Source organism: Fructilactobacillus sp. X2R5C3 (assembly GCF_059901325.1).
On record NZ_JBWXUY010000003.1, the window covers coordinates 57381 to 115051 of the forward strand.

Annotated in this window: 46 protein-coding genes and 1 tRNA gene (2 of these 47 cut by a window edge); 39 read left to right on the forward strand and 8 right to left on the reverse strand. The window is 39.2% G+C overall.

Going from position 1 to position 57671, the window contains the following annotated elements; genetic code table 11:
- The 14 genes from secA to AC6UDE_RS05235 form a co-directional block, all read left to right on the forward strand.
- Positions 1 to 839 carry the 3' portion of a preprotein translocase subunit SecA gene (secA, locus tag AC6UDE_RS05170; protein WP_500694444.1) on the forward strand. The gene continues 1528 nt to the left of window position 1, outside the view, so 839 of the gene's 2367 nt are visible here — the last part of the coding sequence; its start codon lies off the left edge, out of view; the stop codon is at positions 837 to 839.
- Between the two features lie 52 nt (positions 840 to 891).
- A protein-coding gene (gene prfB, locus AC6UDE_RS05175; RefSeq protein WP_500696818.1) for a peptide chain release factor 2 occupies positions 892 to 2008 on the forward strand; the annotation gives its coding sequence in 2 pieces (ribosomal slippage) (positions 892 to 963 and positions 965 to 2008; 1116 coding nt in all).
- A gap of 18 nt (positions 2009 to 2026) precedes the next feature.
- Positions 2027 to 3184 (forward strand): PDZ domain-containing protein, encoded by a 1158-nt coding sequence (locus AC6UDE_RS05180; RefSeq protein ID WP_500696819.1) that lies wholly within the window; start codon positions 2027 to 2029, stop codon positions 3182 to 3184.
- A 116-nt stretch (positions 3185 to 3300) separates the two neighbouring features.
- On the forward strand, positions 3301 to 4317 hold the full coding sequence (gene hprK, locus AC6UDE_RS05185; RefSeq protein WP_500694441.1) for an HPr(Ser) kinase/phosphatase: 1017 nt from the start codon (positions 3301 to 3303) through the stop codon (positions 4315 to 4317).
- 11 nt (positions 4318 to 4328) lie between these two features.
- On the forward strand, positions 4329 to 5141 hold the full coding sequence (gene lgt, locus AC6UDE_RS05190; RefSeq protein WP_500696820.1) for a prolipoprotein diacylglyceryl transferase: 813 nt from the start codon (positions 4329 to 4331) through the stop codon (positions 5139 to 5141).
- Positions 5142 to 5167: 26 nt separating this feature from the next.
- The gene (locus tag AC6UDE_RS05195; protein WP_500696821.1) at positions 5168 to 6184 is read left to right on the forward strand and encodes an NAD(P)H-dependent glycerol-3-phosphate dehydrogenase; all 1017 of its coding nucleotides are present in this window, start codon (positions 5168 to 5170) and stop codon (positions 6182 to 6184) included.
- 23 nt (positions 6185 to 6207) lie between these two features.
- Positions 6208 to 7107: a UTP--glucose-1-phosphate uridylyltransferase GalU gene (galU, locus tag AC6UDE_RS05200; RefSeq protein ID WP_500694438.1), complete on the forward strand. Its 900-nt coding sequence runs from the start codon at positions 6208 to 6210 to the stop codon at positions 7105 to 7107.
- A gap of 118 nt (positions 7108 to 7225) precedes the next feature.
- Positions 7226 to 7735, forward strand: coding sequence for a thiol peroxidase (locus AC6UDE_RS05205; RefSeq protein WP_500694437.1), 510 nt, complete (start codon positions 7226 to 7228; stop codon positions 7733 to 7735).
- 16 nt (positions 7736 to 7751) lie between these two features.
- Positions 7752 to 8684, forward strand: coding sequence for a thioredoxin-disulfide reductase (gene trxB, locus AC6UDE_RS05210; RefSeq protein WP_500694436.1), 933 nt, complete (start codon positions 7752 to 7754; stop codon positions 8682 to 8684).
- Between the two features lie 152 nt (positions 8685 to 8836).
- Positions 8837 to 10852 (forward strand): excinuclease ABC subunit UvrB, encoded by a 2016-nt coding sequence (gene uvrB, locus AC6UDE_RS05215; RefSeq protein WP_500696822.1) that lies wholly within the window; start codon positions 8837 to 8839, stop codon positions 10850 to 10852.
- 9 nt (positions 10853 to 10861) lie between these two features.
- Positions 10862 to 13723, forward strand: coding sequence for an excinuclease ABC subunit UvrA (gene uvrA, locus AC6UDE_RS05220; RefSeq protein WP_500696823.1), 2862 nt, complete (start codon positions 10862 to 10864; stop codon positions 13721 to 13723).
- A 50-nt stretch (positions 13724 to 13773) separates the two neighbouring features.
- Positions 13774 to 14313: an HdeD family acid-resistance protein gene (locus tag AC6UDE_RS05225; RefSeq protein WP_500694433.1), complete on the forward strand. Its 540-nt coding sequence runs from the start codon at positions 13774 to 13776 to the stop codon at positions 14311 to 14313.
- Positions 14314 to 14461: 148 nt separating this feature from the next.
- Positions 14462 to 14731: a CsbD family protein gene (locus tag AC6UDE_RS05230; protein WP_500694432.1), complete on the forward strand. Its 270-nt coding sequence runs from the start codon at positions 14462 to 14464 to the stop codon at positions 14729 to 14731.
- A gap of 773 nt (positions 14732 to 15504) precedes the next feature.
- Positions 15505 to 22239 (forward strand): mucin-binding protein, encoded by a 6735-nt coding sequence (locus tag AC6UDE_RS05235; protein ID WP_500696824.1) that lies wholly within the window; start codon positions 15505 to 15507, stop codon positions 22237 to 22239.
- A 323-nt stretch (positions 22240 to 22562) separates the two neighbouring features.
- Here AC6UDE_RS05235 and AC6UDE_RS05240 read toward each other — a convergent pair whose 3' ends face one another.
- Positions 22563 to 23615, reverse strand: a complete 1053-nt coding sequence (locus AC6UDE_RS05240) for a lactonase family protein (protein WP_500694287.1) — start codon at positions 23613 to 23615, stop codon at positions 22563 to 22565.
- Positions 23616 to 23855: 240 nt separating this feature from the next.
- Between AC6UDE_RS05240 and AC6UDE_RS05245 the strand changes: the two genes are divergently transcribed.
- From AC6UDE_RS05245 to whiA, 4 genes are all read left to right on the forward strand, one after another.
- Complete coding sequence (locus AC6UDE_RS05245; protein WP_500694288.1) at positions 23856 to 25199, forward strand: glutamate--cysteine ligase; 1344 nt, start codon at positions 23856 to 23858, stop codon at positions 25197 to 25199.
- A 94-nt stretch (positions 25200 to 25293) separates the two neighbouring features.
- Positions 25294 to 26175, forward strand: coding sequence for an RNase adapter RapZ (gene rapZ / locus AC6UDE_RS05250; RefSeq protein WP_500696825.1), 882 nt, complete (start codon positions 25294 to 25296; stop codon positions 26173 to 26175).
- Entirely contained in the window at positions 26176 to 27183 is a 1008-nt protein-coding gene (gene mgfK, locus AC6UDE_RS05255) for a gluconeogenesis morphogenetic factor MgfK (protein WP_500694290.1), read from the forward strand.
- An 11-nt stretch (positions 27184 to 27194) separates the two neighbouring features.
- Positions 27195 to 28130 carry a DNA-binding protein WhiA gene (whiA, locus tag AC6UDE_RS05260; RefSeq protein WP_500696826.1) on the forward strand — a complete coding sequence of 312 codons (936 nt, stop codon included), beginning with the start codon at positions 27195 to 27197 and terminating at the stop codon, positions 28128 to 28130.
- A gap of 67 nt (positions 28131 to 28197) precedes the next feature.
- On the opposite strand, the gene clpP is transcribed toward whiA, so the two are convergent.
- From clpP to AC6UDE_RS05280, 4 genes are all read right to left on the reverse strand, one after another.
- The gene (clpP, locus tag AC6UDE_RS05265; protein WP_500694292.1) at positions 28198 to 28791 is read right to left on the reverse strand and encodes an ATP-dependent Clp endopeptidase proteolytic subunit ClpP; all 594 of its coding nucleotides are present in this window, start codon (positions 28789 to 28791) and stop codon (positions 28198 to 28200) included.
- 98 nt (positions 28792 to 28889) lie between these two features.
- Complete coding sequence (gene asnB, locus AC6UDE_RS05270; protein WP_500696827.1) at positions 28890 to 30806, reverse strand: asparagine synthase (glutamine-hydrolyzing); 1917 nt, start codon at positions 30804 to 30806, stop codon at positions 28890 to 28892.
- 201 nt (positions 30807 to 31007) lie between these two features.
- Positions 31008 to 31664: a helix-turn-helix domain-containing protein gene (locus AC6UDE_RS05275; protein WP_500696828.1), complete on the reverse strand. Its 657-nt coding sequence runs from the start codon at positions 31662 to 31664 to the stop codon at positions 31008 to 31010.
- Positions 31665 to 31760: 96 nt separating this feature from the next.
- Positions 31761 to 31832, reverse strand: a tRNA-Arg gene (locus AC6UDE_RS05280).
- Between the two features lie 236 nt (positions 31833 to 32068).
- Here AC6UDE_RS05280 and gap point away from each other — a divergent pair.
- The 13 genes from gap to AC6UDE_RS05345 all read left to right on the forward strand — a co-directional run bounded on the left by gap (position 32069) and on the right by AC6UDE_RS05345 (position 45562).
- Complete coding sequence (gene gap, locus AC6UDE_RS05285; protein WP_500696018.1) at positions 32069 to 33073, forward strand: type I glyceraldehyde-3-phosphate dehydrogenase; 1005 nt, start codon at positions 32069 to 32071, stop codon at positions 33071 to 33073.
- A gap of 89 nt (positions 33074 to 33162) precedes the next feature.
- On the forward strand, positions 33163 to 34380 hold the full coding sequence (locus AC6UDE_RS05290) for a phosphoglycerate kinase (RefSeq protein ID WP_500696829.1): 1218 nt from the start codon (positions 33163 to 33165) through the stop codon (positions 34378 to 34380).
- Between the two features lie 113 nt (positions 34381 to 34493).
- Positions 34494 to 35261, forward strand: a complete 768-nt coding sequence (gene tpiA / locus AC6UDE_RS05295) for a triose-phosphate isomerase (protein ID WP_500694419.1) — start codon at positions 34494 to 34496, stop codon at positions 35259 to 35261.
- Positions 35262 to 35347: 86 nt separating this feature from the next.
- Positions 35348 to 36667 (forward strand): phosphopyruvate hydratase, encoded by a 1320-nt coding sequence (gene eno, locus AC6UDE_RS05300; RefSeq protein WP_500694297.1) that lies wholly within the window; start codon positions 35348 to 35350, stop codon positions 36665 to 36667.
- Positions 36668 to 36767: 100 nt separating this feature from the next.
- On the forward strand, positions 36768 to 37721 hold the full coding sequence (locus AC6UDE_RS05305; protein WP_500696830.1) for an LPXTG cell wall anchor domain-containing protein: 954 nt from the start codon (positions 36768 to 36770) through the stop codon (positions 37719 to 37721).
- An 86-nt stretch (positions 37722 to 37807) separates the two neighbouring features.
- Positions 37808 to 38044, forward strand: coding sequence for a preprotein translocase subunit SecG (gene secG, locus AC6UDE_RS05310; RefSeq protein WP_500694299.1), 237 nt, complete (start codon positions 37808 to 37810; stop codon positions 38042 to 38044).
- Positions 38045 to 38160: 116 nt separating this feature from the next.
- The gene (gene rnr / locus AC6UDE_RS05315; RefSeq protein WP_500696831.1) at positions 38161 to 40500 is read left to right on the forward strand and encodes a ribonuclease R; all 2340 of its coding nucleotides are present in this window, start codon (positions 38161 to 38163) and stop codon (positions 40498 to 40500) included.
- Positions 40501 to 40511: 11 nt separating this feature from the next.
- Positions 40512 to 40985 carry an SsrA-binding protein SmpB gene (smpB, locus tag AC6UDE_RS05320; protein WP_500696832.1) on the forward strand — a complete coding sequence of 158 codons (474 nt, stop codon included), beginning with the start codon at positions 40512 to 40514 and terminating at the stop codon, positions 40983 to 40985.
- 82 nt (positions 40986 to 41067) lie between these two features.
- A complete protein-coding gene (locus AC6UDE_RS05325) occupies positions 41068 to 41769 on the forward strand; it encodes a uracil-DNA glycosylase (RefSeq protein WP_500696833.1) in 702 nt (233 codons plus the stop codon).
- 2 nt (positions 41770 to 41771) lie between these two features.
- Positions 41772 to 42746: a phosphate acetyltransferase gene (gene pta / locus AC6UDE_RS05330; protein WP_500696834.1), complete on the forward strand. Its 975-nt coding sequence runs from the start codon at positions 41772 to 41774 to the stop codon at positions 42744 to 42746.
- A 15-nt stretch (positions 42747 to 42761) separates the two neighbouring features.
- Positions 42762 to 43232, forward strand: a complete 471-nt coding sequence (tsaE, locus tag AC6UDE_RS05335; protein WP_500696835.1) for a tRNA (adenosine(37)-N6)-threonylcarbamoyltransferase complex ATPase subunit type 1 TsaE — start codon at positions 42762 to 42764, stop codon at positions 43230 to 43232.
- 22 nt (positions 43233 to 43254) lie between these two features.
- Positions 43255 to 45051 (forward strand): DUF262 domain-containing protein, encoded by a 1797-nt coding sequence (locus tag AC6UDE_RS05340; RefSeq protein ID WP_500696836.1) that lies wholly within the window; start codon positions 43255 to 43257, stop codon positions 45049 to 45051.
- A gap of 28 nt (positions 45052 to 45079) precedes the next feature.
- The gene (locus AC6UDE_RS05345; RefSeq protein ID WP_500696837.1) at positions 45080 to 45562 is read left to right on the forward strand and encodes a GNAT family N-acetyltransferase; all 483 of its coding nucleotides are present in this window, start codon (positions 45080 to 45082) and stop codon (positions 45560 to 45562) included.
- A 19-nt stretch (positions 45563 to 45581) separates the two neighbouring features.
- On the opposite strand, the gene AC6UDE_RS05350 is transcribed toward AC6UDE_RS05345, so the two are convergent.
- Both AC6UDE_RS05350 and AC6UDE_RS05355 read right to left on the reverse strand, forming a co-directional pair.
- A complete protein-coding gene (locus AC6UDE_RS05350) occupies positions 45582 to 46115 on the reverse strand; it encodes a 3'-5' exonuclease (protein WP_500694306.1) in 534 nt (177 codons plus the stop codon).
- Positions 46116 to 46129: 14 nt separating this feature from the next.
- Positions 46130 to 46900 carry an exodeoxyribonuclease III gene (locus AC6UDE_RS05355; RefSeq protein ID WP_500696838.1) on the reverse strand — a complete coding sequence of 257 codons (771 nt, stop codon included), beginning with the start codon at positions 46898 to 46900 and terminating at the stop codon, positions 46130 to 46132.
- A 100-nt stretch (positions 46901 to 47000) separates the two neighbouring features.
- Here AC6UDE_RS05355 and murB point away from each other — a divergent pair, with 100 nt between their 5' ends.
- Positions 47001 to 47900: a UDP-N-acetylmuramate dehydrogenase gene (murB, locus tag AC6UDE_RS05360; RefSeq protein WP_500696839.1), complete on the forward strand. Its 900-nt coding sequence runs from the start codon at positions 47001 to 47003 to the stop codon at positions 47898 to 47900.
- A 15-nt stretch (positions 47901 to 47915) separates the two neighbouring features.
- A complete protein-coding gene (locus AC6UDE_RS05365) occupies positions 47916 to 50027 on the forward strand; it encodes a cation:proton antiporter (protein ID WP_500694309.1) in 2112 nt (703 codons plus the stop codon).
- A gap of 37 nt (positions 50028 to 50064) precedes the next feature.
- Here AC6UDE_RS05365 and AC6UDE_RS05370 read toward each other — a convergent pair whose 3' ends face one another.
- Positions 50065 to 50715, reverse strand: a complete 651-nt coding sequence (locus AC6UDE_RS05370; protein ID WP_500694310.1) for a DUF1361 domain-containing protein — start codon at positions 50713 to 50715, stop codon at positions 50065 to 50067.
- Between the two features lie 167 nt (positions 50716 to 50882).
- Between AC6UDE_RS05370 and cdaA the strand changes: the two genes are divergently transcribed.
- The 6 genes from cdaA to AC6UDE_RS05400 form a co-directional block, all read left to right on the forward strand.
- Positions 50883 to 51731 (forward strand): diadenylate cyclase CdaA, encoded by an 849-nt coding sequence (gene cdaA, locus AC6UDE_RS05375; RefSeq protein ID WP_500694311.1) that lies wholly within the window; start codon positions 50883 to 50885, stop codon positions 51729 to 51731.
- 2 nt (positions 51732 to 51733) lie between these two features.
- A complete protein-coding gene (locus tag AC6UDE_RS05380; protein WP_500694312.1) occupies positions 51734 to 52705 on the forward strand; it encodes a CdaR family protein in 972 nt (323 codons plus the stop codon).
- Positions 52706 to 52722: 17 nt separating this feature from the next.
- Positions 52723 to 54075: a phosphoglucosamine mutase gene (gene glmM / locus AC6UDE_RS05385; RefSeq protein WP_500694313.1), complete on the forward strand. Its 1353-nt coding sequence runs from the start codon at positions 52723 to 52725 to the stop codon at positions 54073 to 54075.
- Positions 54076 to 54276: 201 nt separating this feature from the next.
- Positions 54277 to 56094: a glutamine--fructose-6-phosphate transaminase (isomerizing) gene (glmS, locus tag AC6UDE_RS05390; RefSeq protein WP_500696840.1), complete on the forward strand. Its 1818-nt coding sequence runs from the start codon at positions 54277 to 54279 to the stop codon at positions 56092 to 56094.
- 145 nt (positions 56095 to 56239) lie between these two features.
- Positions 56240 to 57385, forward strand: coding sequence for an ABC transporter ATP-binding protein (locus tag AC6UDE_RS05395; protein WP_500696841.1), 1146 nt, complete (start codon positions 56240 to 56242; stop codon positions 57383 to 57385).
- 57 nt (positions 57386 to 57442) lie between these two features.
- On the forward strand, positions 57443 to 57671 hold the 5' portion of the coding sequence (locus AC6UDE_RS05400) for a hypothetical protein (protein ID WP_500696028.1). Its footprint extends 86 nt past the window's final position; 229 of the gene's 315 nt are visible here — the first part of the coding sequence; the start codon lies at positions 57443 to 57445; its stop codon lies off the right edge, out of view.

Genomic DNA, 57671 nt, shown 5'->3' on the forward strand with positions numbered 1-57671 from the left:
GGACCGAACGACACGAGTCACGAAGAATTGATAATCAATTACGTGGACGTTCTGGAAGACAGGGTGATCCTGGTTATTCTCAATTCTATCTTTCACTTGAAGATGATTTGATGCGTCGATTTGGGTCTGATAAGGTTAAAAGTATTCTTGACTCAATGAAAGTTGAGGGCGATGATGCGGTTATCCGGAGTCACATGATCACGAAGCAGGTCGAATCGGCTCAAAAACGAGTTGAAGGTAATAACTATGATTCACGTAAAAACGTGTTAAAGTACGATGATGTGATGCGTCAACAACGTGATGTAATCTATGGCGAGCGTAGTAAGGTGATTGACGAAAATAAGTCACTTAAGTGGGTTATTATGCCAATGATCAAACGAACGGTTAATCGAATTGTCAACTTGCACACTCAGGGAGATCAAAAGAAATGGGATCTCCAAACCATCCTTGATTTTGCGATTAATTCATTAGTTAGTCCCGATCAAATTAGCATTGATGACTTGAAGGGAAAATCAAGTGATGAAATTAAGGCATACTTGATGGGACTCGTTGATACTGAGTATGATAAGAAAGAAAAAGAGCTCCAGGATCCAGAACAGATGCTTGAATTTGAAAAAGTGGTTGTGCTTAGGGTGGTTGATTCACACTGGACTGACCACATCGATTCAATGGACCAATTACGAGAGTCAATCGGTCTTCGTGGTTATGGTCAATTAAACCCGTTAGTTGAGTATCAACGTGAAGGATTTAGAATGTTTGAAGAAATGGTCTCTGATATTGACTACGATGTCACTAGGTTGTTTATGAAAGCTGAGATCAGACAAAATATGGAAAGATAGTTTAAGAACGGAGGACTTTTGGTCTCCGTTTTTTCATCTTCAGGAGTATGAAATGGAATTAAGTGAAGCACGTGGACAGGTCGAAAAGATTAAAAAAGCCGTAGCTGGCTTTAGGGGGTCACTTTGACCTGGATCAACTAAGTGAAAATATTTCGGTTAATGAGGCTAAAATGGCTGAACCGGGATTTTGGGATGACCAAAGAAAAGCTCAGAAATTAATTGATGAGAACAATCGATTAAAATTAAAATATGATAATTTTAATTCACTGGCTAAAAAGGTGGAAGATTTAAAGGTTAACCTCGAACTCCTTGAAGAAGTTAGTGATGATGATTTAAAGAAAGAGTTCGATGACGAATTAACCAAGACCCAAAAGGAACTTAGTAGTTATCAGCTGAGTTTACTTTTGAATGGGAAATATGATGAAAATAATGCAATTGTTGAGATCCATCCTGGAGCTGGTGGAACTGAATCACAAGACTGGGGGTCCATGTTATTTCGGATGTATCAACGATGGGCCGAACAAAACGGCTTTTCGGTTTCAGTTGAAGACTATCAACCGGGTGACGTTGCTGGGATCAACAGTGTGACATTTTTAGTATCTGGAACCAACGCCTATGGTTACCTGAAATCAGAAAAAGGCGTTCACCGGTTAGTGCGGATCTCACCTTTCGATTCAGCAGGGCGGCGTCATACGTCGTTTGCCTCTGTTGATGTTATGCCAGAGCTTGATGAAACTGTGAACGTTGACATTAACCCAGAAGATCTCCGGATTGATGTTTTTCGGTCAAGTGGGGCTGGTGGTCAGCATATTAATAAAACCTCTTCAGCGGTTCGAATTACCCACTTACCAACTGGAATTGTCACCTCAAGTCAGGCCCAACGTTCACAATTACAGAATAGAGTTACAGCGATGAATATGTTAAAATCAAAGTTGTACGAACGTGAACAAGAGAAAAAAGAAGAAGAGAAAGCCAAGATTGAGGGTAAGCAGCTTGATATTGGTTGGGGTTCACAAATTCGTTCTTATGTTTTTCATCCCTATACAATGGTTAAGGATCATCGGACCAATTATGAGACTGGTAATGGTCAAGCAGTGATGGATGGTGATTTGAATCCATTCATTAACGCGTATTTGCAGTGGAATTTAAAACAGAAGAACCCAAAATAACGAAAAAGGAAGTTCATTATGTCAGTTGCGACTAATATTTTGTTTTTTGTCTTTATGCCAGCTTTTTGGTTTGCACTTATTCGCGTTTTCTTCGTTTACAATCGAAGAGTAAATCGAGAACGACGCTTATTTGAAAGTGCTGTTAACCCTAAATTTCACGAAGGATGGGTCTTTTTTAAATCATTAATTGTGCTGGGAATTGTTGGATCAATTTTAACTGCTTTGGTTGGGATTGAAGTGTCCTTAAATTGGATTTTATTATATGAATTATTGATCGCCATTAGTTTACTGATCCCAGGAATCTTAGTGCCGACATTGATTTTATTTGGATCAATTTTTGTTGGAGTCTTCTTCAATGATTATTCAATCCCGATGATTAAGGGTGGCGACTTTATTGGTGCCGTGAATATGAACGCATCAAGATCGGCCAATTACTTAGCCTTAATCACAATTATGCTGGTCCTAATGTTTATCTTTTTGAAGATGAATGGTAGGACGATTAACTCTCCTCAGGTTTCAAAGAATCGGCGCGGAAACCGAGTGGCATCTTATGGATACAATGAGTTAGCTGTGATTCCGCTGGTACTGATGATTCCTGGTAAATTAATCGAAACGATCGTACCGATGTGGCCAGTTTTTAATATTTTTGGTGCACATGTAACCTTCTTGGTTGTTCCGTTTTTGATTGGTTTTCGCTTCAAGTTTGTTAACCATTTGCCAAATGAATTAATGCCACGGATTTCAAACGCGATTGGAGAACTCACATTGTTAGCCATTTTACTAACGGCGGGTGCTTACTTTATGAGAAATAGTTACTACGTTATCATCGCGATTGCTTTATTGGCAGTGGTTTATGTAATCATCATGTATCACTTCCATCGCGTTGACCGAAAGACCGGAAATCAGATTAGTCAAGCGGTTAACGGAATCCGAATCATTGGGATTAAACCCCGCACTCCAGCCGATAAGATGGGACTTAAAACGGGTGACTTAATTGTTGAAGTTAACAACGTTCCGGTAAATTCGGAAAGTCAATTGTATTCTGCTTTACAAGATGATCCGACCTTTGTTCACATGAAGGTTAAAAATCGTAAGAATCAATTAGAGATTAAAGAAACGGCAATTTACGATGGTTCACCGCATGAGATTGGAATTGAAATGTTTCAAAATAATTAGTTAGAAGCACCCAGTTAATGGGCGCTTCTTTTATTTTGCATAAAATTAAGAACCGCCTAAATTAGGTCTGATTGTGTTAGAATTAAGTAAATTAATTTTATTTGGAGGTAGGTCCAATGGCTCAGAGTGTAACGGTAGCTGATTTAGTAAAGAACACTCATCTTAGTGTCTTTTGGGGTCGTGAATATTTAGACCGTCCCATTACCACTAGTGACATTTCACGTCCGGGACTGGAATTGACTGGATATTTTAACTACTACCCAGCCAAGCGAATTCAGATCTTTGGGATAACTGAAACCTCATTTGCAAAGGGAATGAGTGATGAAAAATTAAAAGAAGTAATGACCAAAATGTGTCAACCAGAAACGCCTGCATTTGTTATTTCTACTCAACTAGAACCACCTGAGCAGTTAGTGGCAGCCGCCAAAAAGGCTCACATTCCAATCTTAGGATCAAAGTTAACCACTTCTAGAATTCTAAGCAATATGACGACGTATCTTGAAGCTAAGTTAGCCGAAAGAAAGTCCATTCATGGTGTTTTGGTTGAAGTTTATGGACTTGGTGTTTTAATTACCGGTGATTCTGGAATTGGTAAGAGTGAAACGGCGCTAGAACTTGTTAAGCGTGGTCATCGTTTAATTGCTGATGATCGAGTTGAGGTTTATCAACAAGATGAGCAAACCTTGATTGGTCAAGCTCCCAAGATTCTTAATCACTTACTAGAAATTCGTGGGATTGGAATTATTGATGTAATGAACCTGTTTGGTGCCGGTGCCGTTCGTTCTCAATCAAAAGTGGACTTAATCGTTCATTTGGACCAGTGGAACAAGGATACTAAGTATGATCGGCTTGGGACCGACCGTGAAACAACTCGAATCTTTGACGTTGATTTGAAGAAATTGACGATTCCGGTAAAACCCGGTCGAAACTTAGCCATTATCATTGAAACCGCTGCGATGAACTTTAGGGCTCGTTCAATGGGATACGATGCGACTAAGGTCTTTGATAACAATTTAAATGAGTTAATCAAAGAAAATGCTTCTAAAAACAACCAGGAGCAAAAACACGAAGAACAAGCAGTTGAACAAAATAAGAAAGATATTAGCCAAGATGCTAATAAGGATCCTGAATAGGAGTGGAAGTTGTGTTTAGCATATTGGCATTAAATCCGGTTGCAATTCATCTCGGACCAATTGCGGTCCACTGGTATGGTATTTTTATCGCTGCCGCTGTCTTGATTGCCGTTTACCTTTCAATGAAAGAAGCTAAGCGACAACACTTAAATGAAGATGTTTTATATGATTTGATTTTGTGGGCGATTCCAATTGCGATTATTTCGGCTCGAATTTATTATGTGGTTTTTCAATGGAGCTATTATCGCCATCATCTAGATGAGATTATTCAAATTTGGGATGGTGGAATTGCCATTTATGGAGCTTTAATCGGGGCTGGATTATTTATTTGGTGGTTTTGTTTTAAACATCATTTGTCAGTCTGGCAGATTTTAGATATTGCCGCTCCAACCGTCATTATGGCTCAAGGAATTGGCCGTTGGGGTAATTTCATGAATCAGGAAGCATTTGGAGCGGTAACATCACTTCAATTTTTACAGCATTTACATTTACCTGACGTTATCATCAATCAAATGTTTATTAGCGGGGTGTACCGCCAACCAACGTTTTTATATGAGTCACTTTGGGATTTAGCAGGATTTGCTGTCTTGATGATTATGAGACATGCTCCGCAGTTCTTTAAGCGTGGGGAAGTCTTTTTAAGTTACGTGATGTGGTATTCGTTTGGACGTTTTTTCACCGAGGGCATGCGGACCGATAGTTTAATGTTATTCGGCGTAATCCGGGTATCACAGTTGCTTTCCATTGTATTATTCGTAGTAGCACTATTTGTTTTAATTTATCGTAGACGAAACGACCAGTTAGTCTGGTACTACGGTAGTTAAGTGATTTGTAGGAGATAATTTAAATAATGACAGAAAAAATTGCAGTACTCGGTGCAGGATCATGGGGCAGCATGCTCGCCGATATTTTAGTTGAAAATGGGCATGAAGTTAAAATTTGGTCGAAAAGCAAGGAACAGGTGGATGAGTTAAATAATCAGCACACTAACTCCCATTACATCAAGAACTTTACTTTTCCAAAAGAGATGAAAGCTTATGCTGACATGGAAGAGGCACTTAAAGGAGTCGATGATGTTTTATTCATTGTTCCATCACAGGCAACTCGTTCGGTTGCAAATCAAGCTAACAAAATTTTGGGCAAGTTAGAAATGAAACCGTATATCATCCATGGAAGTAAAGGCATTGAAAAGGGTACCTATGATCGAATGTCTCAGGTATTGCAAGAAGAAATTGATCCTCAGAATCGTAAGTCGATTTCAGCCCTTTCTGGACCTAGTCAAGCTGAAGATGTTGCTAGACGTGATATTACCTTAGTTACAGTCGCCAGTGATGATATGCCATCTGCTGAGCATTTTCAAAAATTGTTTATGAATGATTATTTCAGAATTTATACTAATAACGACATTATTGGGGTTGAACTTGGTGGAGCTTTGAAAAATATTATTGCATTAGGTGCTGGAGCCTTGGTAGGTTTGGGTTACGGTGATAATGCAAAAGCAGCCCTCATGACCCGTGGTATTGCGGAAATATCACGTTTAGGTGTATCATTTGGTGCGGACCCATTAACTTTTAGCGGATTGTCTGGTGTAGGTGACGTGATTGTCACCGCAACTAGTTCTGATTCTCGCAATTGGCGGGCTGGTTATCAGCTTGGCAAGGGCAAGAAATTGGATGACGTTGTTAAAGACATGGGCATGGTGATCGAGGGAATCGACACCAATCAAGCTGCATTTGAATTATCAAAACAACGTGGGGTAGAAATGCCCATTACATCCGCAATTCATGCAGTAATTAATAATGAAGAAACCGTTTCTGACGCGATTTCTAATTTAATGTCTAGAGAGGGACGTTCAGAACAAGGTTAATTCTAAAAGGGGTATATAAGAAGATGAAAAAAGTAACTAAAGCTGTTATTCCTGCCGCTGGTTTAGGAACAAGATTTTTACCTGAAACGAAAGCACTTCCAAAGGAAATGTTACCAATTGTTGATATTCCAACCATTCAATACATTGTTGAAGAAGCTAAGGCTTCTGGAATCAAAGACATTGTCATTGTGATTGGTAAGGGCAAGCGTGCCATTGAAGATCATTTTGATTCAAACGTAATGCTTGAAGAAAACCTTGAAAAAAAGGGTAAAGAAAAGATGCTCAAGTCAATTCAGAAGACTAATGATATGAACATTTACTTTATTAGACAATCTTATCCACGTGGACTTGGCGACGCTGTTTTAACGGCCAAAAGTTTCATTGGAAATGATCCATTTGTGGTTATGCTTGGAGACGACTTGATGGAAGATACGACTCCGCTCACCAAACAATTGATGAATAGTTACGAAAAGACGGGAGCTTCAACCCTTGCCGTTATGAAAGTCCCTCATAAGGAGACTTCTAAATACGGAGTAATTGAACCAGTTAGCGAGGTTTCAAAGGGACTTTATAATGTGAGAAACTTCGTTGAAAAGCCAGATCCTAAGGACGCTCCTAGTGATTTAGCAATTATTGGACGTTACTTGTTAACTCCACAGATCTTTGACGTTTTGGAACACACTAAGCCAGGTAAGGGGAATGAAGTTCAGCTAACCGATGCCATCAATACCTTAAATCAAACTCAAAGAGTGTTTGCTCATGAGTTTAAGGGTGATCGTTACGATACCGGCAATAAGCTTAGCTGGCTTGAGACTAACATTACCTTTGGTTTAAAACACCCTGAAATTGAGCAAGAATTACGTGAATACATTAAGAACCTTGGTCAAAAGCTGACTAAGGAAGACGAACAACAGAAAAATTAGATTAAAATGCCGACTTTTGCCGGCATTTTTTATTTTTAAGTATAATGATTAAACATTTAATTTAGTTTATGATAATATAATTTTGTACAATTGATATTAGTCAAGGAGGTTTTTGGTTATGAAAATTAAATTAGGTGGACTACCAGTATCATGGTTAATGGGTGATGATCAACCAAAGGTTGGCGATTATCTACCAAAATTTACCGTAAAAAATGCTGAAGGGAAAGATGTTACGACTGATGATTTAAAGGGTCAGACAACGTTGATTAGTGTGGTTCCTAACTTAAAGACAAAGGTATGTAGTTTAGAAACTGCTCGTTTTAACCAGGAAGCATCAAAGTTTAAGGGAATTAAATTTGTTACCATTTCAAATAACCCAATTGAATACCAAAAAAATTGGTGTGCCGCTCATGGTGTCAACAACATGGAAATTCTTTCTGATTTTAATGGTTCATTTGGGAAAGCCATGCACTTATACATCCCGGCTTTTGGTCACTTAGCTCGGGTGGTTTACTTGGTAAATGCTGAAGGCAAAATTTTGTATTGCCAAGCAGTTCCAGAAATTACTCATCAACCAAACTACGAACCAGTTCTTGACGAGTTAAAGAAAGTAACAAACAATAAATAATGATTGAGGCGATATAATGGCAAAAAAGTATGATGTAATTGTAATCGGTGCTGGTCCAGCCGGAATGACGGCAGCATTGTATGCATCACGAGCCGAACTATCTGTATTAATGCTTGATCGTGGGATCTATGGTGGACAGATGAACAACACCGCCGAAATTGAGAATTATCCCGGATTTAAATCAGTCTTAGGACCAGATCTATCTAAAAAAATGTACGATGGGAGTACTCAATTTGGTGCTGAGTATGGCTACGGAACCGTTACTGGCATTGACATTGATGGCGATAAGCGGATTGTTAAGACTGAAGACGGTGACTATGAGGCTCCTTCTGTAATTATTGGTGCTGGTTCTGAGTACAAGAAACTCGGGGTTCCCGGTGAGCAAGATTACAGTGGAAAAGGTGTTTCTTACTGTGCGGTTTGTGATGGCGCCTTCTTTAAAGGCGAAGACGTTGTTGTCGTTGGTGGCGGTGACTCTGCGATTGAGGAAGCTACTTATCTATCCAATATCGTAAAGCACGTTACGGTCATTCACAGACGTGATCAACTTCGGGCCCAGAAGATTCTGCAGAAGCGGGCCTTTGATAAGGACAATATCGATTTTGTCTGGAACAGTAACGTTACTGATATTGAAGGTGACGGTCAAAAAGTAACCGGGGTTGCGATTAAAAACAATCAGACCGGTGAAACTTCAAATATCAAAGCTTCTGGTGTCTTTATTTACGTTGGTATTTTACCAATGACTGATGCGTTCAAGAACCTTGGAATTACTGATGAACAAGGTTGGATTGACACCGATGATGAAATGAAGACTAAGATTCCCGGTGTCTTCGCGGTTGGTGACGTACGAAAGAAACATCTACGTCAAATCACGACTGCGGTCGGCGATGGCGGAACTGCAGGTCAGGGCGTCTTCAATTACGTCGAAGAGCTGAAAACTAAAGATTAAACGAAAAAGAGCAGAGTCGATCTGCTCTTTTTGTATGGAAGCTTTGGTCTAATTGCTTTGCGAAAGTATGTTCGTATGCTAGAATTATTATAAGTAACGGGAGAAAGTTAATACTTTCTCCTTTTTTTCCGAGTTTAAGAAGAGGTGCCAATATGATTAAAAAAACGAATAATAATTTTGACCTAGTTTCGAAATTTACTCCAACTGGTGATCAGCCGGAAGCCATTAAGGAATTGACTCAAGGAATCAAAAATGGTGATCGGGATCAGGTCCTTTTGGGTGCTACTGGAACTGGTAAAACCTACACCATGGCAAATGTCATTAAGAACATTAACAAGCCAACGCTGGTTTTATCGCACAATAAAACTTTAGCTGGGCAACTTTATAGTGAGCTCAAGCAGTTGTTTCCTAATAATGCGGTCGAATATTTTGTGAGTTATTATGATTTTTATCAGCCTGAGGCCTATGTTCCTTCCAGTGATACCTATATTGAAAAGGATGCTTCGATTAATGACGAGATTGATCAACTCCGCCACGCCGCTACCAGTGCGTTACTAGAACGAAATGATGTGATTGTCGTTGCTTCGGTTTCCTCAATCTTTGGTTTAGGAAGTCCAAAAGAATATCAGGACCATACGGTTTCGTTGCACGTTGGACAACAACTAGAGCGCGATGTCTTTTTGCGTCAGTTGGTTAACATTCAATTCGATCGAAACGACATTGATTTTCAACGTGGTCGTTTTCGTGTGCACGGTGATGTAGTAGAAGTCTTTCCGGCTTCTAGAAATGAACATGCCTATCGGATCGAATTTTTCGGTGACGAGATTGACCGAATTACTGAAGTTGACACGTTGACTGGTGAAGTTATCGGTGAACGAAAACAGATTACGATTTTTCCTGCCACTCACTTCTTGACTAACAAGGAAACAATGGATGTGGCTTTACCTGAAATCAAGGATGAAATGGTAAAACAGGTTGCTAACTTTGAGAAAAAGGGCAAACTACTTGAAGCTCAAAGATTAAAACAAAGAACTACCTATGACATTGAAATGATGCGTGAAATGGGATATACAACTGGGATTGAGAATTATTCTCGTTATATGGACCGCAGAAAACCTGGCGAAGCTCCATACACATTATTGGACTTTTTCCCCAAAGATTATTTGATGTTCATTGATGAATCACATCGAACGGTTCCGCAAATCGGTGGAATGTTTAACGGTGATAAGGCTAGAAAGCAGCAATTAATTGATTACGGATTTAGACTTCCCAGCGCGCTTGATAATCGACCATTAAAATTACCTGAGTTTGAAAAACGGGTTAATCAAGTGGTTTATATGTCAGCCACTCCGGGTCCATATGAAGAGGACAGGACTAATCACGTTGTCCAACAAATTATTCGTCCAACTGGACTACTTGATCCAACCGTTGAAGTTCGTCCCACGAAAGATCAAATGGATGATTTGGTTGGTGAAATCAATAAACGAGTTCAAAATAACGAGCGTACCTTCGTTACGACCTTAACCAAGAAGATGGCAGAAGATTTAACCGATTATCTAAAAGATTTGGGAATTAAAGTAAAATACTTGCACAGTGATATTAAAACCCTCGAAAGAACCCAAATTTTACGTGATTTGCGTTTGGGTAAGTTTGATGTTTTAGTTGGAATTAACCTGTTGCGTGAAGGGATTGACGTTCCCGAAACATCATTGATTGCAATCTTGGATGCTGATAAGGAAGGCTTTTTGCGTGACAAACGTTCCCTTGTACAAACAATTGGAAGAGCAGCTCGTAATTCACACGGACATGTTATTATGTACGCGGACAACGTTACCGATTCGATGAAGTACGCGATGGATGAAACTGCCCGTCGTCGTTCCATTCAGATGAAGTACAATCAGGAACACAACATTACCCCTAAGACCATTATCAAACCAATTCCTAAGGCCATTTCTGCGTATAAACAGGGCGAGAAAAACAACGATGATAATACTAATGGAAGCTTTGTTGAATCCGATTTTGACCAAATGAGTGCTAAGGATCAAAAGGAAATGATTGATAATTTAGAGGACGAAATGAGAGCGGCAGCCAAAAAACTTGATTTTGAGCAAGCTGCTAACTTAAGGGATACCGTGATGCAGCTTAAGGGTGAGAAAAAGAAAAAGTGAGGTGGTTAGATGGCAAATGACGTCATTAAAATTAAAGGCGCCCGTGAACATAATCTAAAAGACGTAAATGTTGATGTCCCCAAGAATAAAATGGTGGTAATGACCGGTTTATCTGGTTCAGGTAAGAGTTCTTTAGCTTTTGATACCCTTTACGCTGAAGGTCAACGTCGTTATGTCCAGAGTCTTTCCTCTTATGCTAGACAATTTTTGGGTCAAATGGATAAACCTGACGTTGATTCGATTGAGGGACTTAGTCCAGCCATTTCAATTGATCAGAAAACAACTTCAAAAAATCCTCGTTCAACCGTTGGAACTGTCACTGAGATTAATGATTATTTACGTTTATTGTGGGCAAGAGTTGGGACGCCAATTTGTCCAAATGATGGAACGGTCATTACTAGTCAATCCGTCGATCAAATGATTGACGAAATCATGGCCCTCCCTGAACGAACTAAATTGCAGATTATGTCACCAGTGGTCCGTGACAAAAAGGGGCAACACAAAAAAGTTTTTGAAAAGATTAAGCGGGAAGGCTTTGTAAGAGTCCGAGTAGATGGTGAAATCCATGATGCGACCGAAGATTTTGATTTAGATAAAAATAAGCGTCATAACATTGACGTGGTAGTTGACCGAATTGTCGTTAGAGACGGGATTAATTCACGATTGTCAGATTCACTTGAGACAGCTTTACGTCTAAGTGATGGATATGCCATTGCCGACTTTCTTGGTAAGCGAGAGCCGATGGTGTTTTCGGAACATTACTCTTGTCCGATTTGTGGTTTTACGGTTGGGAAACTTGAACCACGTCTTTTTTCATTTAATGCCCCATATGGAGCATGTCCTGAGTGTGATGGATTAGGAGTTAAGTTGGAAGTCGATAACGATTTAGTGGTCCCAGATCAAGATAAGACGCTTAATGAGGGAGCAATTGAACCATGGAATCCAATTAGCTCAAAATACTATCCAGCAATGTTAGAGCAGGCTTGTAAAGCCTTTAATATTGATATGGATACTCCATACCGTAAATTACCAAAGAAACAGCGTGATCTATTGATGAATGGTTCCAAGGGGAAAACGTTCCATTTTCACTACAAGAGTGATTTTGGTGGAGTTCGTGATGTCGACGCTCCCTTTGAAGGGGTCCTTAACAACGTTAAACGTCGTTATCATGAAACCAACAGTAATTTCACTCGAGAACAAATGGAAAAGTACATGACAGAATTAACTTGTCAGACTTGTCATGGGTACCGATTAAACGAAAAGGCTTTGGCAGTTAAGATTAATGGCAAACACATTGGAGAAGTTTCTGATATGAATATTGCCGATGAACGCCAATTCTTTAGTAAACTCACTTTTGGTGAACAAGATACGGTTGTTGCTCATCCAATTATTAAGGAAATCTGTGATCGACTGGAATTTTTGGAAAACGTTGGATTGAACTATTTGACCCTTTCCAGATCGGCCCGAACGCTTTCTGGTGGTGAAGCACAGAGAATTCGACTTGCAACCCAGATTGGTTCAAATCTCTCAGGAATTTTGTATGTACTTGATGAACCATCCATTGGTCTTCATCAGCGTGATAATGATCGGTTAATTAAGTCCCTGAAAAAAATGCGTGATTTAGGTAATACATTGGTCATTGTTGAACATGATTCAGATACGATGCGTTCGGCCGATTATTTAATCGATGTTGGTCCAGGAGCAGGAGAGAAGGGTGGTAAGATTGTTGCCACCGGGACTCCAGAACAAGTGGCTCAAAATCCGAAATCATTAACTGGTCAATATCTCTCTGGAAAGAAGTTTATTCCCGTTCCCTTAAAACGACGAAAGGGGAACGGCAAAAACGTCACCCTAAAGGGTGCTTTAGAAAATAATCTCAAAGACATTAACGTTAAATTTCCACTTGGTAAGTTTGACGTGGTGACGGGAGTTTCTGGTTCCGGAAAGTCTACGTTGGTTAATGATATCTTAAAACGAGCCTTGGCCCAGAAGCTGAATCATAATTCGGAAAAACCAGGTAAGTATAAATCAATCACTGGATGGAAGAACATTGAAAAACTAGTAAGTATTGATCAAAGTCCGATTGGCCGAACCCCTCGAAGTAATCCAGCTACATACACTGGAGTCTTTGATGATATTCGGGGCTTGTTTGCCCAAACTAACGAGGCCAAACTTCGCGGGTATAAAAAGGGACGGTTTAGTTTTAACATCAAGGGTGGTCGTTGTGAGACTTGTCATGGTGATGGAATCTTGAAGATTGAGATGAACTTTCTACCCGATGTTTACGTTCCGTGTGAAGTTTGTCATGGAAAACGGTATAATTCTGAAACGCTTGAGATTCAATACAAGGGAAAAAATATCGCTGAAGTTCTTGACATGACCGTGAATGAGTCGTTAGAGTTTTTCAAAGCCATCCCAAAGATTACGCGAAAGTTGCAGACCATTTCTGACGTGGGACTTGGTTACGTGAAATTAGGTCAACCAGCTAATACCTTGTCAGGTGGAGAAGCACAACGAATGAAGTTAGCTTCTGAACTCCATAAGCGTTCAACTGGAAATAACTTTTATATTCTTGACGAACCCACCACGGGACTTCATACTGATGACATCAAACGATTAATTGGGGTCCTTTCTAAATTAGTTGATAAGGGAAATACCGTTCTGATCATTGAACACAATTTAAACGTTATTAAAGAGGCTGACCACGTGATCGACTTAGGTCCAGAAGGTGGCGCTGCCGGCGGATACGTGGTTGGAACCGGAACACCCGAACAGATTGTTAAACTGAAAAATAGTTATACTGGTGAATATTTAAAACCCGTCCTAGAGCGTGACACCAAGCGAACCATTGAGGCCGAAAAGCATCAGTAAAATTAGATGTGGTAAAATATGGTTGTAACAAACAATTGGAGGTCATATTTATGATGTACGAAGATAAAAAATGGGGATTTGATTGGTTTGAATGTCTATTTGGTGTTGTCTTATTATTAGCCGCCGTTTTGATGTTCTTCCACCCAACTGCTAGTGCTGCTGTCTTGGCGATCATATTCGCCGTCGTTGCATTAGTTGCCGGAGTAAAATCAATTTGGGTCTACCGAAAGTTAAGTCAAGAAATTGGCTATCGAAGTTTTACGATGTTAATTGGTGGTGCGATTGAAATCTTGTTAGCACTATTGTTCCTGTTTAACATTCACGCTGGGACCTTTACCCTAGGGATCCTATTTGCAGTTTGGATTCTGGTTTACTCAATCTGTCAGTTGATTGTAGTTGATCACATTCGTAATTTTAACGGTGGGGTCTTCTGGACATCACTTGTTTTTGATCTTATTACACTATTTTTAGGAATTTTCTTACTGTTAGACCCAAGTCTAGCTGCTAAGGTTTTAGCTATAATTGTGGGAATTGTCCTGTTAGTGGCAGGAATTAACATGATTATGCTGGCATTTGCTCATAAACTATAAAATTAATTAAGACACCTTAAATTAATGAGGTGTCTTTTTTTGGATTAATTCTTAATTAATATCTTAATGGGGGAAGTCTTTACTAGTTATTATTTTACAGGCATGATACTATTATATTGAATTATTAATCAATATTAGGAGGGTCATTATGAAGAATTTACTTTTAGGTTTTAGTTTGGGTGCAAACATCGTGTTAGGTTACTTAGTACTTGAAGATCGTTATGATTTAGACGATATTGCTGACCGCATCGATAACTTGAGTGACGTTGCCCAAGGTAAGGCACAGCAAATTAAGGGTGCTATCTCTGGTGACACCATGGATAAGATCAAAGGTGACCTACAAAGCAGTAAGGGGAACTTTATGAACAAAGCCCAAGATGTTAAAGATGACATCGACAGTGACCTTGATAACGAATAATTAGATAGGAAAAAAGCAATTTGCAATAATAAAGTGTCGTATAATATTTAGATTTTTTATATAAATCTATACTTCTAAGGATTCATACCGATTTAAATTGGTATGAATCCTTTTTTTTAGAAATTCGTTTATCATCAAACCGTTTGAAGAGAGTTATTCACTAGCGAGAGTTGTTCTAACTCTTTCGGATAATTAAGGCTTTTTACACATTAAGAGAATAATGAATGTGAATTTAATTATAATTAATATAATGTGATTTCTTTTATAATTTTATTCACAAACAGCCACGTAATCCAGTAAAAACCAATGTTGGTAAACATCACAAGGAATGATTTTATGTTTTGCTAATGATTTATTAGTAAATTAATTTTCACGGTAATTCTCACATAGTGCGATTAAACGGGGCTGGCGGAGCATCTTGTTGCTATACTTGGCGTTGAATTTGGCTGTCATTTTCATTATGTACAATCACTAATTAACATTTAAAATTATTATTAGGAAAAAGTAAGAATTACGTTGCTATCATTGGACATACACGGCTAATGTTACAAAACCATTACGATTTTTCGTTTTATTTACACACAATGAGAAACAATTACCTCCATGCATTGGTTAATCGTGAAAAACACTGCCATGTATGCCTTTGTTTTACTCATATTGTATAAAATACGATTGTGTTCAATTTAATTTCAGATTGTGCAATAATTACTTAAGGCTAAGTAGGCCGGTAAGTATAGATTAATTTGAAATTAGAAGGGCAGGTTTTTATTTATATGTTTAATCGTGATAGCAAAACACATTATAAGATGTATAAGGCTGGTAAACGATGGCTGTTCAGTGCAATTACAGTCACGATGTTTTCAGCCGGGATTTCAGGCGGAATCCTTATGTCTAACCAACATAATGTGAAAGCGGACGTTACTAACAACACTCAGATGAATTCACAAAATAGTGATTCGTCTGATAAGCAAGTAACAGTACCGCAAAATCAGACTACCAATGATTCGGCAACTGAACAGAACGTCATCAAGAGTGATGAGGCAGCAAATACACAGGCTAATTCATCACAAAACGACACAACTGATCAAAATGTTACCAAGAATGATGATGTTTCAGCTAAGCAGACCGACTCATCACAAAATAAGTCCTCTGATGAAAACATAGCCAAAAATAATGACACCACATCAGATAAGCAGACTGACCAAAGTGCCACTAAAAATAATGATGCATCTGACCAAAAGAAAGATGCCGCACAAGATCAATCAGCTGACAAGCAGACTGACCAAGACGCCACCAAGAACGACGATGCTTCTAACCAGAAGAAAGATGCCACACAGGATCAATCAACTGATAAGAAACCTGACTCTGATGCCACTAAACAAGACGCAACTAAGAATGATGGCACTACTAGTAAAGTAGCCGATGCATTAAAAGATCAATCAGCTGATCAAAATTCCGATCAGAAAGCAACTACAAGTGATAACGCAGTAAACAAGCAAGACGCTGCGGTAGATGCTAACCAAAAGGCTGATGATCAAGCAGCAGCCATGAAGCAAACGGCGGCAGCTTTAGCCACCGATGATGGTCAAGCTAAAGTTGCAACTACCAATTTTGCCGAAAGACAACCATTCAACGTTGACATGCAAGATCCAGATTATAAGACACTAGGAGTTCCTTGGGTCGATCCTGATGAAGAGCACTATACTTACGGATATGTAAGTGTTAATGCCCCAGAAGGCACGACCAAAGTTAAGTGGTTAGTTTGGTCAACTGATCGTAATGGTGATGGAACTGTTTATGTAAACGAAATTGATGCTGATGGTAATGTAATTGGAACTTATCTATTAAAGGATAATGGTACAACTTTGTCTTCCACTAACGTTGATGGATTGCATTACTACAAGTGGGATGATCATAATACTGGAGTTGGTTTCAATGCCGACCAACCAGATGGTTATTCACTTATTAAAGAGTGGTTCTATAACAATTCTAGTGATAGTGCTGTTCCACTTGGTCAGATGTCAATTATAACTCCAGAGGTTGTTGATCAAGTAGTTACATGGACTAACCGTGATACCGGGCAAGTAATGGTTACTAAAACTTACAAGGGAATTGCTGGTCAACATTATACGATAAGTGGATTACCACCAGAAATCCCAACCACTTATTATATTTCTACACAACCTACTAACGCGTCCGGCTCTGTTTCAAACTTTGGTGTTCCTGGTACTGTGTGGACTGAATATTATAGAGAGGGTTATCGTCTTGTTTATACTGAGACTGATGATCATGGTGGTATGAAAGTTCAACTCTTTGATAAAGATGGTAATTTAATTCAAGGTAGTGATGGTCAAGATACTTATTACATTGATGCAAATTATATGTATGATCCTGCTAACAAGCAGTATTCTTGGAGTATTGATGGATACGGTAGAATTATCCTTTTGTCAATTTATGTGCCACAATCACGGAAAATTGACTTTGGAGTTGCTCAACTGGGAAAATTAGTTCCAGTTGATTCCAATGGCAATCCAATTGACAATGGATCCCATGATGTTCCATACGAAACGCAACCAGACGATCCTACTAAAGCACAACAACCTCAATTACCCAATATTCCTGGCATGATTCCAATGGACCCCCATGATCCAAGTCAACCATTAAAGCCAGGTCCAGATGGGACTTATCCATACCCAATTACGGATCCCGGTTCAGACACTAAAGTTCCTTATGGTCCTGCTACCAGTCAAGTGACTGATAATAGTGGTCAAGGTACCATTACCGTTCACTACAAGGACGCTAACGGCAACACTGTTTCACCAGATAAGCAAGTCAGCGTTCCGTTCACAAGAACCGGGACTAGAGATAATGAGACTGGTAACATCACTTGGGGCGATTGGGAACCAGCAGGAGATGCTCATCCAGTAATCACTTCACCAACCGTTCCTAATATGACTCCTGATCAGCCAACGGTTACTGGAACCGCCACTGAAGGTAAAGATGATGTGCATACCGTTATCTACAGTGACACCCTAACAACAGTAACTGATAATAGTGGTAAGGGAACCGTGACCGTTCACTATGTTGATGTTAATGGGAAGACCATGGCAAAAGACCAGGTTGTTACCGTTCCATTTACTAGAACGGGGACTAAGAACGAAAAGACTGGTTCAATTACTTGGGGTGACTGGAAGCCAGCCGATAACGCTAACCCAGTCATTAATTCTCCCAAAATTACTGGTTACACACCAAGTCAAGCTAGTGTAACGGGTGATGCTGCTGAAGGAAAAGACGATGTTCATACCGTTGTCTACACTGCCAATGAAGAACAAGCTCATGTTGAATACATTGACCAAGATAATGGCAATAAAGTTCTAGTAACTGATAACTTAAACGGAAAGTTCGGTAGTCAATCTGATTACAGTACTGCGGATCGAATTGCTAGTTACGAAGCTCAAGGCTACGAATTGGTATCCGACGGATACCCAAGTGGTTACAAGTTTGGCGACAATAATCCCACCTTCCAAGTTGTCTTAAAGCACAAGACCAAAGAAGTTACGCCAGATAACCCCGGAAACCCAGGTCAACCAGTGGATCCCAACAACCCAACGGGACCGAAGTATCCTGATGGCACTAGCAAGGACAACTTGACTAAGTCCATTACGAGAACCATCCACTACGTTTACGCCGATGGCAGTAAAGCCGCAGATGACCAAGTAGAAACGGTTACGTTCAACAGAACCGCCACCTTTGATGAAGTAACTGGTGAGATAACTTATGGTGCTTGGACATCTGACAACGATGTCTTTAGTTCGGTTGATTCACCAGCCATTACGGGCTACACTCCTGATCAAGCGACCGTTGGTGCTTTAACTGCCACTACTGATACGAAAAATTCAGACGTTAAAGTCACATACACTGCTAACGATGAGCAAGCTCACGTTCAGTACATTGACCAAGATGATGGTAATAGGGTTATCAAGACTGACAATTTAAACGGTAAGTTTGGTTCTAAGTCTGATTACAGTACAAAGAACGAAATTGCCAGCTTAGAGGCCCAAGGTTACGAATTAGTCACTGATGGTTATCCAAATGGGTACGAATTTAATACCGACAACCCAACTTTCAAAGTTATCTTTAAACACAAGATGAAGACGGTTACCCCTGACAACCCAGGAACTCCAGGACAACCAATTGATCCAAATAACCCAACTGGACCAAAATATCCTGATGGAACTAGTAAAGATAACTTAACCAAGTCAATTACGAGAACCATCCACTACGTTTACGCTGATGGTAGTAAAGCAGCTGATGATCAAGTAGAAACCGTTACGTTTACAAGAACGGCAACCTTTGACGAAGTAACTGGTAAGTTAACTTACAGTAACTGGACTTCAACTAATGCTGTCTTTGGTGAAATCAATTCGCCTGAAATTACTGGTTACACCCCTGATAAGACCAGTGTTAGTTCTGAAACTGCTACCGCTGATACACCTGACGGAAGTGTTACCGTTACCTACAATGCCAACGAACAAAAAGCAGTAGTTAACTATGTTGACGAAGATAACGGTGATGCCGTTCTTCATACTGATTACTTAACTGGTAAGTTTGGTAGTAAATCTGGTTACTCAACCAAAAATGAAATTGCCACTTTAGAAGCTAAGGGCTACGAGTTGGTATCCGACGGATACCCTGCTGATGGCTTTACTTTCAACACTGACAATCCAACCTTTACCGTTGTTTTGAAGCATAAGACTAAGACGGTTACGCCAGATAATCCTGGTCAACCGGGACAACCAGTTGATCCAAATAACCCAACTGGACCGAAGTACCCAGATGGAACTAGTGTAAATGATCTGACTAAGAACATTACAAGAACCATCCACTACGTTTACGCTGATGGTAGTAAAGCAGCTGATGATCAAGTTGAAACGGTTACGTTTACAAGAACGGCAACCTTTGACGAAGTAACTGGTAAGTTAACTTACAGTGACTGGACTTCAACTAACGCTGTCTTTAGCTCAATTGATTCTCCAGCAATCACGGGCTACACTCCAGATAAAGCAAGTGTTGGTTCCGAAACTGCCACAGCCGACACGCCAGACGGATCTGTAACCGTTACCTACAATGCCAATGAAGAACAGGCTCGTGTTCAATACATTGACCAAGACGACGGCAACCGAGTTATTAAAACTGATAGCTTAAACGGTAAGTTTGGTTCTAAGTCGGATTACTCTACTAAAGCTGAAATTGCTGATTTAGAAAGTCAGGGTTACGAGTTAGTCACTGATGGTTATCCAAATGGGTACGAATTTAATACCGACAACCCAACCTTCAAGGTTGTCTTGAAACACAAGATGAAGACGGTTACCCCTGACAATCCAGGAAACCCAGGTGAACCAATTGATCCAAATAACCCAACTGGACCAAAATATCCTGATGGAACTAGTAAAGATAATTTAACCAAGTCAATTACGAGAACCATCCACTACGTTTATGCCGATGGTAGTAAGGCCGCTGATGATCAAGTTGAAACGGTTACGTTCACAAGAACGGCAACCTTTGACGAAGTAACGGGCAAGTTAACTTACAGTGATTGGACTTCAACGAACTCCGTCTTTGGACAAGTTGATTCTCCAGCTATCACGGGATACACTCCAGATAAGGCAAGTGTTGGTTCTGAAACTGCCACTGCTGACACACCGGACGGAAGTGTTACCGTTACCTACAATGCCAACGATGAAAAGGCTCAAGTTGAGTACATCGATCAAGACAATGGTAACAAGGTTATTCATACTGATGGCTTGAACGGGAAGTTCGGTTCTAAGTCGGATTACAGTACGAAAGATGAAATCGCTAAACTAGAAGCCCAAGGATATGAATTAGTATCTGACGGCTTCCCAGGTGATGGTTACACCTTCAATACTGATAACCCAACCTTCAAGGTTGTGCTAAAACACAAGACCAAGGAAGTTACTCCAGATAATCCAGGAAACCCAGGACAACCAGTGGATCCAAACAACCCAACGGGACCAAAATATCCTGATGGTACTAGCAAGACGGACTTGACCAAGACCATTACTAGAACCGTGCATTATGTATATGCTGACGGTAGTAAGGCTTCTGAGGATCGGATCGAAACCGTTACGTTCAACAGAACGGCCACCTTTGATGAAGTAACGGGTAAGGTAACTTACAGTAACTGGACGTCAACGAACGCTGTCTTCGGTTCAATTGTTTCCCCAACCATTACGGGATACACTCCAGATAAGGCAAGTGTTGGTTCACAAACTGCCACGGCTGACACGCCAGATTCAAGTGTCACGGTTACCTACAATGCTAACGATGAAGTCGTTCACATTAACTATGTTGATCAGGATAAAGGCAATGCCCTTATCACTAGTGATACCGTTAACGGTAAGTTTGGTAGCAAGGCTAACTACAGTACGAAAGATGAAATCGCTAAGTTAGAAGCGCAAGGATATGAATTAGTATCCGACGGATACCCTGCGGATGGCTTTACCTTTAATACTGATGGCCCAACCTTCACGGTTGTGCTCAAACACAAGACTAAGGAAGTTACGCCAGACAATCCAGGAACTCCAGGTCAACCAGTGGATCCAAACAACCCAACTGGACCGAAGTATCCTGACGGAACTAGTAAGACTGATCTCACTAAGAACGTTACTAGAACCATTCACTACGTTGATAAGAATGGTAACAAGTTAGCTGATGATGTGGTTCAATCAACTACCTTTACTAGAACGGCAACGTTTGATCAAGTTACTGGTAAGGTAACTTACAGTGCATGGACGACTAAGAGTGACGTCTTGAGTGGGGTTAACTCGCCAGTTATCAATGGTTACTACACCAACACTGCTTCAGTTGGACAAGCAACCGTTAACGCTGATTCCAACGACTCTGAAGTAACCGTTGTCTACTACGCCTTAGGTCACTTAGTTCCTGATGTTCCGGGCAGTAACCCGATCGTTTATCCAAATGATCCCAACAACCCAAGTGATGCCGGTAATCCACTTATCCCTGACATTCCTGGATACACTCCAGTTGATAAGAACGGGAACAAGTTGGTCCCTGGCACACCATATCCGATCGATCACAATGATTTAGGGAAAGATACCCCAATTCATTATGTGAAGAATGCTGAACCATCAACTCCGGTAGCTCCAAACAAACCAGAGAAACCGTCAGCACAACCGGAACCAACTAAGCCAAGTGCACCAAAGGAAGTTCCGTCAGCACAACCGGAAGCTCCGAAGGCTAAGCAGGCCCCACAAACTCCTGCTAAAGCACCGGCTCAACCAGCTAAACCCAAAGCAAAGCAAGTTCCAGCAGCTAAGCCAGCTAAAAAGTCTGAAAAGAAGACGACGTTACCACAAACTGGTCAAAGTTCTGATAGCTTCTTAAGCCTGATCGGAACCATGCTTCTGTCACTTCTCAGTTTCTTTGGCTTAGAGAAATGGTTTAAAGACCGAAAAGAAACCAAGTAAGTTTGTGATTTAAAGATTAAGCGAGATTAATAAGTTTAAAGGCTAACATCCATTTTGGGTGTTAGCCTTTTTATAAATTCATACTTTCAAGGACTCATACCGATATTTAATCTGTGTGAGTCTTTTTTTCTTACCGGAAATGTGTTTGGTATTAAACCATTTACCATATTTCTGAAATGTTTGCTTTAATGTTAAAAGAATATTTAGTCATAATAAAAAGCTCCAAATCAGTTAGTTTTTACCTAACCATTTTGGAGCCTATTAATGTCTAAAAATTACAGAGCACTTCATAAATTAATAAAATGTTTTTTAATGACAAATTATTAGTCAACGTTTTCACGTCGAACCACACAGGTACCTTCAGGAACTTCGAAATCTTTTTGAATCAAAGTTAATTTTCCGGTATCGGCGTCTCGTGAGTAAAGAGTAGCATTGTCACTGTTTTGGTTAGCAACGATAAACATTGATTCATCGGCACTAAAGTTAAAGTCGCGAGGGAATTCACCTTCACTTGAAATCAATTGAATTCGTTTTAAATCACCATTTGGTTTAATCTTAAAGACCGCAATTGAATCGTTACCACGGTTTGAGACATAGACAAAGCGGTTGTCCTTTGAAACTTTGATTCCAGCAGCACCGTTGTGACTTTCCCAATCGTCAGGAATGGTTGAAACAATTTGTTGAATCGTGAATAATCCAGCCTCTTCGTTGTAGTCAATCACAGCAACTTTACTGCTTAGTTCACCAACAAGGTAACCCTTGCCAGTTCCTGGAACAAAAGTAATGTTTCGTGGTCCAAAGCCAGGGTGAGCGTTGACTTCGCTGACTAAGTTTAATTTACCTTGATCAGAAACATCATAGAGGTAGACGCGGTCAAGACCAAGGTCACACACTACCAGTCGATTATCAGGAGTTAGATTGGCATAATGAGGGTGTGGTCCGTCGGCCTGCTCAGGAAGTGGCCCAGGAATTCCATTATCTTGGGCACGATCGGTAAGCTTTAAAGTGCCATCTTCTTGGATTTTGTAAACGCTGGCGTGTCCCATGTGGTAGTTGGCGGTAAAGACAAATTGGCGTCTTTCGTCAATGGAAACAAAGGCGGCTGAAGTACCTTTTTCGATGCATTCCTGCATTTCTTTAGCTGGGATGGTTTTACCATCGAAAGTTGCTACTCCACCACGGAGTTCTGGTTCGTCCATATTACGATCAACGGCGTAGATCTTGTGGGCTTTTGACTCGGCAAGATATGTAGGACTCCCAATCTCGGCTACTAATTGAGTATTTTGTAATCTTTTTTTGTCGGTATCTAACTCGATTTGGTAGATCCCCTGGCTAGCATTAATGGTGTAAGTTCCAATTAAATATTTTTCAATCATGATCTCAATTCCCTCCTAATATATACAGTTTCATTTTGCCACAAAAGTGATCCTTTTGCAGTCGAAATGTATTTTTATTTATTCAAGTTTCAAATTTTATGGATGGCAAAAGTAGTAATCGTGACGGAAATGAAATTAGTTTAGTAAATCCTATTGACGTGTCACGTGAGCGGTGTAAACTATTGGAAATTTCACCTATCAATTACTCGTGAAATTATCAACAGGCTTGGAGGGATGAAAATGGGAAGCAAGGCAAAATTTGTTAACTCACCAAACGAACTTTTTGCTGGTTCGTTTGGCATCGAGATCGAGGAGGAACGGGTTGATCTGAATCGTGACAGTCTCTCTCGCTACGCTCACAGACGTAAACTAGGTGATCGACGAGGGAAAACCCACTTTCAGACTGACTTTGCCGAGTGTATGGAAGAATTGGTTACGGATAAACACACGACCACCAAAGGAGTGCTCCTACAAATGCGATCACTTCAGTCTATTCTTCATGGAACACTAGAACCAAGTGAGATTATTTGGCCGATGTCGATGCCACCCAAACTTGATGAAGATGATGTTAATTTTGTAAGAAAGACGTTTAAGCGTTTTTGGATGGATGATTATCGCAAATGGCTCGTGAGACGCTACGGAATTTTTCGTCAAATCATGTGTGGCATTCATTTTAACTATTCACCCAGTGCTCAAATTATTGAGATTTTTCAACGAAATTATTCTATTGATAGTCAGAAAGGGGCACAGTCAGAGCTGTTGTTTCAAATTGCTCAACAATTGGTAGGATATCGTTGGCTTTTAACGTACCTTTTTGGGGCCAGCCCGCTATCAGAAAATCCAGAAGATCACTTATTCGGTGCTGAAAAAAAGATTGTCCCAGTCCGTTCTTTACGTTCCAGTCAATACGGATACGAAAACTTGGATAATATCCATGTTTCTTACGCTAGTTTGAGTCAATACGTAAACAATTTGCAGCATGAGGTTAATTCCCACAAATTATTTTCCGAGAGCGAGTTTTATGGTCCGGTGCGTTTAAAGGCTAAAGATGGGATTAATTCTGTTAAGGAAGAGGGATTCGACTATCTTGAACTTCGGACCCTTGATCTTGATCCATTTGACTTTTTAGAAATTAATTTAAAAACTTTAAATTTCATCCATCTTATAATAGTTGACGGGATCGTTAATCCTCAGAAATGGACTGACGAAAGTTTAAATGAAGCAAAAGATCAAAATAATCGGGTCGCTTTACAACATCCAACTGCTCCGTTACCACCATCTTTACAGAGTAAGACTTATCGGGTCTTGGATCAGCTTGATGAATTAATTGAACATGCTCCTAATGATTTAAAACCAGAGCTAGTTCAAGCTAATGAGGCCGCTAGAAATAAGGTTGATAATCCAAACTTGACACCATCCGCAAAACTAATGAAATATGCTGAGAATCGCTCATTAATGAATTTTGGAATTCAGCGCGGTGGGCAACTAAAAAAAGAGTATGAAAATCAGAGCCTTGAGGATGCTTTTCCTGGGGTTCAACCAGATACAGTTAATCAATACATTGAGAAACAAAAGGGAGTTTAATGAGTATTCGTTAACTCTCTTTTTTGAATCATCCCGAGACTATATAAATGACACACCCGGTATGTTATACTTATAAGAGTTTGGAGGTATCAAAATGGCAGATAACGAACAATTTGTGATTATCACGGGCATGAGTGGAGCAGGTAAGACACTGGCCATGCAAACATGTGAAGATTTAGGATACTTTTGCGTTGATAATATCCCACCTTCTTTAATTCCGAAGTTCATGGAATTGGTTCACACTTCTAGTGAAATTAAGAAGGTTGCTTTAGTAATTGATTTAAGGGCTCCAGCCTCATACCACGAAATTGTTGATACCTTGGTTAATATGTCTAACGACAAAGACACTGAGGATCAGGTGATTTTTCTCGATGCCTCTGACGAAAAATTAGTGTCTCGATATAAAGAAAGCCGGAGAACCCATCCCTTAGCACGAAAAGGGCGGGTAGTTGATGGAATTGAAAAAGAACGAAAATTAATGAAAAGGGTCAAAGATTCTGCTGATCTTGTTATTAATACAAGTGATTTGACCCCACAGGAATTACGTGAGGAAATCATTCATAAGTTTAAGCTCTCTCATTCAGAGCCATTTAACGTTGAACTAATGTCATTTGGATTTAAATATGGGCTTCCAATCGATGCTGACATTATTTTGGATGTGCGTTTTTTAAAGAATCCATTTTATGAAGTCAAACTAAGAAGTAAGACTGGGAAAGATCAAGATGTTTATGACTACGTTATGAACCAAGATGAAGCTAATGAATTTTATGAAAAAGTCTTTGACCTCGTTAAATTTACGTTACCTAAATTTAAGAAAGAAGGAAAATCGACTGTCACCATGGCAATCGGTTGTACTGGCGGCCAACATCGTTCAGTTGCAATGGTGGAACGATTGGCTAAGGATATCAAAGATCAACTTGGATATCCAGTTAATGTCACCCACAGAGACATTAACCGTCACAAAGGGGTTAAATAAATGATCGATAAAGTAGGTAAAAGAATCGGACGTCCTAAAATGGTTGTAATTGGCGGAGGAACCGGTTTACCTGTAATTTTAAAAAGTTTAAAAAAGCGTGATGTTGATATTACCGCCGTTGTTACGGTGGCTGATGATGGAGGATCATCAGGGATCCTTAGAAACTACATTAATGTTTTGCCACCGGGAGATATTCGCAATGTTATAGTGGCACTTTCGACGTTGCCTCAGATTGATTTGGATATCTTTCAGTATCGCTTTGAATCTTCCGACAAGTTTCTTGCTGGGCATGCCATTGGCAATTTAGTAATTGCGGCGCTTTCTGAAATGAGTGGCGGTTTTTTTGATGCCATCCAAAAGTTGACCGACATTATGAAGGTCGACGGGCATGTGTATCCGGTGTGTGATGAAAGTTTAGAACTACACGCTGAGTTTTCCGACGGGACGACCATGTCTGGAGAATCTGAAATTACCAATTCTGACAAAATGATTAAAAAAGTGTGGGTTGAATCTACTGATGGCAATAAGAAGCCAGAGGCAGTTCCAAGTGTGATCAATGCGATCATGAACGCTGACCAAATTGTTTTGGGACCGGGAAGCTTGTTTACCAGTATCTTACCCAACCTGATGGTTGATAATGTTGGCAAAGCGGTTACTGAGACCGATGCGGAAGTTGTTTATATTTGTAATATCATGACTCAGAAGGGTGAAACCGATAATTTCACTGACGCTGATCATGTCCAGGTTTTAAATCGTCATTTGAAAACTAATTTTATCGATACCGTTTTGGTTAACAATAAAAAAGTCCCAGCGAGTTATATTGATCATCAACGCTGGGGTGATGAAGCTCAACCAGTGAAATCTGATTTTAAGGGTTTAAAGAAACAAGGTTGTCGGGTAATCTCTTCTGATTTTCTTGAATTAAGAGACCACGGAGCTTTTCATAATGGACTATTAGTGTCCGACGAACTTATTCGTTTATTAGGACAACCTAAAATTCGCCATTAGGGGATGATTAGATGTCATATGCTAGTGACGTCAAAAAAGAATTAACTAACCTAGAAGTCCATCGAGCTAACGCAAAAGCAGAACTGATGGCATTGATTCGAATGAATGGAACACTTAAAATATCCGAAAAACACCTGGTGTTAGATGTTCAGTCCGAAAATCCAGCAATTGCTAGACGACTGTATCAACTTTTACTTCAGTTTTATCACGTTGAAGGAGAAGTTCTGGTTCGAAAAAAGATGAAACTAAAAAAGAACAATCTATACGTGGTGCGTTTGAATCATCATGTAAGAGCAATCTTGGATGATTTGGGCATTTTGGATGGAAACAAGATTATTGAACGGGTGCCATTAGAGTTACTTAAAGATGATGGGCAGGTTCGTTCTTACTTACGTGGTGCATTCCTAGCGGGGGGATCTGTTAATAATCCAGAAACATCTCGGTATCACCTTGAAATTTATTCAACGTATGAGAATCATAACGAAATGATTGCGGAGATGATGAATCGTTATCATTTGGGCGCTAAAACGACTACGAGACGAAGCGGGTGTATTGCGTACCTGAAAGAAGCTGAAAAGATTGCGGATTTTCTGCAATTAATTGGGGCTACTAATTCTATGTTAAAATTTGAGGACATTCGAATTGTTAGAGACATGCGGAATTCCGTTAACCGACTTGTAAACTGTGAAAATGCCAATATGAATAAGGTAGCCAACGCATCAACTAAGCAAATTGAAAACATTCAGTTTATAAAGGAAACCGTGGGGCTTAAAAAGTTGCCACCAAAGCTTCGAGACGTTGCTGAGGTTCGCATGAAGCATCAAGAAGTGAGTTTAAAGGAGTTAGGTGATTTGGTTCCAGGAGGACCGATTTCTAAGTCCGGCGTGAATCATCGGTTACGCAAGATTAATGAGTTTGCAACTCAATTACGTTCCGATAATGCCTAATGAAACGAACAAAAAAGCAGCAATTAGAATAATTCTAATTGCTGCTTTTGTTATAAACAGAAACTAATTATTTTTTGTCAGAACTGTTTTTCATGATACCATCAATCAAACCGTAATCGACTGCTTCGTCAGCGGTAAGATAATTGTCTCGTTCAGTATCACGGTTAACTCTTTCAAGGGGTTGACCGGAATTTTCGGCAAGTAATTCATTAATCATCTTACGAGCACGCAAAATTTCTTTTGCGGCGATTTCAATTTCAGTTTGTTGACCTTGAGCACCACCAGATGGTTGGTGAATCATGATTTGAGCATGTGGCAATGCAAAGCGCTTCCCTTTGGCGCCAGATGAAGCCAAGACACTGGCCATTGATGCTGCCATCCCCATTACGATGGTTTGAACATCGGCGTGGATGAAGTTCATCGTATCGTAGATTGCCATTCCAGAAGTGATAACACCACCTGGTGAGTTGATGTACAAGTAGATATCTTTGTCAGAGTCTTGAGCATCCAAGAACAATAGTTGAGCAATAATTGCGTTAGCCATATCATCCTGGATTTCACCGGATAACATAATGATTCGGTCTTTTAGAAGACGTGAGTAAATGTCATATGCACGTTCACCTTGTGGTGAGTTTTCGATGACAGTTGGAACTAAATTCATATCCATACTCCTCCTTTGATAATTTTAAATTATATCAAGTTATAAAAGTCATTCTACATTAAAGGTCAATAAAGGTCAAAGACTTTGCTTGATGATAATTATGCGATTGATTCACGTGAGTATTTGTGTAAATCAACTTCTTTATTGTAGTTCATCTTGGTGTCTTCTGGGAAGTAAACACCATACCAAAGAATGAAAGTGTAGATGGTAAATATCTTTTGCATGCTGGATTTACCTTCCATGTGTTCTTTCAGGATGCGGTCTAATTCATCCACATTAAAGAACTTTTGGGCAATATCGGAATGAAATGCTGTTTCGATTTTATCATGGTATTTGGGTTCTTTGATCCATTGTGCGATTGGGGATGGGAAACCTAGCTTTTCTTTGTCGGCAACGACCTTTGGTACTTGCGAGGAAGCCGCCTTTCGAAAGGCCACCTTAGTGATTGGATTGCCGTCTTTATCAAATGAAATTCGAGTTTTAGTTGGCATCGTTTTGGCGAATTCTGCTACGTCTTTGTCAACTAGTGGAGTTCGAACTTCAAGACTGTTAGCCATGCTCATCCGGTCAGCCTTTTGCAGGATATCGAAAGGTAACCAGGTGTTAATGTCAAAGTACTGTTCCTGCGTTACTTCATCCTTACCGGCTACTTCATCAAAAATGTGTTTGGTGTATTGACCAGTATCAAAGTTAAGTGATTTATCTTTTAAGACGCGCTCACGATCGTGCTCGTCAAACACGTAGTTAACCCGATAGTATCGTTCATACAACGGTTGAGCACCACGAATTAAGAAACGACGACCGTGAAAACGTGGGAGTGATGAGGCGATTTTACCGAGAGCGGTTCTAACAAACTTTGGTACCATCTTTTGGTACTTCTCAAAGGTAAAAGCTTCAAGGTACGTATTGTATCCGCCAAAGAATTCATCAGCACCTTCACCGGATAATGAAACAATTAGGTCTTTTCTAGCACTATGTGACAGGTAGTAAAGTTGTGGAGCAGAAGGATTAGACAGTGGTTCGTCCATGTAGTACATCATAGTAGGAAGGAAATCGAAGTAATCCTCACCATCAATTGTGGTGGCCGTGTTCTTTTGTCCAATTTCTTTTGCAAACTTAGTTGACCATTTTAATTCACTGTATTTAGAACCGTTAAACCCAAGTGAAAATGATTGCATGGGTTTAATCTTAGCGGCTTCATTTAGCACATAGCTGGAATCGACACCACTTGATAGAAAACTACCCAAAGGAACGTCAGACGCCATGTGCGCCTTAACACTGTCATCAACTAATCCTTCGATCTTTTTAGCGTCCCCATCAATGGTTTGCGAATTATCAATGTGATCGTAGTTGTACTTGTAGTATGTGTCAGTGGTAGTTTTACCATCTTTATAGATGAAATACTGTCCTGGCATCACCTTATAAACGTTTTTAAACATTGTTTCTGCTGATGGGATGAATTCAAAACTTAAGTGAACTGGTAATAATTTGGTATTCAGTTCCTTTTTAAAATTAGGGTTTGCTAAGAAGGCTTTGATCTCAGATCCCCACATGAAATTCGTTCCATCATCATAGTAGTAGAGTGGTTTGATACCAAAGTGGTCTCGAGCTCCGAAGACCTGGTGTTTCTTTGAATCGTAGATTGTAAATGCAAACATTCCGCGAAGCTTTGAAAGTAATTTTTTCGGACCCCATGCTTCGTATCCACGAATTAAAACTTCTGAATCACAGTCAGTATCAAATTTTTGACCTACTGCAATTAATTCTTTTTGTAAATCTTTATAATTATAAATCTCACCATTAAAGGTTAAAACGTCGGTATCATTATCACCAAACATTGGTTGATGACCATTGGCTAAGTCAATGATTGATAAACGACGAAAACCCATTGAGATTTCATCATTTTGGAAGAAACCATCATCATCTGGTCCACGGTGTTTAATTCTTTTAGCCATGCTTTTGATAGTATCCTTCGGGATATTATTTTGGTTAATATAACCAGTAAATCCACACATAGTATCCTCTCCTTTTCAATTGCTTATTAAATTGATTATTTCTGCTAACCAAACTCCATTAACTATCTTAAGTTGTTCGCACACAAAAGGCTAGCTATGTATGGCTAGTCTCAATAAAATATTAATAAATTTGTCTATTTAACGGTTACATTATGGGTTACATTGCTTACAGGACAGTCCTGGTTAGCCGGAGCTGTCTAATTAATTTTTAGACGAACGCTTAACCGTCATCCGCTTTAACGGAAACAAGATTCCAAGAATCAAGCCAATACTTAATGTAAATGAAAACATAATTATACCAATAATGGTTCCGACTTTCATCATTAAATCATGACTAAGCATGGCATCAAGATTGATAACACAACCAATTATAAAGATTACTACCCATAATATCGGAGATAAAATCTCGACCTTTTTCATTAAAGGTTTGTCTTGTGTAATGGTTTTCCAGTTCTTCTCATAGAGAATAATGATGCAAATGTCAATCACGAAGAGGGGGATTAACCAAAGGTCACGTAAATTAAAGGGCAAAATAAATAATATTATCCCAATTACGAGTAAGACCAGCTCAAAAAAGTAAGCATACTTTGAGATATAACCATACCGTTTTATACGGATCATCTTTTGTCTAAAACTTAATTTTGGTTTGTGGCTATTTTCAGGTTTGTTACCGGTCAGGTTACTGACTGGAACTTGATAAAGGGTAGCAAGGTTGCTTATCGCATTTTGATCAGGCTTACTTCTACCATTTTCCCACGCTGAAATGGTTTTTCTTGAAACGTTAATTTTATTGGCAACTTCTGCTTGAGTTAATTGATTTTGTTTTCGATACTTTTTAAGGTTTGCGTTTAATTTCATATATAAGTTCCTACAGTTCGACTTAACCTCTATTATAACGGTAATGGTCAATTGAAAGAAATTAAAAGCAGTGAGCGAGACTCTCTCACTGCTTTATGCGCATGGACGGAATCGAACCGTCATCTCAAGAACCGGAATCTTACGTGCTATCCATTACACTACACGCGCAACACAATATTAAATATAGTAGATTAGAGGAAAAAACTCAAGATAATAATGGTTTTTAATTACAAATGGGGTTTGTTTTTGCTATACTATTTCTGGTAATGAATTTCGAATTCATTGTCACAATTTTATCGCTTGTAGCTTGTCATTTGGTGTTTTTAATCACTGACATGATTTGGCAAAAGTGTTAAGATGTGAATGTATTAAAATTTGATTATTCCAAAAGGAGGAAGCATATTATGACTACAAAAATTGGTCTTAATGGTTTCGGAAGAATTGGTCGTCTAGCATTCAGACGTATCCTTGAATTGAATTCAAGTGATATCGAAGTTGTAGCAATTAATGATTTAACTACCCCTTCAATGTTAGCTTACCTACTAAAATATGACTCAGTTCATGGTCGCTTTGACGGTGACGTTTCAGCTACTGAAGATGCAATTATCGTTAATGGTACTCGTATCCCAGTTTATGCAGAACGTGACGCAAAGAACATTCCTTGGGTTAAAAATGATGGTGTTGACTTCGTACTTGAATGTACCGGTTTCTACACATCAAAAGAAAAAGCACAAGCTCACCTTGACGCTGGTGCAAAGCGTGTCTTGATTTCAGCACCTGCTGGTCAAATGACTACTGTTGTTCCTGGTGTTAACATGGATGATTTGACTTCAGAAGACAAGATCGTTTCTGCTGGTTCATGTACCACTAGTTGTTTAGCACCTATGGCTTACTGGTTGAACAAAGACTTTGGCGTTAAGTTAGGTACTATGACTACTGTCCATGCTTACACTGCTTCACAAGCACTTCAAGATGGTCCACGTAGCGCTAAGTTACAAAACAACCGTGCCGCAGCTATTAACACTGTACCTCACTCAAGTGGTGCTGCTAAAGCTATCGGTTTGGTTATTCCAGAACTTGATGGTGTCCTTAAAGGTCACGCACAACGTGTTGCCGTAGCTGATGGTTCATTAACTGAATTAGTAGCTGTCTTAGACAAGAACGTTACTGCTGAAGAAGTTAACGATGCTATGAAGAGTCATGCAAACGATGCCTTTGGTTACGCTGATGACTACATGGTTTCAACCGACGTTATCGATGACTCACACGGATCAGTATTTGATCCAGGTCAAACTGAAATCACCCAAAGTGGTGACACTCAATTAGTTAAGACTGTTGCTTGGTACGATAACGAATGGGGCTTCACTTGCAACATGGTTCGTACCTTGTTGAAATTTGCTACTCTATAATTTTAGATTGCAACTTTGAAAAGGCGGAGGAGGGAAATCTCTTCCGTCTTTTCCTTTATAAAATATAACTAACACTGGAGGCAATCACGATGGCAAAAGTAATCGTTGATGATTTAGATGTTCAAGGTAAAAAAGTTCTGATGCGTGTTGATTTTAACGTTCCAATTAAGGACGGTAAAATTGGTGATGACAACAGAATCGTTGCTGCTCTTCCAACAATCAAGTACGTAATTGATCATGGTGGTAAAGCAATCTTATTCTCTCATTTAGGCAGAATTAAAACAGAAGATGATAAACCCGGTTTATCACTTCGCCCAGTTGCAGAAAAATTAGCTGAATTGCTTGGCAAACCAGTTACATTTGTTCCTGTTACTGAAGGTCCGCAGCTTGAAGAGGCAATTGACAACATGTCTGACGGCCAAGTCCTTTTGGTACAAAATACTCGTTATGAAGATGTTGTTAATGGTAAGAATGTTAAACGTGAATCTGGTAATGACCCTAAGTTAGGGGAATACTGGGCTTCACTTGGTGATGAATTTATTAATGATGCGTTTGGAACTGCTCATAGAGAACACGCTTCAAACGTTGGGATCGCTAAAGCAATGGAAAAAGCTGGTAAGCCAGTTGCTGCCGGATACTTGATGGAAAAAGAAATTAAGTTTTTAGGTAACGCTGTTGATAATCCAAAGCATCCATTTATCGCAATTCTTGGTGGTGCTAAAGTTTCCGACAAAATTGGTGTGATCGATCACTTGTTGGACAAGGCTGATAAGATTATTATCGGTGGTGGAATGACCTATACATTCTATGCCGCTAAGGGAATCCCAGTTGGTAATTCACTTGTTGAAAAAGATAAGATTGATGTTGCTAAAGATATCCTCAAAAAAGGTGGCGACAAGATCGTCTTACCTGTTGACTCAGTGGTAGCCGACAAGTTTTCAAATGATGCAAAGGCTGAAGTCGTTGATGGTGGAATTCCAGACGGCATGATGGGTCTTGACATTGGTCCTAAGAGTATTAAATTATTCGAAGACGTTTTAAAGGACGCCAAGACCGTTGTTTGGAACGGACCAATGGGTGTCTTTGAATTTCCTGAGTTTGCTAAGGGAACCTTGGCAATTGGTAAATTCTTGGGTACATTAACTGATGCTACTACCATCGTTGGTGGTGGAGACTCAACTGCTGCTGTTAAGGAATTGGGTGTAGCTGATAAGCTTACCCATATCTCAACTGGTGGGGGGGCTTCGCTTGAATATCTTGAAGGTAAGACTCTTCCAGGGATTGCATCAATTTCTGATAAAAAGTAATTTAAAAGTCGCCGATTTAATCGGTGACTTTTTTGTTTGTATCAATTTTCTAGCTTATTGCTTCTCTTTCGGCTAAAATGTAGGTAAAGATGAATTATGAGAGGAGAAGTATCATGCGTATTCCCTTTATTGGTGGGAACTGGAAAATGAACTTGTCTTTAGATGAAGCAGTTCAATTTGTGATTGATATCAAAGATAAAATACCAGATCCTAAAAACGTTGAAACGGCTCTTGCAGCTTCACCGTTGTTTCTTGAATCAATGCTTAAAGCCAACGGATCGAGTCCATTGCACGTAACAGCTGAAAATTGCTTTTACAAAAATGAGGGTGCTTATACTGGAGAAGTTAGTCCTAAAGCTCTCAGTCAGATGGGAATCCCGTACGTGATCGTTGGTCATTCTGAAAGACGTCGTTACTTTAACGAGACTAATGACATCATTAATAAGAAGGTTCATGCGGTTTTAAATAACAATATGAAGCCGATATTATGTTGTGATGAAACGATGGGACGACTTGAGACTGGTGATCGAATCCACTGGGTAGTTAACCAGGTTACCGCTGGTTTAAAGGGTGTTTCCGAAAAAGACGCTTTAAAGGTCGTTATTGCCTATGAACCAAGTTGGGCAATCGGGACCGGTCATAGTGCTTCAACTACCGAAGCGGAAGAGGGATGTTACCTAATTAGACAAACTTTAGCTGACATTTACTCGGATGATATTGCTAACCAGATTCGAATCTTATATGGTGGAAGTGTGGACCCAAATAACATCATCTCGCTTATGAAACAAATTGATATTGACGGGATTTTAGCCGGTAAAAGTAGTCTTGAACCAAAGGAATTTTTGGAGCTTGCGAATTACCAAGATTTGCAAAATAATTAGTTATTATGATTGCAAGTTAAAGCCTAAACTAATAGAATTAAGTTGACCTTTAAATATAGGTAACAAATTCACTAAGGAGAGATAACATGTCAATTATTTCTGATATTTATGCTCGCGAAGTATTGGATTCACGTGGAAATCCAACTGTTGAAGCTGAAGTTTACACAGAAGACGGTGCAATGGGCCGTGGAATCGTCCCATCTGGTGCCTCAACTGGTGAACACGAAGCCGTAGAACTTCGTGACGGAGACAAAAATAGATATATGGGTAAGGGTGTTACTAAAGCTGTTAGCAACGTTAATAACATTATTGCCAAACAAATCGTTGGTTTCGATGTAACTGATCAATTAGGTATTGACCAAGCTATGATCAAACTTGATGGCACTCCAAATAAGGCTAAGTTAGGTGCTAACGCAATCTTAGCCGTTTCAATTGCTGCTGCTAGAGCTGCAGCTGATGAACTTGGCGTTCCATTATATAACTACTTAGGTGGTTTCGATGCACATGTTCTTCCAACTCCAATGATGAACGTTATCAATGGTGGTAAGCATGCTAACAACAAGGTTGATTTCCAAGAATTCATGATTATGCCAATTGGTGCAAAATCATTTAGAGAAGCTGTTCGAATGGGATCAGAAACATTCCATAACTTGAAAGCAATCTTAGCAGAACGTGGATACTCAACTGCTGTTGGTGATGAAGGTGGATTTGCACCTGATTTGAAGAATAACGAAGAGCCATTTGAAATCTTAGTTGAAGCAATCAAGCGTGCTGGATACAAGCCAGGTAAGGACATTTCAATTGCCTTTGACTGTGCCGCTTCAGAATTCTACAATGCCGACACTAAGAAGTACAACTTGGTTGGTGACGGTAAATCATACAATGCTGATGAATTCATCACTTTGCTTGACAGCATCGTTGAAAAATACCCAATCATTTCAATCGAAGACCCATTAGATGAAAACGAATGGGAAGATTGGCAAATGGCTACTAAGCGTTTAGGTAAGAAAGTTCAAATCGTTGGTGATGATTTGTTCGTTACTAACACTGAGTACTTGTCAAAGGGTATCAAGATGAACGTTGCTAACTCAATCTTGATTAAACTTAACCAAATCGGTACTTTAACTGAAACTGTTAATGCCGTTAACATGGCTAAGGAAGCTAGTTACACTGCAATTATTTCTCACCGTTCTGGTGAAACTGAAGATACCACTATTTCAGACTTAGTTGTTGCTTTAAACACTGGCCAAATTAAGACTGGTTCAATGAGTCGTGGTGAAAGAATTGCTAAGTACAATCAATTGATGAGAATTGAAGATCAATTAGGATCAGTTGCTGTGTACAAGGGAATTAACTCATTCTACAACTTGAGTCCAGAAGCAAAAGAAGCAATCATCAAAAAATAATTGATTTAAAAACACCTTCGTTATGAAGGTGTTTTTTTACATAAATTTCGTGAGTTCGTAAACCTTCCTCGTATTTAATCACAGAAAGAGGAGGAGAAACATGAATATTACAAAACAATTTTCATTATTTTTAGCATTAATTGCAATTACAGTTGGATTATCACTGAAGATTTTCACTCCAAATGTGAGGGCAAGCGAATACACCATTACTGCTCATAAACATTGGGTAAATAAGGACGGAGAAAAGGATTCATCGTATGCCTTTGACATTGCCAGAGTGAACGTCAAAAATCGAGCTGATATCAAGGCGCCACTAATTCCTGGATTTCATTTAGATAAAAGTATTCCGCCAATCTATGTGGGAAGCGACGTGGTCGTTTTTAACTACAACAAAGACGAAGATTTGCCGATTCCGTCACCTCACATTCCGATTAAACCAATTCCAAGTAACGATCATCCAGATACTGGTGGAACAGTTCCATCCAATGATCATAAGCACGATCGTCCAGTTGAACCGGCTGATAATCGTAAACCAATCGTACCAGCTGAACCGACCAAAAAAACCGCTCATTCTCAAGATCTGCCAGATAAACAACCTCATGAATCAGGTAGAATCGCCCCAGATAAAAAGATAGCTGGGAATCACAGTGAGCCAATGGCAAAACGTATCAGTCAGAGTAGTAAGAAGCAGAAAGATCAGCATGAACCCACGAAGAAGGTACTTGAAAATGGGATGAATCCAGTGTTGTTACGTGGTAAAAAAAGATCTGGGCGTCGTCCTGTTCAAATGCCAAATGAAAACGGAATTAGCAAGTATAATCGACGTAATTTCACTCATCACGCTCCGTATCTAGATGCGAACCACGATCCAATGGCAACGGTTCACGTGAGAAGAAGTAAACATGGGGTAAACAGAACCCATACGAATCGCCAACCTGCTAAAAGGTTACCTCAAACCGGGGAACGCACCAGCAAACTTCTTTCACTGATTGGAATGGTAATTTTGCTGTTCAGTTCGATTTTGTATATTAGGACCAATCGAACTGAGAAATAATGATGGACTGGAAATAACTCCTAGTTTATGCTAAACTAATTAAAGTATTGATAAGCCTGTTTAGCTGATGGGTAGGAGGCATTTTTTTGAATAATCTTTTGATGATATTATTATGGATCGTTAGTATTCTCATTATTGGTGCAGTTTTAATGCAACCTTCTAAAAATAATGATGCAATGTCATCACTCTCTGGTGGTGCAAACGATTCTTCCTCTGAGTCCAAGCCGAGGGGCTTTGAGGCATTTATGCAAAAAGTGACTGTGGTACTAGGAATCTTTTTCTTTGGTATCGCATTAATTCTAATGTGGATTTCATCACATTAATAAAAAACCTCCTGTTAAACAGGGGGTTTTTGCATTTAAAGCGGATTACTAGCGTTTATTAAAGAATGAGATTTATAATTGACGTATAAGTCAATTGGATTGTAGAGGAAAATATATTGCAAGATAATAAGTTAAAAAATGAAATTGAGCAGGAGTTACAATCACATCCTGATCAAAGTTATAGTGTCGAAAAATTAGCTGATGATTTGAATTATCATGGATCATCAGCTTTCAAATTAATCGTTTCAGAGCTCGCTTCACTGGAACGAGACCGTGCCGTTGTGGTTACTGAAAATGGTGATTTTAAGGTTAATCCCAGTGAGTTGAAGCTAGAGGGGATTTTCCACTCTAATCCAAAGGGATTTGGCTTTGTTAGATATGATGATGAATTACCTGATGCCTTTATCGCACCTGATGAAACGATGCATGCGATGAACCTGGATAAGGTTGAGATTCAGATTACTAAGCCAGGTGAGAAAGATTCTGATCGGGGACCACAAGCTAAAGTGGTTAGTATTTTAGAACATCATTACACTCATGTGGTTGGTGAATTTCGTAAGACTGATGATGATCATGGTTATCTTGGTCAGGTTGTTTTAAAAGACAAAAAATTAGCAGGATTCAAGTTCTACGTGGTAGATGCTGGTCTTCATCCTACTACAGGAGAAGTGGTTACTGCTGATATTACGGAATATCCAAGTAACGAGCATCCGGATTACATGGTTGGAATTGTGAAACAAGTAATTGGAAGTGTTGATGACCCTGGAATTGATATTTTACAGGTTGTCTATGCTCATGATGTCCCTTCCCAATTCCCAGAAGATGTTCTAGAAGAAGCAGATGCTATTCCGGACCATGTTTTGCCTGAGGAAACCAAGGAACGAGAAGATATTACCGATCAGACGTTAGTTACCATTGATGGAGAATCATCCAAAGATTTGGATGATGCCGTCACGGCATGGAAATTACCAAATGGCAATTATCATTTAGGGGTTCACATCGCTGACGTTAGTCACTACGTTAAACAAGGAACACTACTTGATCGTGAGGCGTATAAACGTGGAACCTCAGTTTATTTGACCGACCGAGTTATTCCAATGTTGCCTCGCCGTCTATCAAACGGGATTTGTTCGTTAAACGAGGGACAATTACGGTTATGTTTAAGCTGTGATATGGAAATTAATCCCCAAGGGAAAGTTGTCAAAAAGCGGATTCATCCGAGTGTTATGAAGTCGAAGGCTCGAATGACATATACAGCTGTCAATAATATTCTTGAATCACATGATAAGAAAACGAGAGAAGAATATCATGATTTAGTACCAATGTTTGAAACCATGGCTGAGTTACACCGAATTTTATACAAGCAAAGAAAGCGTCGTGGGGCGATCGACTTTGATGATGATGAAGCAGAAATCATCATGAACAAAGAAGGTAAACCCGTTGATATTAAACTTAGAACGAGAGGTTTAGCCGAACGAATGATTGAATCATTCATGTTGGCTGCAAACGAAACTGTTGCTGAAACTTACTATCGGCTTAAAGTTCCGTTCATTTATCGTGTCCATGAGACGCCAGATCCAACGCGAGTTAAGGACTTCTTTGAATTCCTAACTGCCTTTGGAATTGAAGTAAAGGCTGATCCAGATCACTTAACTCCCAAGACTTTACAGAACATTTTAAGTAAAGTACACGGACTTCCTGAAGAAACAATGGTATCAGTAATGATGCTTAGAAGTTTACAACAGGCCAAATATAGTGATAAATGTGTTGGACACTTTGGATTAGGTGCCAAATACTACACCCATTTCACTTCACCAATTCGACGTTATCCTGATTTATTTGTTCATCGTTTAGTTCATTATTATGAAGATAATGGGATTAATGATGTTACCAAGCAAACCTATGCTGACCAGGTTGGAGAAGTTGCGGTTCACTGTTCAGAAACTGAACGTCGCGGTGTTGACACCGAAAGAGACGTTGATTCGATGATGAAGGCTGAGTACATGACTCAACATATTGGTGAGGAATACGATGCCGTTGTATCTTCAGTGATGAAGTTCGGAATGTTCGTTGAACTTCCAAACACCGTTGAAGGTCTTATTCATATCAGCAAGATGAATGATGATTACTATGAGTACGTTGAAAAGTACTTGGCGCTTGTTGGTAGAAATACCAGAAGAACTTATAAGATTGGACAAACGTTACGGGTTAAATGTGTTGCGGCCGACGTTGATCAGATGACCGTTGACTTTGAGATCGTTAAACCAGAAGATGCTCCATTGAGTGAACTTCTCCCAAAACAGGAACATAAAAATGATAAGCACCATCACAGTGGCAAACATTCTGATGGGAAAAATCGTCGTCAGAGTTATAAGAATCAAGATCGTAGAAAGAACGGTAAAAAAGGTCATTCGTTTAAAATCAGAACCAAACCATCTAATAGTCGCAAAAAATAGGGGATGGGAACATGGCTAGAAAAAAGCATCAACCAACTGAAAAGAACGTAATGGCAACTAACCGAAAGGCCCGACATGATTACTTTATTTCTGATACTTATGAAGCTGGCATCTCACTAACGGGAACTGAGATTAAATCAGTTAGAGAACGCCGTATTAATCTAAAGGACGGATTCGTGCAGGTGAGAAACGGACAAGCTTATTTGATGAATGTCCACATCAGTGAGTATGCGCAAGGAAACCAGTTTAATCATGATCCATTGCGTAATCGAAAGTTATTGTTGCATAAAAAAGAGATCAAAAAACTTGGTGAAGCGACTTTGACTAAGGGAATTACCATTGTTCCCTTAAAAGTTTATTTAAAACATGGCTACGCTAAGGTGCTGATTGGGGTTGCTAAGGGGAAGCGTGAATATGATAAACGTGAAACCATAAAGCAACGTGATACCCAACGGCAAATTGATCGCGTTATGAAACATTATTAATTAAAAGAGAGTGCTACTGCACTCTCTTTTTGCTTGCCTAAAAATTCACATTTTATGGTAGAATAAATTGGAGGTGTTAATAGTGAAACCGTTTATTCATAACGACTGGTGGCCGATTCTGGAGCCAGAATTTGAGAAACCATATTATCAAAAGTTAAGGCGTTTTTTGGTTGAAGAGTATAATAACAAGACGATTTATCCGGAAATGCACCATATTTTTCAGGCATTTGAATGGACCCCATTTAGTAAGGTTAAAGTCGTTATTCTGGGACAAGATCCATATCATGGTCCTAATCAAGCCAATGGTCTTAGCTTTTCGGTAATGCCAGGCGTAGCTGTTCCACCATCTTTAAAGAATATTTATAAGGAATTACAAAGTGATTTGGGAATTAAACCAGTTAATCACGGTTATCTAAAGAGTTGGGCTGAGCAAGGGGTATTGTTATTAAACTCCGTTTTGACCGTTCAAGATGGAGTGGCTTTTTCTCATCGTGGCAAAGGATGGGAAAGACTCACTGATTATGCTATTGAACAATTGTCAAAGCGTCCTGAACCGGTTGTCTTTATCTTATGGGGAAGGGCTGCTAGGGATAAGATTAAGTTGATTAATACTGACGCTAATATTGTGATTCAGTCGGCTCATCCCAGTCCCCTTTCTGCGAATCGAGGTTTTTTTGGCTCAAAACCGTTTTCAAAGACGAATGAAGCACTAAAAGCCATGGGTGAGACGCCGATTAACTGGAAATTACCGGAACACGTCACTGCCATTAATAAGGAGAGTTAATTATGGATCTTTTTGATAGTTTGAAAGCAAAGATTAACGATAAAAACATTAAGTTAGTATTCCCTGAAGGGGAAGATCCAAGAATCATTGAAGCAACTAGTCGGCTTAAGAAAGATAATTTGGTTGAACCAACGTTATTGGGTGATCCCCACAAAATCAAACAAGTTGCTAAAGAAAACGGAAATGATTTAGACGGAATTACCATTATTGATATCCAAAACGTTGACTCTGACACGTTCAACGAGATGGTTAGATCACTTGTTGCACGGCGTAGTGGCAAAACGGATGAAAAAACAGCTCAGCAATGGTTGAAAGATCCGAATTATTTTGGCACGATGATGGTATACATGGGAACCGTTGACGGAATGGTGTCCGGTGCGGCTCACCCGACTGGTGATACGGTTCGTCCTGCACTTCAGATTATTAAAACTAAACCAGGTGTGAAGTTGATTAGTGGTGCTTTTGTCATGCAAAAGGGTGACACACGTTACTTGTTTGCAGATTGTGCCATTAACATTGAACTTGATGATCAACAACTTGGTGAAGTTGCCGTTGAAAGTGCACATACCGCCCGGTTGTTTGATATCGATCCCAAAGTTGCCTTACTTAGTTTTTCAACCAAGGGTTCAGCTAAGGGACCAGAAGTCGATAAAGTTCAAAGTGCAACCAAGATTGCCCAAAAGTTAGATCCAGATACTCCAATTGATGGGGAACTCCAATTTGATGCTGCGGTTGTTCCCGCGGTTGCAAAGAGTAAGGCACCGGGTTCAAACGTTGCTGGTCAAGCAACCGTTTTTGTCTTTCCAGAGCTTCAGTCAGGAAACATTGGTTACAAGATTGCCCAACGTTTAGGTGGATTTGAAGCCATTGGTCCAATTCTTCAGGGATTGAATCAACCAGTTTCTGATTTATCGAGAGGATGCAATGCTGAAGATGTTTACAAGGTAGCCATTATCACGGCTACTCAGGCACTTTAATTTGAGGCGATTGAATTGATTAAATTTAAGGTTGATAGTCCCGATCAAACCGAAAAATTAGGCGAAGAACTCGCCCCGGATTTAAAAGCTGGAGACGTTATTTTACTCGATGGCGACCTTGGCGCGGGAAAAACCACCTTCACAAAAGGACTTGGGAAAGGTCTCGGAATTAAGCGAAACATCAAAAGTCCGACTTTTACCATCATTCGTGAGTACAAAAACGGACGACTGCCACTTTATCACATGGACGTCTATCGTCTTGAAGAGGGCGGAGCCGACGACTTGGGTTTGAGTGAATATTTCAACGGAGATGGAGTTAGCGTTGTTGAGTGGTCCAAATTTGCTGATGACGAACTTCCTGACCAGTACTTAAGGATTAAGTTCACCAGAAATGATGATTTGGGTGATAATGATCGAACGATTGAGATGACTGCTAGTGGCGATCACTTTGATTCGATTTTAAAAATGATAAATAAAAATAATTAGAGCTACTAGGAGTATTAATGAGATGGCTAATACTAGATATGATAAAGAAAGATACAGCAAATTAAAAAATGTAAAAATTCCAAAATTTCAACGAGCATTAGTGTGGAATAACACAAAAAAGAAAGAATTTATACAAACTTTAAAGAAAAAATTTCCTTTTGGATCATTATTACTAGCTCCGGATAAAGATGGTAATTATCAATTATTAGATGGGCAACAAAGACTTTCAACTATTAGAGATTATGAAAATAATAAATTATATTATTGGAAGCTTTATAATGAGAAAGAATATAATAATTCACTTGATAAAGTAAATAAAATTTATAAATTACAAACTAATAAAGATGATGACTCTAAAATAACAGAAGTAGAGTTTTACCGTTTGATAGATGGAGAAGATCAACGTGGCGTAGCAGATTGGGTAGATGATAAGTTTAAAAATTTAAAAAACACAGAGACGGAAAATAAAAAGAAAATACGTGATACAATATATGACCTTCAGGACAAAATTAAAAATTATATAGATCTGGATTCTATAGAAATTCCTATTGTGATATTTGAAAGTCAAGATAAAGCTGAATTAGCTGAGGTTTTTTCACGGTTAAATAAAGGCGGAACCCCACTGAGCAAATATGATATTTTTAGTGCTACGTGGTCTGAAACGTTAATTCCATTACCTACCGAAAATGATAATGCAGATAAAATATTAAGTAATGTAAAAAACTTTTACAAAAGAATTCAAGATAGTGGAGAATTTGATCTTGATGATTTTTCTGAAGATGAAATTTCAGAAACACGGGAAGTCAATTTAGCTGAATTAGGTAGAGCAATTGGGGAATTAATAATTCAAAATATGCCATCATTAGTTTCTAAGGAAAAAAAGGATGTTAACGATGAAATTGGATTTGGAATTTTAGGTATTGCAACTGGCACTGAAAATAAAAAATTAGCTAATTTGGGCAATGCAGAAAAAGTAGCTAAGATAAAAAGCAATATTGGAATTATTTTAGAAAAGTGTGTAAAGATATCTAAAAATTTAAATATAGTATTTGATCAATTACTTAAACAAAAAGTGTCAATTAGTACAAAAAAAAGTGGTTCTAGTAAAACTCCATATTCCAGAGGACTTTATTCTACTTTTAAAATTTTGTCTTATTTTGCTTCACTTTGGGATAGTGACGATAAGCTTCAAAGAAAACAACTGGAAAATATTCCACAATATTATGTATATGATTATTTAAACAAATCTTGGAGTGCACATGGTGATCAGAGATTATTTGATTATTATTCTGGTAATTCAAAAGATTATACACAAAAAATATCAAAGAAGAAGTTTAAACAGTCATTTATTAATTGGCTAGATGAAAATCCATCTATGAGAAAAACTTTTTCTAAAGAAGTTAAAGCCTTTATTACTATTCATGCAAATCTTACTCATTATGAAGGTGACTTAACTAGCGAAAATGATGAGTTCGAACATATAATTCCTAAAAAGAAGTTGACTGATAAAGATGAGAAAGTAGCTTATTTAAAGGTTAGTTCTTTAGGGAATGGAATGATGCTACCTAAAAGTTTAAATGGATCTAAGCAAGCTATGAATATATATGAATATGAAGATGATAATACTAATGTACACTATACTGATGATTTTATGAAAAAATCACACTATCCTTCTAGAGAGCAATTTTCGAAGATATACAAATGGTTAGATGAAATGAAGTTTGAATCAATAAATAATTTTATTGATGAAAGATCAAAAAAATTAGTTGAGGATATTACAGATAAGCTTTTTGAAAATGAAATAAAGTTAAGAAAATGATAGATTTTAAAGTCAGGAGATTTAACCCTTGGCAAATGATGAGATTACGATTCGGGCAGCCACTTCAAATGACGCCAAAGCTCTGATTGATTTGATGAGGAAATTAAGTCAAGAATCCAGTAACTTCACAACCGATGTTCAGATTAGTCAATTAACTGCTGAGACTGAAGCACAGGCCATCGATGCCATGAATGCAACTGGGACCAACATTATCCTAGTATCGGCTACTAAAACGAAACTGATTGGTGTTTTGAGTATTAGTCAAGTTGCCGCTACTGCTGGTGAACTGGGAGTTGCCGTTCTAGCTGATTATCAAGACATGGGACTTGGAACTTACTTGATTCAAGAAGCCATCGATTGGGTTGGTACTTTTAGTCATCTTGATGAACTTCGTCTATCGGTTCTAAAGACTAATCAGGGTGCGTTTCGACTGTATAAAAAATTAAGGTTTGTGGTTACTGGTCAAGACGACCATGTAATTGAAATGAAAATGAACGTAAAAAAAGACTGAGAAAAAATTCTCAGCCTCTTTATATTAACTTGACGAACGGTTTAACGGCGTTTTTACCAAACTGCTGGTATTCATAAATTAAGATGTTAGCACACGCTAAGCTGTCATCTAGCGCATTATGATGGTGTTTTAATTCGATCCCTAAGTTCTCGCTAACCGTGTTTAACTTATGGTTAACAAATCCAGGGTAAAACTTTTTGGAAGTTTTAACGGTATCAAGAGTCTGATAGTGTGGTTTTGATAAACCATATCTTTCAAGACTCTTTTTTAATACACTATTATCAAAATTATTGTTGTGGGCAATCACCAGCTTATTTCTATCAAAGAGGGGGCTAATTTGATCCCACACCTCTGGAAATGTTGGTGAGTCAATTACATCTTTTTCATGAATACCATGAACATTGATATTGCGCCAGTTAAACTCACATTCGGGGTTAATTAATGAGTAAAACTCATCAACGACTTCGTTATTTCTTACTACCGTTAATGCGACCGAACAAGCACTGGCTCGTTGACCCGCAGCAGTTTCAAAGTCAATTGCCGCAAAATTCATTTAACGATTCTCCTCTAATCAATCTTAAGTCCATCAGTAATTAATTGGATCGGAGCATGATCTGAGCCGGTTACCTCACCAAGAATGTTTGACTCGGCAACGTCATCTTGAATTGAGTTAGAAACCAAGAAATAATCCATTCTCCAACCACGATTTTGGGCTCGTTCGTCGTAACGGTAACTCCACCAAGTATAGGCACCACTTTGGTAAGGGTGAAGTGCTCTAAAGGTATCTACAAATCCAGAAGCTAATAATCGACCAAAATCGTCACGTTCCTGTTGGGTGTATCCAGCCTTGTGGTGATCTTCTTCTGGGTCATCAATGTCAATTGGTTGATAAGCAACGCTCATATCGCCGCCAATCACGACCGGCTTTCTTTCAGCAAGTTTACTTACAAAGGTAATAAATTTTTGGTCCCAATCAAGACGGTAGTCGAGTCTTTGCAGCTCTTCGCCTGAATTGGGTACGTAGGTATTAATTAAATAAAAGTCAGGATATTCGAGTGTCAAACAACGGCCCTCGGTGTCAGTGTCGCTTCCATCAACACCATAAAACACGTTATCAGCTTTATGCTTTGTGAAAGTAGTTACGCCTGAGTAGCCGGGGCGTGCCGCTGAGTCCCAGTACTGGTAATAGTCACCTGGTACTTCTAAAGCAATATCATTTTCGTGAACTCGAGTTTCTTGAACATTAAAAAAGTCAGCATCAGTTTCATTAAAAAATTCGTAAAAATTCTTTTTAACTGCTGAACGTAAACCATTTACGTTCCATGAGATAAAATTCATTGTATCCCCTCCTTTAATGCCAGTATAGCACGATCAGAAGTGTTTAAATAATGATAACGTGCTAGAATGTAATATGGATAATTAGAAAGGAAAATGACGAATGACTGAAGATTTAACAAAAAAATTCAAGGATATTAAAATTTTAAAAGATGAACCACTTTCCAAGTACTCTTGGACTAAAACTGGTGGGAAAGCTGATTTTCTTGCATTTCCTTCATCATTTAAAGAAACCGAAGAATTATTAAATTATACAAATGAAATTAAAATGCCGCTCACTGTGCTGGGAAATGCCAGTAATCTAATCGTACGAGACGGTGGAATTCGTGGGTTAACCATGATTTTGACCCAAATGAATAACATTAGAACTGAAGACCATCGGGTAATTGCCGAGGCTGGGGCTGCTTACATTGATGCAACTAAGGCTGCTCAAAAAGTCGGTTTGACTGGATTAGAATTTGCTGCTGGGATTCCTGGCAGTGTCGGTGGCGGAGTGTTTATGAATGCCGGTGCTTATGGGGGAGAGACCCAATATGCACTTGAATCAGCCACGGTTTTGACGCGTAAGGGTGAGATTATTGTTTTAAACAACGGCCAGTTAGACTTTGGTTATCGTCATAGTAGTATTCAAGACTATGGGGACGTTGTTTTGGAAGCGACCTTTAAACTTGAACCCGGGAATAAACGTGAGATTCAAAACGAGATGGATCATTTGAACTACCTGAGAAGATCAAAGCAACCCTTAGAATGGCCTTCATGTGGGAGTGTTTTCAAGCGTCCTAAAGGATACTTTGCCGGAAAGTTGATCCACGATGCTGGACTACAGGGATATCGCTCTGGCGGAGCTGAAGTGTCCAAAAAACACGCCGGATTTATCATTAACGTTGGGGGTGCCACCGCTACTGATTATTTGAATGTGATTAAGCACGTTCAGGAAACTGTGTATAAAGATAATGGGGTTCACCTTGAGACTGAGGTTCGAATTATTGGTGAGCCAAAATAGGAGGAAGCATAGCTTATGGTAATAGTTGAAGCAGTCATCACATTAATAGTTTTAGTCCTGCTTTCTAGCATTATCTCTCACTATGTCACTAAGATTCCAGTTAGTTTGATTCAAATTTTGCTTGGTTTAGGATTAGCATTATTCTTTAAATTCAAAATTGATTTAAACACGGACTGGTTTTTATTGCTGTTCATCGCACCATTGCTATTTAATGATGGTCGTGACTTTCCAAAACGAGAACTTTGGGAATTACGTGGCCCCATTTTTGAAAATGCCATCTGGTTGGTGTTCATTACAACCATTATTGGCGGTTATTTCGTTAATTTGCTGGTACCATCAATGCCACTGGCAGCCTGTTTTGCTCTAATTGCGATTTTGTCTCCAACCGATCCAATTGCCGTTCAGTCCATCTCAAAACGTGTTCATCTTCCAAGTAATATTTTGCATCTAGTATCAGGTGAGAGCTTGATTAACGATGCTAGTGGACTAATTGCGTTTAAATATGCGATTGCTGCAGTTGTCACCGGTTACTTTTCTTTGGAACACGCTGCGGTTGATTTTGTTTATACCGCACTAGTGGGTTTGATCATTGGAATTGTTGGAATGTCTTTAATTATTGTTCTTCGTAATTTGTTATTAAAGGTACACTTCAATGACGTGATTTTTAACGTCGTCCTGCACATCTTGACACCGTTTATTATTTATGTAATTGCTGAAGATCTTCTTCATGCTTCGGGAGTTATTGCGGTGGTTGCCGCTGGGATTATTGATCACTTACAGACTAACGTTACCAATACCAAGTCACCAGAAGTCAACTTGTTGACCAATCGTACTTGGGATGTCATTGTTTACTGTTTAAACGGGATTGTGTTTTTAATCTTAGGTATTGAATTACCGGTTGCTACTAGGGTGGTCATCAATGGATCGGAATATCGAACTTTAGCTTCGTTTGGGATTGCTTTTGCCGTTTGGGTGGCTCTTTTGGTAATTCGAGTGGTCTGGATTTTAGGATACGAATTCTTTTCGTACTACATTACTAAACGGTCCAATAAGAAGCCCAGTTTGTCGGTTGCGCTATTGGCTGGAATTTCCGGGGTTCGTGGTGCCATTACCATGGCAGGAATTCTTTCGGTTCCCGCATTTTTATCGAATGGAAAGGAGTTTCCCGACCGTTCTTTGATGCTTTTTATTGCCGCAATGGTTATCGTGATCAGTTTAGTTGCGGCTACCATTATCTTGCCAATCATTTCCCCAGATGCTAGTTCACTTCAGACCCGAGCCTCATTGATTGATAAGGATGAAGATGATGATGAGACGGAAGATGAAGAAGATGAGCAGGAGGGCTATATTTCGGAAGATGCTGCTCGGATTTACATCGTAAAGAGGGCCATTGTCAGTCTTGAAAATAATAAGACCAATGATAATGAACGAGCGGTATATGATATTGTTTTGGATTATCAGGTTGAGTTACGAAAACTTTTAAGAAAGACGAGAGACGATAGTGCAGAAAGTACGTCTCTCAATGAAGAACTTAGTTTGAGACGAGTTGCTTTAAAGGGAAAACGTGAGGCGGTTAAAGATTTGTATCGTGAACAACAAATCTCAAAAGATACTTACTGGATTGCAAATCGAAGGATTAATCGTGAGGAACGTCGAATGTTTGCAAATGGTTACGACGGCTATCGCAAAAATCACTGGTACTATCCGGGATGGTTTTCATCGATTCTTCATTCCATTAAAACCTGGCAGGTAAGTGAATCAGAAAGTAAAAAGACCAAGAGTGAATTACGCCTTGTTACGATTGTTGGTGATCAGGCCGCCATTGATGCTATTTCAGACTTTTTAAGTCGAAGCGACATTAATGGTCAGGACTTTGACTCACAAATTGTTCACTTTATTGTCACTTTCTATCAGAGTCAGATTGAGCGGGCCAATTCATACGATGATCCCGACGAAGATGATGAAGTCTTTGAGTATCAGTTGTTAAGATTGCGGTCAGTTGCACTGGAAGCAGAACGTCGCGCTGTAGAACAATTGATTAATAATAAAAAAGTTAGTCACGCGATGGGGCTTCACTTGCGTCAGGACATTAATTATAAGGAAACGCTAATGTTGAATGATAACTAAAAAATCCTCCACTTATTGATAAGTGGGGGATTTTATATTATTCCTTATTATTACTGATAATGGAATAAATCCAGTAGATCATTAACTGTAGAACGGTCATCAAAAATACGAATACGACCATGTGCATATTCCACATGTTTAAAAATGGTCGAATGTACATCCTAGGTGAAAGGATGAGGTAAATTGTGTGGACTCGCATAAACCGTCCAATGAATAGTCCGATGGAACTTGCAACCGTTAGAATCACAATTGTAACGAAGTTAGAAAAATTACCGGATAAATGAATTTTAACGTCAATGGCCTTAGCAACGTGGACTAAACTCCAGAAACCGATAAAGGCACAGCTTAATGCACTGATCATCAGACATGTGTATAAAAACCAGACGTGCGGATCAAGTCGAAGTAACCCATTGGCTTCATCAGGATGTAGCCAAGCGAGATGAAGTAGGTCGGTCAGAATGTAGGGTGAATTGGGATAGAACAATAACCACAGAAGTGATAGGATCCAGAACACGAAACTATTTTGGTGTGGTTTGTTACCGATGTGGAAACTAAGTTCAATTGGGATATATCCTAGAAGGGTGTTGAGCGCTAAAAAACCGAAGCGTGTATCACGTAGAAACATGAATAAAAGCACGATCCACCCGATGAAAAATATTCTAACTTGCCATCTTTTATTTTGTGACATTATAATTTGACCCCTTTTCTTCTATATATAAATTAAACCCCAAATTAGAAAAAAAAACTAGAAATTTAACCATAGAATTTAATTTTTTTAATATTTGGAATTAGTTAACTGCCTTTATTTCAGCAATAATTCAGTGATATAATAATATACAAATTGGAGGTCGTTCTATGGGGATTGATTGGAGTAGCTTATTTACATTACATAACCTAAGCAACTTAATTGATATATTGGTTGTCTGGCTCGTGATATACGAGTTAATCATGCTTCTTCGTGGCACTCGGGCAGTGCAACTTTTTCGCGGCATTATTGTAATTATTATCGCTAAAATTGCCAGTTGGTATTTAGGACTGACGATGGTATCTTGGATTCTGGATCAAATTATCAATTGGGGAGTTATTGGATGCATTATCATCTTCCAACCTGAAATTAGACGCGGACTTGAAAAATTAGGACGCGGCTCACTCTTTAGAGCAACCCAGAATCAGGATGAAAAAGCCAAAAAAATGATTAATGCTTTAGATGGAGCAATTCAATACATGTCTAAGCGTCGAATTGGAGCGTTAATCACCATTCAAATGCATACCGGGCTAGAAGAATACATTGAGACCGGGATTAAGCTTGATGCTGACATTTCAAGTCAGTTATTAATTAACATTTTTATTCCCAATACGCCTCTTCATGACGGAGCGGTCATCATTAAGGATGATAAGATTGCTGCAGCGGCTGCCTACTTACCGTTATCGCAGAGTAATTTGATCCCTAAGGAATTGGGAACTCGTCATCGTGCGGCGGTTGGAATCTCGGAAGTTTCCGATGCTTTAACGATTGTTATCTCAGAAGAAACGGGAGAAGTTTCAATCACTAGAAACAATGAGCTTCTTCGTGGGATGACTCAGGAGGATTACCTGAAATACCTGAGAAGTCAGTTGATTCCTCGTGATCGACAAGAGCAACATCCAACGATTGTGACTCGTGCGATTAGTTTCTTTCAGAAGCATTTCGGAGGTGACAAGTAGCCATGAAAAAATCTTTTCGGAGTAAATTATTCTATGCTATCTTGGCACTAGTCTTTACAATTGCACTGTTTTTCTATGTTCATGATGGCAAAAATGATATGGGTCTCACTAACAGTACCAGTAATTCGACTAAAAGCACCCAGATGGCAGCTAATAAAACCAAGACACTGTCAGTTCCATTACAGCTCAACGTAAACTCAGACAAGTATTTTGTAATTGGCTATCCAGAAAAAGTTAACGTCCAGTTGTCAGGGCCGTCGGCGTTAGTCACTACAACCGCTAATACCCAGAACTTTAAGGTGTATGCTAACCTTAGTAATTTGGGGCCCGGAGAACACATCGTTAAATTACAACAGCAGGGTCTAAATTCTGACATTAAGAGTAAGATTAAACCTGCTCGCATTAAAGTTAACATTCAACCACGTCGGACCGTTAAGTTCCCCGTAAAAGCTGTCTACGACAAGAAAAACATTGCTTCTGGTTATAAGGCCGGAAAGCCGTCGTTAGACGTCAGTTCTGCAAAAGTGACTGGACCGAGTGATCAAATTAATCGAATTGATTCAGTAGTTGCTAAAACTAACTTGAAGCCTAACACCAAGCGTGATATAAAACAGGATGCGGTGATTGAGGCTTTAGACAAAAAAGGAAAGACCATCAACGTTATTATTACCCCATCAACAAGTTCGGTTGATTTACCGGTTTCAGCAGGTGATAATAAGAGGGTACCAGTCAAGGTTAATTTAGTTAATAAGCAGGCTAGTAAGACCTATGACGTTAAGTGTGATCCATCTGATGTGTTATTGTTAGGTGATAAAGACACGATTGATGGGATTAATTCGGTTAATGCCGACGTTGATGTCGAAAACATGTCTGGTGATAATACTAAGACGGTTTCACTTGATGCGGGTAACTCCAAAGTAAGTGGCTTGGATCCGGAAACGGTTAAAGTACAGATTAACGCAAAGAATAAGTAATAAAGTGAGGACTATATATGAAATATTTTGGAACAGATGGAATTAGAGGAGTTGCGAATAAAGACTTAACCCCAGAATTGGCCTTTCGGGCTGGTCGTGCAGGTGGTTATGCTCTGACTAAGCACAGTGTTCAAGATCATCAGCCACGTGTCTTGGTATCAAGAGATACACGAATTTCTGGACAGATGTTGGAAGATGCTTTGGTAGCTGGAATGTTGTCCGTTGGAATTGAGGTGGTTCAACTCGGAGTTGTCACTACCCCCGGAGTAGCATACTTGGTTAGAGATCAAAGTGCTGATGCCGGAGTTATGATTACGGCTTCACATAATCCCGCTGAGTTCAATGGAATTAAATTCTTTGGCGGTGACGGATATAAATTGTCCGATGACATCGAGGCTGACATCGAGAAGATTCTTGAAAGTGATACTGATGACTTACCACGTCCCTCAGCAAAGGGATTAGGCACTTCAGCAGAGTACACCGAAGCATCGCAAAAGTATCTTCACTTTCTGTCCCAAACGATTCCAGATGAATTAAGTGGGATTAAGGTGTCAGTTGATGCCGCAAATGGGGCTACCAGCAACTTGGTTCCCCGCCTTTACGCTGACCTTGGCCTTGACTTTAAAACAATGGCGACCTCACCTAATGGACTAAACATTAATGATAACGTCGGTTCCACTCACCCAGAACAGTTGCAAAAAATGGTTGTTGAAAATGGTTCCCAGTTAGGAATTGCCTTTGATGGTGATGGTGATCGGTGCATTGCTGTCGATGAAAAGGGAAACATCGTTGATGGTGATAAGATTATGTACATCTGTGGTAAGTATATGGATGCTAATGGTCGATTAAAGCATGACACCATTGTTACGACAGTGATGAGTAACCTCGGAATGTACAAAGCCATGGAAGCCAACGGCTTAAATAGTGTGAAAACTAAAGTTGGGGACCGATACGTGGTTGAATCAATGAAAGCCAATGGTTACAATCTAGGTGGCGAACAGTCCGGTCACATTGTGTTTTTGGATTTTAATACCACTGGCGATGGGATGCTAACCAGTCTGCAATTAATGCATATTATGAAAGAAACCGGTAAACCGCTTTCCGAATTAGCAGACGAAGTGAAAAAATATCCTCAAAGTCTTGTTAACGTGAAGGTTTCTGACAAAAAGCACGCGATGGATCATGACAATGTTAAAAAGGCCATTGATGATGTTGAAGATGAAATGAATGGGAATGGTCGTGTCTTGGTTCGACCAAGTGGGACTGAGCCGCTGCTAAGAGTTATGGTGGAAGCTCCGACTCAAAAAGAAAGTGATAAGTATGCGAACAAAATTGCCGACGTTGTTAGAGACGACATGGGAATTGAATAAAGCAATCACGAATTAATAAAAGAGTTAACGTTTGTTAACTCTTTTATTATGCTTAAATTTTTATTAAATTTCGTTCATCGGTGCTATACCAATTCTAACTTATATTTGACAAACACTTGTGAAACCATTATTATCAAAGATGTTAAGTATATAAATAAAATTTAAATACATCTATACCAATTTTAAAGAGAGGTCATTCCCATGTGCGGAATCGTTGGAGTTACAGGCAATAAGAATGCGACATCCATTTTAGTTAATGGATTAAAAAAATTACAATATCGAGGATATGATTCAGCCGGAATCTTTGTGGAAGGAAAAGACCACAAAGATTATTTAGTGAAAACAACTGGAAGTATCGACGATTTAAAGAAAAAAATTGGACCAGAGGTTCAGGGAACTGCCGGAATTGGGCACACTCGTTGGGCCACTCATGGTGGAGTGAACATTGAAAATGCTCATCCTCAATTCTCAGATGACAATCGTTTCTATCTGGTTCACAATGGTGTGATCGAAAACTATGAACAATTGAAGAAAGAATACTTATCAGACGTTAAGTTTCATAGTCAAACTGATACCGAAGTGGCGGTTCAATTGGTTGATAAGTTTGTGACTGAAGACAAAATGAGTACAAAGGATGCCTTCATTAAGATGCTTTCACTCCTTAAGAATTCTTCATATGCTTTCATTTTAATGGATAAAGAAGATCCAGATACTTTATATGCAGCCAAAAATAAAAGCCCCATGTTGATTGGATTATGTGACGGTTTCAACGTAGTATGTTCTGATTCAATTGCTATGTTAGACGTTACTGATACTTTTCTTGAGGTGGTTGATGGTGACGTTGCGATTGTAAAGCCTGATAAGGTAACCATCCTTGATGAAAACCGTAAGCCAGTAGAGCGTCATCAGTTCAAGGTAACCATTGATCCAAGTGCGTCTGATAAGGGGACTTATCCTTACTACATGCTTAAAGAGATTGATGAACAACCCAATGTCATGAGAAAATTAGTTAAAGAGTACTTTGATGCAGACGGAAACATGAACGTTGGTTGTGGCGTAATGGATACCATCCTTGATTCAGATCGAATCTATATCGTGGGTGCTGGTACCAGTTATCATGCTGGATTAGTCGGTAAAGATTTGATGGAGAAGTACACTGGAATTCCAACTGAAGTGCACGTCTCATCCGAGCTTGCTTACGAAGATCCATTGCTTTCTAAGAAGCCATTCTTTATCTTTTTGACTCAAAGTGGGGAGACCGCTGACAGTCGGGAAGTTTTAGTGAACGTTAACAAGCATCATTTTCCTAGTTTAACCATTACTAATGTTGCTAATTCGACATTGTCGCGCGAAGCAACTTACACGATGTTGCTTAATGCTGGTCCAGAAATTTCAGTTGCTTCAACTAAAGCATATACTGCTCAAATTGCAATCCAAGCTATTTTGGCAAAGGCCGTTGGTATGCGGGGTAATCGTCAGGTCGCAAAAGATTTTGATTTAGCACGACAATTGGGTTTGGTTGCGACTGGGATGCAGTCAATTGTTGAAGAAAAAGATAAGATTGATGAAATTGCTAAGAAATATTTCGTTGATGCTAAACAGGCCTTTTACATCGGCCGTGGGGTTGATTACACTGTTTCCCTTGAAGCAGCGTTGAAGTTAAAAGAAATTTCTTATGTCCATGCGGAAGGCTTTGCTTCTGGTGAACTTAAGCACGGAACGATTGCATTGATTGAAAAGGGCACTCCAGTGATTGGTATTATCACCCAGAAGAAGACCGCTGGATTAACTCGTAGTAATCTGGAAGAAACTGCAGCTCGTGGTGCCAGTGCTTTGACGATCGTGCGACAAAGTCTAGCTCAAGATGGTGATACGTTTGTGATCCCGGACGTTGATGAGTTGTTAACACCGCTGCTTAGTGTCATTCCAGCTCAACTAATTGCTTATTACACTAGTTTGAACAAGGGATTGAACGTTGATCGTCCAAGAAACCTTGCTAAAAGTGTTACAGTTGAATAATGTTTTTAAGAGCTACCATTCTTGGTAGCTCTTTTATTATGTTGTTGAAGCATCGTTGAGTACTGAACTTTCTTTACATTTTAGTAATTTTCTCGTATTATTTTATTATCGTGTCAGTTGTAATTTTGAATTTAGGAAGTAAACCATGACTGAAAAAAATTATAAAATTAAAGTACAAGATGTCACCAAAGAGTATGACATGTTCAAGACTCAATCTGACAAGTTAAAGTCGTTTTTCTCATTATCAAGGAAAAATAAAACCCCACATTTTTGGTCTTTGATGGGAATTTCATTTACCGTTCAGCCTGGTGAAGCATTGGGAATCATTGGTGTAAATGGTTCAGGAAAGTCAACCATTTCTAACATTATTTCTGGCATTATTCCGCAAACGACCGGCCAAGTTGACGTGCGCGGAGATACTTCGATTGTTGCGATTAACGCTGGATTGAGAAAGAATTTAACTGGCCGTGAAAACATCCGAATGAAGTCATTGATGCAGGGACTTACAAACCACCAAATTGATGACATGATGGATGATATCATTGCCTTTGCTGATATTGGTGATTTTGTTGATCAACCAGTAAAAGACTATTCTAGTGGTATGAGGTCCCGACTTGGCTTTGCCATTGCCGTTCACATTAAGCCAGACATTTTGATTATTGATGAAGCCTTGTCCGTTGGTGACGATACCTTCTACCAAAAATGTGTTGATAAGATTGATGAATTTAAAGAAGAAGGTAAGACCATCATCTTTGTATCTCATTCACTAAAGCAGGTGCGTTTGTTGTGTGACCGAGTTGCTTGGATTAACTACGGGAAGCTACGGAAAATTGGTCCGATGGAAGAAGTCGTCTCCGAATATCAGAAGTTCATCAAGTGGTTTAAATCGTTAAGCAAAAAAGAGAAAAAACAGTTCCAGAAAAAAGAAAAGACCATTCAGAAGAATTTTGATATTGATAAGTATCAAAAGGAAATTACTAATGAGTATGCTGAGGATCACCCGAATGATCCTAATCCAGCACGAACCATCCATAAGCGGTTCTATAGTGAAGTTATTCAAGAAAAGATGCCGTTGACCACTAAGATTATGACGTGGGCGGTTTTCTTTGCCATGATTTTCTTTTGCTTGGTAAATGTATCTGGTCATCCAACGATGGCGGTTGTTAGACATCCAAGTTATATCATTCACCCAAGTAAGAAGATGAGGTACCAGAAGAAAAATGGTAAATCAGTAATGGTCACTAAGCATGAATACAAACAACTTGAGAAACATGCCTGGGGACAACGATAAAAATTTTGCTATTATTCAAAGTGAATAATAGCATTTTTGTTTAGGAGGAAGATTTAGATGGCAATGAAGAGTCATGAAACATTTACATTGATTGAGGAAATTACGCGATTAGATGGTTCTAAGTACCTTGAAATCAGCAACATGGTGCAGAACGGACGAGCTGAGCTTGCTGCAGAACGAAAAATGATTAAACAGGTTCGAATCCTTCAACTAAACATTCCTCACTCCGTTCATGTCATTAATTACGAGAACTATGTTAACCAGAATTATGTGATGCCAAAGGAAA

Excerpts from the sequence above, each read along its gene's own strand:
- AC6UDE_RS05180 (WP_500696819.1), top strand. The coding sequence starts at position 2,027 with ATGTCAGTTGCGACTAATATTTTGTTTTTTGTCTTTATGCCAGCTTTT.
- hprK (WP_500694441.1), top strand. The coding sequence starts at position 3,301 with ATGGCTCAGAGTGTAACGGTAGCTGATTTAGTAAAGAACACTCATCTT.
- AC6UDE_RS05195 (WP_500696821.1), top strand. The coding sequence starts at position 5,168 with ATGACAGAAAAAATTGCAGTACTCGGTGCAGGATCATGGGGCAGCATG.
- galU (WP_500694438.1), top strand. The coding sequence starts at position 6,208 with ATGAAAAAAGTAACTAAAGCTGTTATTCCTGCCGCTGGTTTAGGAACA.
- AC6UDE_RS05205 (WP_500694437.1), top strand. The coding sequence starts at position 7,226 with ATGAAAATTAAATTAGGTGGACTACCAGTATCATGGTTAATGGGTGAT.
- trxB (WP_500694436.1), top strand. The coding sequence starts at position 7,752 with ATGGCAAAAAAGTATGATGTAATTGTAATCGGTGCTGGTCCAGCCGGA.
- uvrB (WP_500696822.1), top strand. The coding sequence starts at position 8,837 with ATGATTAAAAAAACGAATAATAATTTTGACCTAGTTTCGAAATTTACT.
- uvrA (WP_500696823.1), top strand. The coding sequence starts at position 10,862 with ATGGCAAATGACGTCATTAAAATTAAAGGCGCCCGTGAACATAATCTA.
- AC6UDE_RS05225 (WP_500694433.1), top strand. The coding sequence starts at position 13,774 with ATGATGTACGAAGATAAAAAATGGGGATTTGATTGGTTTGAATGTCTA.
- AC6UDE_RS05230 (WP_500694432.1), top strand. The coding sequence starts at position 14,462 with ATGAAGAATTTACTTTTAGGTTTTAGTTTGGGTGCAAACATCGTGTTA.
- AC6UDE_RS05235 (WP_500696824.1), top strand. The coding sequence starts at position 15,505 with ATGTTTAATCGTGATAGCAAAACACATTATAAGATGTATAAGGCTGGT.
- AC6UDE_RS05240 (WP_500694287.1), bottom strand. The coding sequence starts at position 23,615 with ATGATTGAAAAATATTTAATTGGAACTTACACCATTAATGCTAGCCAG.
- AC6UDE_RS05245 (WP_500694288.1), top strand. The coding sequence starts at position 23,856 with ATGGGAAGCAAGGCAAAATTTGTTAACTCACCAAACGAACTTTTTGCT.
- rapZ (WP_500696825.1), top strand. The coding sequence starts at position 25,294 with ATGGCAGATAACGAACAATTTGTGATTATCACGGGCATGAGTGGAGCA.
- mgfK (WP_500694290.1), top strand. The coding sequence starts at position 26,176 with ATGATCGATAAAGTAGGTAAAAGAATCGGACGTCCTAAAATGGTTGTA.
- whiA (WP_500696826.1), top strand. The coding sequence starts at position 27,195 with ATGTCATATGCTAGTGACGTCAAAAAAGAATTAACTAACCTAGAAGTC.
- clpP (WP_500694292.1), bottom strand. The coding sequence starts at position 28,791 with ATGAATTTAGTTCCAACTGTCATCGAAAACTCACCACAAGGTGAACGT.
- asnB (WP_500696827.1), bottom strand. The coding sequence starts at position 30,806 with ATGTGTGGATTTACTGGTTATATTAACCAAAATAATATCCCGAAGGAT.
- AC6UDE_RS05275 (WP_500696828.1), bottom strand. The coding sequence starts at position 31,664 with ATGAAATTAAACGCAAACCTTAAAAAGTATCGAAAACAAAATCAATTA.
- gap (WP_500696018.1), top strand. The coding sequence starts at position 32,069 with ATGACTACAAAAATTGGTCTTAATGGTTTCGGAAGAATTGGTCGTCTA.
- AC6UDE_RS05290 (WP_500696829.1), top strand. The coding sequence starts at position 33,163 with ATGGCAAAAGTAATCGTTGATGATTTAGATGTTCAAGGTAAAAAAGTT.
- tpiA (WP_500694419.1), top strand. The coding sequence starts at position 34,494 with ATGCGTATTCCCTTTATTGGTGGGAACTGGAAAATGAACTTGTCTTTA.
- eno (WP_500694297.1), top strand. The coding sequence starts at position 35,348 with ATGTCAATTATTTCTGATATTTATGCTCGCGAAGTATTGGATTCACGT.
- AC6UDE_RS05305 (WP_500696830.1), top strand. The coding sequence starts at position 36,768 with ATGAATATTACAAAACAATTTTCATTATTTTTAGCATTAATTGCAATT.
- smpB (WP_500696832.1), top strand. The coding sequence starts at position 40,512 with ATGGCTAGAAAAAAGCATCAACCAACTGAAAAGAACGTAATGGCAACT.
- pta (WP_500696834.1), top strand. The coding sequence starts at position 41,772 with ATGGATCTTTTTGATAGTTTGAAAGCAAAGATTAACGATAAAAACATT.
- AC6UDE_RS05340 (WP_500696836.1), top strand. The coding sequence starts at position 43,255 with ATGGCTAATACTAGATATGATAAAGAAAGATACAGCAAATTAAAAAAT.
- AC6UDE_RS05350 (WP_500694306.1), bottom strand. The coding sequence starts at position 46,115 with ATGAATTTTGCGGCAATTGACTTTGAAACTGCTGCGGGTCAACGAGCC.
- AC6UDE_RS05355 (WP_500696838.1), bottom strand. The coding sequence starts at position 46,900 with ATGAATTTTATCTCATGGAACGTAAATGGTTTACGTTCAGCAGTTAAA.
- murB (WP_500696839.1), top strand. The coding sequence starts at position 47,001 with ATGACTGAAGATTTAACAAAAAAATTCAAGGATATTAAAATTTTAAAA.
- AC6UDE_RS05365 (WP_500694309.1), top strand. The coding sequence starts at position 47,916 with ATGGTAATAGTTGAAGCAGTCATCACATTAATAGTTTTAGTCCTGCTT.
- AC6UDE_RS05370 (WP_500694310.1), bottom strand. The coding sequence starts at position 50,715 with ATGTCACAAAATAAAAGATGGCAAGTTAGAATATTTTTCATCGGGTGG.
- cdaA (WP_500694311.1), top strand. The coding sequence starts at position 50,883 with ATGGGGATTGATTGGAGTAGCTTATTTACATTACATAACCTAAGCAAC.
- AC6UDE_RS05380 (WP_500694312.1), top strand. The coding sequence starts at position 51,734 with ATGAAAAAATCTTTTCGGAGTAAATTATTCTATGCTATCTTGGCACTA.
- glmM (WP_500694313.1), top strand. The coding sequence starts at position 52,723 with ATGAAATATTTTGGAACAGATGGAATTAGAGGAGTTGCGAATAAAGAC.
- glmS (WP_500696840.1), top strand. The coding sequence starts at position 54,277 with ATGTGCGGAATCGTTGGAGTTACAGGCAATAAGAATGCGACATCCATT.
- AC6UDE_RS05395 (WP_500696841.1), top strand. The coding sequence starts at position 56,240 with ATGACTGAAAAAAATTATAAAATTAAAGTACAAGATGTCACCAAAGAG.